Source organism: Flavobacterium nackdongense (assembly GCF_004355225.1).
In the GTDB taxonomy this organism is placed as follows: Bacteria; Bacteroidota; Bacteroidia; order Flavobacteriales; family Flavobacteriaceae; genus Flavobacterium; species Flavobacterium nackdongense.
Genome location: NZ_CP037933.1, coordinates 3631033 through 3688703, shown reverse-complemented (window position 1 = coordinate 3688703; position 57671 = coordinate 3631033). Strand labels below are relative to the sequence as shown.

51 protein-coding genes, 2 tRNA genes and 3 rRNA genes (2 of these 56 only partly in view) are annotated in these 57671 nt (G+C 36.8%); 37 read left to right on the top strand and 19 right to left on the bottom strand.

Going from position 1 to position 57671, the window contains the following annotated elements:
* Positions 1-870: the 3' portion of a glycosyltransferase family 9 protein gene (locus tag E1750_RS15900; protein ID WP_133277715.1), read on the top strand. 192 nt of this gene lie to the left of the window's left edge; 870 of the gene's 1062 nt are visible here — the last part of the coding sequence; its start codon lies off the left edge, out of view; the stop codon is at positions 868-870.
* 4 nt (positions 871-874) lie between these two features.
* On the opposite strand, the gene E1750_RS15895 is transcribed toward E1750_RS15900, so the two are convergent.
* Positions 875-1642, bottom strand: coding sequence for a lipopolysaccharide kinase InaA family protein (locus E1750_RS15895; RefSeq protein WP_133277714.1), 768 nt, complete (start codon positions 1640-1642; stop codon positions 875-877).
* A gap of 86 nt (positions 1643-1728) precedes the next feature.
* Here E1750_RS15895 and E1750_RS15890 point away from each other — a divergent pair, with 86 nt between their 5' ends.
* The 10 genes from E1750_RS15890 (at position 1729) to E1750_RS15845 (ending at position 11308) form a co-directional block, all read left to right on the top strand.
* Entirely contained in the window at positions 1729-2523 is a 795-nt protein-coding gene (locus E1750_RS15890; RefSeq protein WP_133277713.1) for a glycosyltransferase family 2 protein, read from the top strand.
* The gene (locus E1750_RS15885) at positions 2520-3443 is read left to right on the top strand and encodes a glycosyltransferase family 2 protein (protein WP_227873909.1); all 924 of its coding nucleotides are present in this window, start codon (positions 2520-2522) and stop codon (positions 3441-3443) included. Before E1750_RS15890 ends, E1750_RS15885 begins: the two co-directional genes overlap by 4 nt.
* A 2-nt stretch (positions 3444-3445) precedes the next feature.
* Positions 3446-4633: a glycosyltransferase gene (locus E1750_RS15880; protein WP_133277712.1), complete on the top strand. Its 1188-nt coding sequence runs from the start codon at positions 3446-3448 to the stop codon at positions 4631-4633.
* Positions 4634-4686: 53 nt separating this feature from the next.
* On the top strand, positions 4687-6738 hold the full coding sequence (locus E1750_RS15875; RefSeq protein ID WP_133277711.1) for a glycosyltransferase: 2052 nt from the start codon (positions 4687-4689) through the stop codon (positions 6736-6738).
* Between the two features lie 25 nt (positions 6739-6763).
* Entirely contained in the window at positions 6764-7330 is a 567-nt protein-coding gene (locus E1750_RS15870; RefSeq protein ID WP_133277710.1) for an L-threonylcarbamoyladenylate synthase, read from the top strand.
* A gap of 66 nt (positions 7331-7396) precedes the next feature.
* Positions 7397-8824 carry a CCA tRNA nucleotidyltransferase gene (locus E1750_RS15865; RefSeq protein WP_133277709.1) on the top strand — a complete coding sequence of 476 codons (1428 nt, stop codon included), beginning with the start codon at positions 7397-7399 and terminating at the stop codon, positions 8822-8824.
* A 56-nt stretch (positions 8825-8880) separates the two neighbouring features.
* Positions 8881-9147 (top strand): hypothetical protein, encoded by a 267-nt coding sequence (locus E1750_RS15860; RefSeq protein WP_133277708.1) that lies wholly within the window; start codon positions 8881-8883, stop codon positions 9145-9147.
* Positions 9132-9428, top strand: coding sequence for a type II toxin-antitoxin system RelE/ParE family toxin (locus tag E1750_RS15855; RefSeq protein WP_133277707.1), 297 nt, complete (start codon positions 9132-9134; stop codon positions 9426-9428). The genes E1750_RS15860 and E1750_RS15855 overlap by 16 nt, the downstream gene beginning before the upstream one ends.
* Position 9429: 1 nt before the next feature.
* Positions 9430-10452, top strand: a complete 1023-nt coding sequence (locus E1750_RS15850) for a COX15/CtaA family protein (RefSeq protein WP_133277706.1) — start codon at positions 9430-9432, stop codon at positions 10450-10452.
* Between the two features lie 82 nt (positions 10453-10534).
* On the top strand, positions 10535-11308 hold the full coding sequence (locus tag E1750_RS15845) for a CDP-alcohol phosphatidyltransferase family protein (RefSeq protein WP_133277705.1): 774 nt from the start codon (positions 10535-10537) through the stop codon (positions 11306-11308).
* A gap of 94 nt (positions 11309-11402) precedes the next feature.
* On the opposite strand, the gene E1750_RS15840 is transcribed toward E1750_RS15845, so the two are convergent.
* From E1750_RS15840 to E1750_RS15810, 7 genes are all read right to left on the bottom strand, one after another.
* Positions 11403-12161, bottom strand: a complete 759-nt coding sequence (locus E1750_RS15840) for a LytR/AlgR family response regulator transcription factor (protein WP_133277704.1) — start codon at positions 12159-12161, stop codon at positions 11403-11405.
* Positions 12162-12226: 65 nt separating this feature from the next.
* On the bottom strand, positions 12227-12577 hold the full coding sequence (locus E1750_RS15835; RefSeq protein WP_133277703.1) for a 2TM domain-containing protein: 351 nt from the start codon (positions 12575-12577) through the stop codon (positions 12227-12229).
* Between the two features lie 15 nt (positions 12578-12592).
* Positions 12593-12898: a 2TM domain-containing protein gene (locus E1750_RS15830; protein ID WP_133277702.1), complete on the bottom strand. Its 306-nt coding sequence runs from the start codon at positions 12896-12898 to the stop codon at positions 12593-12595.
* Between the two features lie 2 nt (positions 12899-12900).
* A complete protein-coding gene (locus E1750_RS15825) occupies positions 12901-14241 on the bottom strand; it encodes a histidine kinase (RefSeq protein WP_165698065.1) in 1341 nt (446 codons plus the stop codon).
* A gap of 31 nt (positions 14242-14272) precedes the next feature.
* A complete protein-coding gene (locus E1750_RS15820) occupies positions 14273-14893 on the bottom strand; it encodes a hypothetical protein (RefSeq protein WP_133277701.1) in 621 nt (206 codons plus the stop codon).
* A 23-nt stretch (positions 14894-14916) separates the two neighbouring features.
* A complete protein-coding gene (locus E1750_RS15815; protein ID WP_133277700.1) occupies positions 14917-15330 on the bottom strand; it encodes a DUF2141 domain-containing protein in 414 nt (137 codons plus the stop codon).
* 189 nt (positions 15331-15519) lie between these two features.
* Complete coding sequence (locus E1750_RS15810) at positions 15520-17658, bottom strand: TonB-dependent receptor (protein ID WP_133277699.1); 2139 nt, start codon at positions 17656-17658, stop codon at positions 15520-15522.
* A gap of 136 nt (positions 17659-17794) precedes the next feature.
* On the opposite strand from E1750_RS15810, the gene E1750_RS15805 reads away from it, so the two are divergent.
* From E1750_RS15805 to E1750_RS15795, 3 genes are all read left to right on the top strand, one after another.
* Entirely contained in the window at positions 17795-18352 is a 558-nt protein-coding gene (locus E1750_RS15805; protein WP_133277698.1) for a sugar O-acetyltransferase, read from the top strand.
* A gap of 106 nt (positions 18353-18458) precedes the next feature.
* Positions 18459-18998, top strand: coding sequence for an IS1096 element passenger TnpR family protein (locus E1750_RS15800; RefSeq protein WP_133277697.1), 540 nt, complete (start codon positions 18459-18461; stop codon positions 18996-18998).
* A 154-nt stretch (positions 18999-19152) separates the two neighbouring features.
* Entirely contained in the window at positions 19153-20211 is a 1059-nt protein-coding gene (locus E1750_RS15795; protein ID WP_133277696.1) for a nucleoid-associated protein, read from the top strand.
* 264 nt (positions 20212-20475) lie between these two features.
* Here E1750_RS15795 and yidC read toward each other — a convergent pair whose 3' ends face one another.
* The 5 genes from yidC to E1750_RS15770 all read right to left on the bottom strand — a co-directional run bounded on the left by yidC (position 20476) and on the right by E1750_RS15770 (position 29528).
* Positions 20476-22383: a membrane protein insertase YidC gene (yidC, locus tag E1750_RS15790; protein ID WP_133277695.1), complete on the bottom strand. Its 1908-nt coding sequence runs from the start codon at positions 22381-22383 to the stop codon at positions 20476-20478.
* A gap of 155 nt (positions 22384-22538) precedes the next feature.
* Positions 22539-24152: a CTP synthase gene (locus E1750_RS15785; RefSeq protein WP_133277694.1), complete on the bottom strand. Its 1614-nt coding sequence runs from the start codon at positions 24150-24152 to the stop codon at positions 22539-22541.
* Positions 24153-24495: 343 nt separating this feature from the next.
* Positions 24496-25059, bottom strand: a complete 564-nt coding sequence (locus tag E1750_RS15780) for an outer membrane beta-barrel protein (protein ID WP_133277693.1) — start codon at positions 25057-25059, stop codon at positions 24496-24498.
* Between the two features lie 445 nt (positions 25060-25504).
* Positions 25505-29041 (bottom strand): pyruvate:ferredoxin (flavodoxin) oxidoreductase, encoded by a 3537-nt coding sequence (gene nifJ, locus E1750_RS15775; protein ID WP_133277692.1) that lies wholly within the window; start codon positions 29039-29041, stop codon positions 25505-25507.
* Positions 29042-29177: 136 nt separating this feature from the next.
* Complete coding sequence (locus tag E1750_RS15770) at positions 29178-29528, bottom strand: 4Fe-4S dicluster domain-containing protein (RefSeq protein ID WP_133277691.1); 351 nt, start codon at positions 29526-29528, stop codon at positions 29178-29180.
* Between the two features lie 151 nt (positions 29529-29679).
* Between E1750_RS15770 and E1750_RS15765 the strand changes: the two genes are divergently transcribed.
* The 18 genes from E1750_RS15765 to E1750_RS15680 all read left to right on the top strand — a co-directional run bounded on the left by E1750_RS15765 (position 29680) and on the right by E1750_RS15680 (position 45256).
* On the top strand, positions 29680-31533 hold the full coding sequence (locus E1750_RS15765) for a 2-oxoacid:acceptor oxidoreductase subunit alpha (protein ID WP_133277690.1): 1854 nt from the start codon (positions 29680-29682) through the stop codon (positions 31531-31533).
* Positions 31534-31535: 2 nt separating this feature from the next.
* Positions 31536-32549, top strand: coding sequence for a 2-oxoacid:ferredoxin oxidoreductase subunit beta (locus tag E1750_RS15760; protein ID WP_133277689.1), 1014 nt, complete (start codon positions 31536-31538; stop codon positions 32547-32549).
* Positions 32550-32639: 90 nt separating this feature from the next.
* Positions 32640-32990 carry an NADH-quinone oxidoreductase subunit A gene (locus tag E1750_RS15755; RefSeq protein WP_103806120.1) on the top strand — a complete coding sequence of 117 codons (351 nt, stop codon included), beginning with the start codon at positions 32640-32642 and terminating at the stop codon, positions 32988-32990.
* Complete coding sequence (locus E1750_RS15750) at positions 32981-33541, top strand: NADH-quinone oxidoreductase subunit B (protein WP_133277688.1); 561 nt, start codon at positions 32981-32983, stop codon at positions 33539-33541. Before E1750_RS15755 ends, E1750_RS15750 begins: the two co-directional genes overlap by 10 nt.
* Positions 33542-33704: 163 nt before the next feature.
* Positions 33705-33866 (top strand): T9SS type A sorting domain-containing protein, encoded by a 162-nt coding sequence (locus tag E1750_RS18025; RefSeq protein WP_394346307.1) that lies wholly within the window; start codon positions 33705-33707, stop codon positions 33864-33866.
* Between the two features lie 94 nt (positions 33867-33960).
* A complete protein-coding gene (locus tag E1750_RS15740) occupies positions 33961-34365 on the top strand; it encodes a hypothetical protein (RefSeq protein WP_133277686.1) in 405 nt (134 codons plus the stop codon).
* Between the two features lie 202 nt (positions 34366-34567).
* Positions 34568-35029 (top strand): NADH-quinone oxidoreductase subunit C, encoded by a 462-nt coding sequence (locus tag E1750_RS15735; RefSeq protein WP_133277685.1) that lies wholly within the window; start codon positions 34568-34570, stop codon positions 35027-35029.
* Positions 35030-35163: 134 nt separating this feature from the next.
* Positions 35164-36282 carry an NADH-quinone oxidoreductase subunit D gene (locus tag E1750_RS15730; protein WP_133277684.1) on the top strand — a complete coding sequence of 373 codons (1119 nt, stop codon included), beginning with the start codon at positions 35164-35166 and terminating at the stop codon, positions 36280-36282.
* A 10-nt stretch (positions 36283-36292) separates the two neighbouring features.
* Positions 36293-36823, top strand: coding sequence for a hypothetical protein (locus tag E1750_RS15725; RefSeq protein WP_133277683.1), 531 nt, complete (start codon positions 36293-36295; stop codon positions 36821-36823).
* A 171-nt stretch (positions 36824-36994) separates the two neighbouring features.
* Positions 36995-37543: an REP-associated tyrosine transposase gene (locus tag E1750_RS15720; protein WP_133277682.1), complete on the top strand. Its 549-nt coding sequence runs from the start codon at positions 36995-36997 to the stop codon at positions 37541-37543.
* Between the two features lie 118 nt (positions 37544-37661).
* Positions 37662-38717, top strand: coding sequence for an NADH-quinone oxidoreductase subunit NuoH (nuoH, locus tag E1750_RS15715; protein WP_133277681.1), 1056 nt, complete (start codon positions 37662-37664; stop codon positions 38715-38717).
* Positions 38718-38722: 5 nt separating this feature from the next.
* Positions 38723-39199, top strand: a complete 477-nt coding sequence (locus tag E1750_RS15710; RefSeq protein ID WP_133278167.1) for a 4Fe-4S binding protein — start codon at positions 38723-38725, stop codon at positions 39197-39199.
* Positions 39200-39203: 4 nt separating this feature from the next.
* Positions 39204-39725, top strand: coding sequence for an NADH-quinone oxidoreductase subunit J family protein (locus E1750_RS15705; RefSeq protein ID WP_133277680.1), 522 nt, complete (start codon positions 39204-39206; stop codon positions 39723-39725).
* Entirely contained in the window at positions 39722-40039 is a 318-nt protein-coding gene (gene nuoK / locus E1750_RS15700) for an NADH-quinone oxidoreductase subunit NuoK (RefSeq protein WP_133277679.1), read from the top strand. Before E1750_RS15705 ends, nuoK begins: the two co-directional genes overlap by 4 nt.
* 11 nt (positions 40040-40050) lie before the next feature.
* The gene (nuoL, locus tag E1750_RS15695; protein WP_133277678.1) at positions 40051-41979 is read left to right on the top strand and encodes an NADH-quinone oxidoreductase subunit L; all 1929 of its coding nucleotides are present in this window, start codon (positions 40051-40053) and stop codon (positions 41977-41979) included.
* Between the two features lie 9 nt (positions 41980-41988).
* On the top strand, positions 41989-43485 hold the full coding sequence (locus E1750_RS15690; protein WP_133277677.1) for a complex I subunit 4 family protein: 1497 nt from the start codon (positions 41989-41991) through the stop codon (positions 43483-43485).
* 10 nt (positions 43486-43495) lie between these two features.
* Complete coding sequence (locus tag E1750_RS15685) at positions 43496-44926, top strand: NADH-quinone oxidoreductase subunit N (RefSeq protein WP_133277676.1); 1431 nt, start codon at positions 43496-43498, stop codon at positions 44924-44926.
* A gap of 3 nt (positions 44927-44929) precedes the next feature.
* Positions 44930-45256 carry a hypothetical protein gene (locus E1750_RS15680; protein ID WP_133277675.1) on the top strand — a complete coding sequence of 109 codons (327 nt, stop codon included), beginning with the start codon at positions 44930-44932 and terminating at the stop codon, positions 45254-45256.
* A gap of 392 nt (positions 45257-45648) precedes the next feature.
* Here the strand turns inward: E1750_RS15680 and rrf are convergent.
* From rrf to E1750_RS17795, 6 genes are all read right to left on the bottom strand, one after another.
* A 5S ribosomal RNA gene (gene rrf / locus E1750_RS15675) occupies positions 45649-45758 on the bottom strand.
* Positions 45759-45901: 143 nt separating this feature from the next.
* Positions 45902-48788, bottom strand: a 23S ribosomal RNA gene (locus E1750_RS15670).
* A gap of 281 nt (positions 48789-49069) precedes the next feature.
* Positions 49070-49146, bottom strand: a tRNA-Ala gene (locus tag E1750_RS15665).
* An 89-nt stretch (positions 49147-49235) separates the two neighbouring features.
* Positions 49236-49309, bottom strand: a tRNA-Ile gene (locus tag E1750_RS15660).
* A gap of 154 nt (positions 49310-49463) precedes the next feature.
* Positions 49464-50975 (bottom strand): 16S ribosomal RNA (locus E1750_RS15655).
* The 16S, 23S and 5S rRNA genes sit together here with 2 tRNA genes alongside, the layout of an rRNA operon.
* A 559-nt stretch (positions 50976-51534) precedes the next feature.
* Positions 51535-51675, bottom strand: coding sequence for a hypothetical protein (locus E1750_RS17795; protein ID WP_165698064.1), 141 nt, complete (start codon positions 51673-51675; stop codon positions 51535-51537).
* Between the two features lie 374 nt (positions 51676-52049).
* On the opposite strand from E1750_RS17795, the gene thrS reads away from it, so the two are divergent.
* The 5 genes from thrS to E1750_RS15630 all read left to right on the top strand — a co-directional run.
* Positions 52050-53996: a threonine--tRNA ligase gene (gene thrS, locus E1750_RS15650; protein WP_133277674.1), complete on the top strand. Its 1947-nt coding sequence runs from the start codon at positions 52050-52052 to the stop codon at positions 53994-53996.
* A 16-nt stretch (positions 53997-54012) separates the two neighbouring features.
* Positions 54013-54570: a translation initiation factor IF-3 gene (infC, locus tag E1750_RS15645; RefSeq protein WP_394346306.1), complete on the top strand. Its 558-nt coding sequence runs from the start codon at positions 54013-54015 to the stop codon at positions 54568-54570.
* 129 nt (positions 54571-54699) lie between these two features.
* On the top strand, positions 54700-54897 hold the full coding sequence (rpmI, locus tag E1750_RS15640) for a 50S ribosomal protein L35 (protein ID WP_133277672.1): 198 nt from the start codon (positions 54700-54702) through the stop codon (positions 54895-54897).
* Between the two features lie 180 nt (positions 54898-55077).
* Positions 55078-55422, top strand: coding sequence for a 50S ribosomal protein L20 (rplT, locus tag E1750_RS15635; RefSeq protein ID WP_133277671.1), 345 nt, complete (start codon positions 55078-55080; stop codon positions 55420-55422).
* Between the two features lie 179 nt (positions 55423-55601).
* Positions 55602-57671: the 5' portion of a S9 family peptidase gene (locus tag E1750_RS15630; RefSeq protein WP_133277670.1), read on the top strand. It continues 63 nt past the right edge of the window; the window shows 2070 of its 2133 coding nt (coding positions 1-2070); the start codon lies at positions 55602-55604; the stop codon falls past the right edge of the window.

Here is a 57671-nt window from a genome sequence, read left to right as displayed (position 1 = left end):
AAAAAAGAATTTATGAATTTGGCACTCGAAATTCGCGCTAATAAATACGATGTATTGATTGATGCTTATTCTAAATTAGAAAGTTGGCTCATTGTTTTATGGAGCGGAGCCAAAAGAAAAATCTCCTACAAAAAGCCGGGACGTACTTTTCTTTATACCGACAATGTTCCCTTTGCCGAATTCCCAAAAACCAATTTGGGATTGGCCATCGAAAGACGACTTTCGTTATTGGAACCATTTAATTTGAAAATTGAAGTGGATGCTTTTCCAAAATTATTTGTTACCGATAAAGAAGATCAAGAAGCTATTGCCCTTTTCGAATACCATCAACTTAAAAAAGATCGAAAAACAGTAATGATTAGCCTTTTGGGAAGCGAAAAACTAAAAACCTATCCATTGGAATATATGGCAAAAGTGGTCGATTGCATTGCCGATAATCAAGAAGTAAATATTCTTTTCAATTATTTCCCTAAGCAAATCAAGGAGGCCAAAATTGTTTTTGATGCTTGTAAACCTTCCACTCAAGAAAAAATATATTTCGATTTATTGGGCAATGATTTGCGTTCCTTTATCGCCATAATGAACCATTGCGATTTGATAATCGGCAACGATGGCGGCGCCATTAATATGGCAAAAGCGTTAAATAAACCTTCATTTATAATTTTTTCGCCTTGGATTGAAAAGAAAATTTGGGCGACTTTAGAAGACGGTGTGCATCATATTTCGGTGCATTTGAATGATTTCAAACCAGCATTATTAAGTGCTAAAACAGAAAAAGAACTCAAAAAAGAGGCGCTGACTTTGTATGAAGAATTCGAACCCGAATTGTTCAAGGATAAAATCGAATTGTTTTTGGAAGAGAATCTTTAGAAAATTAAGATTTCCAGAATTTTAATTTCTTTTTCAAACGTCTTTTTCTAGCGAATCGCTCTTGAAAATCGTTGGTGTAAAACCACATTTTTTCGAAAATTTCGGCTTCACTCTGAGTGGTATATAATTTGGAATATTCGTTGCTCATCACCGCAATCATCTCCTTTTTGGGAGTCAAATGACTAAGGTTTTTCATTCTGGAATCGAAATCCATACTATTGTGAAAATTCATTCGATTCAAATCGACCAAGAAGAAATCGTAGTTTCCTTCGGCGTTTTTTTTAATCAAAGTGTTTCCCGGCGAATGGTCTAAAAACTCGATTCCTTTTTCGTGTAAATCGAAAGAAAATTGGGTAAATTGTCTCAAAATAGTCTCGTGATCTGGAAAATCAGGAATTTCGACTAATTCCCTATATGTCAAATCGCACTGAAGATGTTCGCTCACATAATAGCTATCCTTGAGTCCGATGAAATCGTAATTTTCAAAATATGCTATGGGTTGTGGCGTTCCAATTCCTTTTTCCAACAAAGTGGTAGCATATTCAAAAGAGCGTCTTGCTTTGGATTTTCTGAAATATTTATAGGCAATTTTATTGATCAAATGCGGAATTTTGAAGGATTTAATGTTGATGGTTTTGCCTTTTAATTCAAATAATTTGATTTTATTTCGTTGGCCGTCGCCAAAAAGAATTCCATTTGCATTGAAATTGTTAATTATCTCAATTATTTCACGTTCGTGGTTGGTACAATTGGGATTAAATATATATTTCATTAAAAGTAGGGGTTAAAAAAACAAATATATGTATTGCATTTTAGACTTCAAATAATTAGTGTAATTTTACCAAAAATATATTTTTAATGACTAATCCTAGTTGTACATTAGTAACTCCTACCTATAATTGGCCCGAAGCGCTAGAACTATTATTATTAAGTCTTTTGAGACAAACTGTTATGCCTAACGAAGTAATCATTGCTGATGATGGTTCTAGAGAAGAAACAAAAAAATTAATTACCGATTTCCAAAAAAAATTCCCAATTCCTTTGATTCATATTTGGCACGAAGACCTAAAAAACAGGAAACCAACCATTATGAATAAAGCCATTGCGAAAGCAAAATATGACTATATTATTGAAATTGATGGTGACATCATAATGAACCCACATTTTGTTGAAGACCATCTCACTTTTGCCGAAAAAGGGCATTATTTGTATGGTTCACGAGTGAATATTAAAGAGAAAATACTACCAGAACTATTTTCAAAAAAAATCTTGGACTTCAATTTATTTTCCAAAGGAATCAAGAAAAGAGGGCGAACCATTCGATTTCCTTTTCTGATGAATTTTGTTAAAAGTGTAGACCAACGTTCTAGAAAACTAAGAGGCTGTAATATGTCCTTTTGGAAGGAGGATTTTATAAAAATCAACGGATTTAATGAAAATTTGGTGGGCTGGGGCATCGACGATTCCGAAATGATTCAACGGATGCACAACATGGGGATTAAAGGAAAAAGATTGAAATTTTCTGGAATTGCCTATCACATTTACCACAAGGAACAATCCAAAAGCCATCTCGAAATCAATAACGAAATTGAAAGACAAACTACCGAAAATAAACTGACTTTCATCGATAAAGGAATCAATCAATACCTATGATGTATGACATTGCAATACTATTAATCAATTACAATTCGAGCGAACATAGCATCAATTGTATTCGTTCTATTGTAGAGAAGACAGCTATTGAAATTCGCTATCAAATAATTATTACAGATAATTGTTCTGAAACTGAGGATTACTTGAAACTAAAAGCTTTTTGCGAAAGTCTTAATTCAGATACTATTGAACTGCACCGAAGTAAAATAAATACTGGATTTGGAGGTGGAAATATGTTTGGAGTTCAATTCTCAAATGCTAATTATTTGGCTTTTCTAAACAACGACACCTTACTCAAAAATGATTGTTTATCGATTCTCAAAAATGCTTTAGAGTCGAATTCAAATATAGGAATTGCTGGTGCTCAAGCTTATAAAGAAAATGGTGACTTTATGATATCATTAGATCATTTCGCTTCACCCACCAAAGAAATTTTGGGCAGAAATTTTTTAGAAATACTAAATTCTAAAAAATTTCCAAAAAGAAAAAAACACTATACAAATCCGATTCAAGTCAACTTTGTTCCGGGTAGTTTTATGTTTATTCGAGCTACCGATTTCTATGAAGTTGGTGGTTTTGACACTACTATTTTTCTATATTATGAAGAAACGGATTTATGCCTTCGATTGGCCCAAAAATCAAAATTTGCCTACCTCATTCCCGAAGCTGAATTTGTTCATTTTCACGGAGTGAGTACAGGTAAATCATTGGCTATCAAAAAAGAATTAAAAATTTCGTTACTTTATATCATGCGCAAGCACTACGGCTATTTTGGATATAAAGCAGTGCAACTTTTTTTAACTATAAAATATTTCTTTAGTAGCCTATTCAAACCTAAGAACTGGTCATTATTTTTACTGGTTTTGACAGGAGCCCCCTTGTCAAAATCATTAAAAAACAAACAAATTATTAAAATATAAAGATGGGATTAGTTCAGGATATCATTTTATATTTCAAAAAGAAATACTTGATTAAGAATCAGATAGACCAATCTATTCCTAACTTCAACTTATATAGCCCCTCGAAAAAGACTATAGTTTTTATCAGCAAAAACACCCCTACACCCGATAAAGATTCCGGTTCCAACCGACTCAAAGAAATAATAATTACCTATCAAGAATTAGGATTCAATTGCATCATTTGCTCGAAAAACGCCTATCGAACAGACGAATACATTCAATTTTTCACTAATTTAGGTATTATTATGTATGTAGAAAGCAATCAATTCGAAAATTATTTTGCTTTTTTAAAATCAATTCCAAAAGTGGATTATGTTTGGTTTAATGGCCCTAATGAATTAAGAAAAAATTTAAAAAAAATAAATTTTAATCTTCCATCATCTAAAACCATTTATGATATGGTCGATATTCATTTTTTGCGCTATCAAAGAGCCATTGAACTCGATCCAACCCGAATTTCACTCCGAAAAAAATACCTAAAATACCTTGAAATCGAAACAAAATTTTCAAAACAAGTAGATTATGTTATTGCCATTTCTGAAATCGAAAAAGAGATTATGTCGCAATATGTCAATTCAAATAAGATAATTACAATATCGAATATACATTATCCAAAAATTAAAAAAGAAGAATGTTTTACCTTCGAAAATAGGAAAGATTTACTTTTAATTGGTTCGACCCATGCCCCTAATATAGACTCGATCCATTACCTGTATAACGAAATTATGCCCCTGGTTTGGAAAAAATTACCCGATGTTAAAGTAATCATTATTGGGAACGTGATTGATAAAATTGGCGATATCCAAGATTCGAATTTTATTTTTAAAGGGTATGTTCCTGATATTGAACCTTTTTTTATCAGTTCCAAGATGATGATTGCTCCATTGCGCTTTGGTGCGGGAGTAAAAGGCAAAATTGGGCAAGCATTTGAATATCATTTACCCGTAATTACAAGTTCTATTGGCGCCGAAGCAATGAATTTGACCGATAGGAAAAATGTATTGATTGAAGATTCTAGTGAAGGGTTTGCTTCTGCCATTATAGAATTGTATACCAAAAAGGAATTATGGCAAAAACTACAAAATCAATCTGAAAAAAACTTGGAACCTTTTTCTATAGAGAGAGTAAAAAATGTGATTGGACAAATGTAATATATAAAGTATATTAGCAAATCACTAAAAAAACAAAAATCACAAACTGAATAATGCAATTATCACGAAAAATAAAATATTATTTTAGAAAACGTAGAAAAATTAATATTCTTGAAAAAACCTATTTAAATTCAAATATTAGGACGGTTTTTGATATCGAGAAAAACAAACTCGACTTTAATCCCTCTACAAATCCTAAAGTAACAATAATTATCCCATTTTACAATCAATTAGATTACACCTGGAATTGTCTAAACCATCTTCATACCCATTTAACAGACAAAATTAGTTATGAGATACTATTGATTGATGATAATAGTTCAGAAAATTGCGATCTTAGCGAAATAACTGGCATAAGAATAATAAAAAATACTGAAAACAAGGGATTCTTAAAGAACATAAATATTGGTATAAAATCATCATTAGGCGAATATATTTATATTTTAAATAATGATACTGAAGTTCAAAAAGGTTTTTTAGAAGAGCTTTTTTATGTTTTTGAAAGTTTTCCAAATGTTGGAGCAGTAGGATCAAAACTCATAAACGCAGATGGTTCGCTACAAGAAGCAGGATCAGTATTTATGAAAGATTGTACTATACATCAAATTGTAAGAAAAAAAGAAGTTTATTATCCGCAGGTCAACTATATCTATAAAGTAGATTATTGTTCTGGATGTAGTTTATTATTTAAAAAACAAAAAGATAACGGTGATTTAAATTTATTTGACGAATACTTTGCTCCTGCTTATTTCGAAGAAACAGATTTTTGCTTCCAAATAAAACATCTTCAAAATAAAGAAGTTTATTACACTCCTTTTTCCGTAGTATTACATTTTAACGGCGTGACTTATAATGCTCCTAAAAATATTGATACCGCTAAAATTAAACAAAAAGAAGAGCTATTTAAACTTAATCTAGAAAAATTTAAGAATAAATGGCAACCACAAATTAATGCCATTCAAGCAACCTCGGTTGAAACAAGAATTGAAGAAATTTACCATAACAAAGAAGTTGTTTTTTTCTGTAGTATAATTCCAGAACACGACCAAGATTCAGGTTCTAATAGATTCAAAGAAATAATTCAAGCATTTAGCAGAATAGGATATAGCGTATCATTAATAAAAAAGAAAACTTTTCTCAATGATAATAAATACATTGAATTTTTTCAAAGACTTGGAGTCAACGTCTACTATGAGCATCATAAATCCATTGATATTGAAAAATATCTAAAAAAGAATAATGCCAACGCAACAATTGCTTGGTTTTATAATCCAGATGTTTTTGTAGAATATTATAAAGTAGCTAAAAAATGCTTAAAAAAGGCAAAATTAGTGTATGATATGGTCGACATCCATCATCTGAGATATGAAAGAGCCCTCGAATTAGATCCCAAAAACATTTCATTCAAAAAAAAATATACCCAATACAAAAAATTAGAAACAATTTCGGCCAAAGAGGCTGATTTAGTAGTCACTATTTCAGACTTCGAAAAAAAGTATATGAATCAATTCTGTGATCAAAAAAAGATGATTACAATCTCTAACATTCACGACATAAAGATACAAAAAGAAAAAACTTTACCATTCGAAGAGAGAAAAGATATTCTCTTTATTGGTTCTAACCATACCCCTAACATTGATGCTTTATATTATTTATACAATGAAATAATGCCAATAGTATGGAAAGAAATACCAGATTTAATAGTAAATATTATTGGAAATGTAAACAAAGAAATAACTGATATTAACGATCCTAAATTTATTTTTAAAGGATATGTTCCCAATATTGAAGAATATTTCTTAGCAAATAAATTTATGATTGCACCTTTACGGTATGGCGCTGGAGTAAAAGGCAAAATTGGACAAGCCTTTGAATATCATCTTCCCTTAGTAACATCTCCAATAGGTTCAGAAGGAATGCATTTGGTGCACAAAAAAAATGCTCTAATTGCAAATTCAAATGAAGAATTTGCAGCAGCTATAATTGAATTATATACCAATAAACAACTATGGATTGAATTGCAAAACAATTCTGAACAAAGTTTAAAACCGTTCTCAAAAGAAGTGCTAGAGCAAACTCTTTCTCTTTTTAATAAAACTGAATAGTCACTTAAAAAAGTTATTAAAGACAATGGACATCAATCAAGAAATCCACAATGCGTACGAAGTGATAAAACAAGGAGGAATTATTCTTTATCCTACGGACACCGTTTGGGGAATTGGCTGCGATGCTACAAATGCTGAAGCGGTTGCCAAAATTTACAAACTCAAACAGCGAGCCGAAACCCAATCGATGATTTGCTTAATGAATGGCGAGAAAATGATGTACAACGTTTTCAAGGACATTCCAGAAGTCGCTTGGCAAATTATAGATTTATCAGAGAAGCCCACAACCCTAATTCTAGACAACCCTAGAAATGTAGCCGCCAATTTGATTGCTCCCGATAATACACTAGGCATCCGAATCGTCAAAGAGCCTTTCTGCTTCAAATTGATGGAACGAATGAAAAAACCTTTGGTTTCGACCTCGGCAAATATCTCGGGACAGCCCACTCCTATTGCTTTCAAAGACATTAGCCCAGAAATTATAAAAGGCGTCGATTATGTTGTAAATTTGCATCGCGAAAAAATTGCCGGAAAACCCTCTTCAATCATAAAATTGACAAGAGATTCGCAGGTAAAAGTGATACGAAAATAGTTTGCAGTATTCAGTTTTCAGTTTTCAGTTGAGCAACTTTAAACTTTAAACTTTAAACATTTTAAAATGAGCATTAAAACTTCCTATAAATCAGCCTTAAATAATAAAATATTCGAAGTTATTTCGCAAGCTTCTCAAGAACTCAATCTTGAAAGTTACGTGATTGGTGGCTTCGTGAGAGATTTACTCTTGGAAAGAGACTTCAAGAAAGACATCGATGTGGTTGCCGTTGGCAGTGGCATTGAATTGGCTTTAAAAGTTTCGGACTTATTGCCCAACAAACCCAAAGTTCAAGTTTTTAAAACTTATGGAACGGCGATGTTGCGCTTTGAAGATACCGAAATCGAATTTGTAGGCGCTCGAAAAGAATCGTATCATTTTGAAAGCCGAAATCCTGTTGTTGAAAATGGAACACTCGAAGACGACCAAAACCGACGTGACTTTACTATCAATGCCTTGGCTTTATCCTTAAACAAGGATAATTTCGGAGAACTGTCCGACCCCTTCAATGGATTAGACGATTTGAAAAACAAAATCATCAAAACGCCACTCGATCCCGACATTACTTTCTCAGACGATCCTTTGCGAATGCTCAGAGGAATTCGTTTTGCCACCCAATTGGGTTTTGAAATTGAAGAAGCATCTTTTCAATCTATAACCAAAAATGCAGAACGGATTAAAATCATATCAGGCGAACGCATAGTCGATGAATTGAATAAAATTCTTTCGACCGACAAGCCTTCTGTTGGCTTTTTATTGCTTTACAAAACAGGACTTTTAGATATTATTCTTCCTGAATTAACCGCTTTGAACCAAGTAGAGGAAATTGAAGGTCAAACCCATAAAAATAATTTTTACCACACTTTGGAAGTGGTTGATAATATTTGTCCTAATACAGACGATGTTTGGTTGCGTTGGGCAGCCCTGTTACACGATATTGGTAAAGCGCCAACCAAACGTTTCAACAAAAAACAAGGCTGGTCGTTTCACGGACACGAATTTTTGGGTGGAAAAATGGCTAAAAAAATTTTCGAAAGATTACGAATGCCGCTAAACCACAAAATGAAGTTTGTACAAAAAATGGTGATGATGAGCTCGCGACCTATTGTACTTTCGCAAGATTTGGTAACGGATTCTGCGGTGCGTCGATTGGTTTTTGATGCTGGCGAAGATGTAGAAAGCTTAATGACGTTGTGCGAGGCCGATATTACGACCAAAAACCCCAATAAATTCAAGAAATACCACCAAAATTTTGAGATTGTTCGCAAGAAAATTGTGGAAGTAGAAGAACGCGATCAGGTTCGCAATTTTCAACCGCCCATTTCAGGCGAGGAGATTATGGCGATTTTCAACTTGCAACCTTCCCGTGAAATTGGAGTTTTGAAAGAAGCCGTGAAAGAGGCTATTTTGGAAGGCGAAATTCCAAACGAATATCAAGCCGCTTATGATTTCGTTTTGAAGCGAGGAGCAAAATTAGGATTGACGAAAGTTTAAGTTTTGTTTACGCTTCGTTTATTCAAAAATTACTTAATTTTATAAAAATTTTGATTATGAATCTAGATGAATTAAAATTAGAGATAATTGCCAAAATCATTGCAACTGATGATGTTGTGCTTTTGAATAAAATTCAAGAAATCATAAATGATTATGAATCTAGTTCTTTAATTAATGAACCAACGACAACTTTTGAAAAAATCAGAGTTTTTTCGGCCGAAGAGAAACGAAAAATAAATTTAGCTATTCAACAATATGAAAATGGTGAATGCATTTCAGATGAGGAGGCTCAAAAAGAAATTCAAGAATGGTTAGAAGATTAATTTGGTCTGTTGAAGCAAGGAATTCAAGAAAAAGTATTTTTGATTACTGGAATAATCGAAATAAATCCAAGGCTTACAGCCGAAAACTTAATTTACTTTTTAATACCAATTTAAAAATTGTTCTACAACTTCCTGAATTTGGAAAACCTACTTTTAGAGAAGATTCAAAATTTATAATTGTAAGCCATTTTGAAATTATTTACAAAATAACTCCAAATGAAATTGTTGTCCTAGACATCTGGGATACTAGACAAAACCCCCAAGACTTTCCAATAAAATAAAATGAAAAATAAAAATAAATCCGTTATAATCTGGTTGCTTTCAGGTTGCTTATTATTGTTTGTAATGGTCGTAGTTGGTGGAATCACCCGATTGACCAATTCGGGATTATCAATGACCGACTGGCATTTGGTCACCGATACTTTTCCTCCGCTAACCGAAGAAAAATGGTCGCAAGCATTTGAAGAATACAAGAAATTCCCCGAATACCAAAAGATCAATATCCATAATGATTTCCAATTGGAAGATTACAAATTTATCTATTTCTGGGAATGGTTTCACCGATTTATTGGACGAATCATTGGATTGGTATTTATCGTTCCATTTGTCTATTTTCTAATCAAGAAACGACTTTCTAGCGAAACCCTAAAAAAATGTGTGGTGCTACTCGGAATGGGCGCTTTTCAAGGATTTTTGGGTTGGTTTATGGTTCGCAGCGGTTTGATTGACAATCCCGATGTAAGCCACTTTCGACTTTCTTTACATTTAACATTCGCTTTTATCACCTTTGCCTACACGCTTTGGGTAGCCTTAGATTTAATTTATCCCAATCGAAATGAAGCATTATTACCATTGCGGAAAATTGCCCGTTTGGCGATAGTATTTTTACTTTTACAGATTATTTATGGCGGTTTTGTTGCCGGTTTGAATGCTGGTCTAATTCACAATCATTGGCCATTGATGAGCGACGGACAGTTCTTGCACGAAAGTGTACTTTTAGAAAAAGATTCGTGGTTCCTTAGACTGACCGAAGGCAAAAGTGGCGTTCAGTTTGTACATAGAACTTTGGCTTATATTGTTGTTGGTTTTATATTGCTTTTGGCATACAAAAGTCATAAATTTGATTTAGGCAAACAGCAAAAAACAGGTATAAACGTCTTAGTAATTATGGTAATTTTACAATTTGGATTAGGAGTTTTCACCTTGCTATATAGCGTTCCACTTTGGTTAGGATTGACTCATCAGGTGATGGCTTTCTTTTTGTTGACCGCAATGATATTTACGTTGCATCGATTATCGAAATAAAAAAATAAAACACAGTTTAAACTGTGGGCACTAAAAATAATAACCGACTATATTGTCACATCCTTTTGTTTAACATCAATAAATGTCTAAACTTGCTCACGAAGATAAATTTTTAGATTTGTCTGATTACGGAAGACCCTTTGCAAAACTTTTTGCAAACAGATTAAAAAACACCAAAATTACACCCATTCATATCACTCTTCTTTTTGGTTTTACGGGTGTAATCGCTATCTATTGTATTTTAAAAAACCACTACATCTTAGCGGCTTTTTTCATCATTTTAAAATCAATAATTGATGCTGCGGACGGCGAACTTTCAAGAGTAAAAAACACACCTTCCTACACAGGAAGATACCTCGATAGCGTGTTTGATATTATCCTAAATTTTCTGTTCATAATGTCGATTTGTCACGCATCAAAAACTACTTTTTGGATGTCACTTTTGGCGTTTTTTTGTATCCAACTCCAAGGAACTTTATACAATTATTACTATGTGATTTTACGAAATAAATCGGTGGGAGGAGATACAACAAGTAAAATTTTTGAGAACAAATCACCTCGTGCCTTGCCCGGGGAAACCCAAAAATCGGTCGATATTTTATTTAAAATATACACACTCGTTTATGGTGTTTTCGACAAAATAATTTACGCCTTAGACAGCGACGCTTATAAAGCAAAAAGGTTTCCAAATTGGTTTATGACATCCGTTTCACTTTACGGATTAGGGTTTCAATTGTTGATTATAGCTGCGCTGCTCTCTTTAAATTTGATAGATTATATCGTCACTTTTTTTATTATTTACACTTTGATAATTTTTGTTTTGATTGGCATTCGAAAGACCATTTTCAAAGCGTAAAATGACGATAGATTAAATCTATATGCCAACTCTAAACTACTCAATACCAGTACTAATAAACTTCGTTATATTATTTTATAATTGAAATAAAAAATCAGCCAATCCACGACTTGAAATCGGAGACTTTTTCGCGACTTACAATCACCTCTTCTTCTTTGAATGTTGGCAAAATCACCTTTAAACGAGAATTGCTATACAACACAATTTCCTTAATTGACTTTAATGGAATAATAAATTTTCGGCTAATTCGATAAAATTGCTTAGCATCCAATTCTTGTTCTAAAACCTCCAAAGTGGATTCAATTAAATAATTTCTGTTGTCGAAAGTATGAATATAGGTTCCTTTGTTTTCGCTAAAAAAACATTCAATTTCATCCACAGAAATCACTTTTAGGTGTTGCCCAATTTTGACAGTAAACCGAGTTTTAAAATTCTTATCGAAAGGATTTGAAAGCATTTTTTTGATGGTTTCAAAATCTAAATTTATGGTTGAATTTTGAATTGGAAAACGCATTTTAAATTTAGAAATTGCAACCTCTAAATCATCTTCATCGATAGGTTTCAAAAGGTAATCAATGGAGTTTAATTTGAATGCTTTTAACGCATATTCATCGTAAGCTGTGGTGAAAATTACAGCACTTTTTATCTCCACTTTTTCGAAGATTTCAAACGACAAACCATCCGACAATTGAATGTCTAAAAAGATCAAATCGGGATGCTCATTTTTCGAAAACCATTGAAGAGATTCTTCAACAGAATGCAGCATCACACCGACCTCTATATTGAGTTTTTCAAGTTTACGTTGCAGCAATCTCGCGGCAGGCTTTTCGTCTTCGATTATTATTGTAGTCATATTTACGTGGGAGGTTAGAGGTTAGAAGTGGGAAGTATCGTTTAGCTGAACACTGAACACTTTCCTTACTCCCATTTTTCGTTTTTATCTTTTTCCATAAACTCTTTAATTTTTCTTTCTTCCCAATTTTGTCCAAAAAAGATATTTCTTCCAAAAACCGATAAACCGTGTGCCAATAAACCAATTCCCCAAAACAACGCGGTTGAAAAAGTTTGCCAGCTCCAAGAAATAGGATCTTGATTTGAATTTCCGTAGAAGTTACTAGAAATTATAATTGCATTTACAAAAATATAAACTATCAGATGAACATAAAAGCCTTTGATTCTTTTCACCTTTTTATAAGCCAATGCATAGCGATCATCTGGATTGAAATTTCCGGATTGGTATTCTTCAAACATTCTTCTTGACCTTCTCATTTTTAAAAATTTAAATTACTTCCAGGTGTTTTTGGATTGTTCCTCTTTATCCATAAATTCTTTTATTTTCTTCTCTTCCCAATCTTTATTGAAAAAAGGCATATAATTGAACACTTTCAATCCGTGAATAACAACCCCAATTCCCCACCACAACAACGGCCACAAAAACCATAAATATGCTGGCGAAGTAACTAGATTAATCACTAAAAGTCCAACATTAACAGTGACATAAGCTATTAAATTCCCATAAAAACCTTTGATTTCCTCTACTCTCTTGCGTGCATTGTAATAGCGCTCTTCTTCTAAATATTGATTTTCCATGATTATTTCCAAGTTTGTTTTTTTTCTTCTTTATTTAATATTTCTTGAATTTTACGTTCTTCCCAATTCGCACCATACCCAAAAGTTTGAAAAGCGTGCATGGTTAAACCGAACCCCCAACCTGCTGCCGAAAACCAAAACCAATGAAAGTGTGGTGAATAAGTCAGATTTATATATATCAAAATGGGAATGACACAACAATAGGAAATCAAGTTTCCGTAAAATCCTTTGAGTTGTTCTACTCGTTTTTTGGCTCTAAAATAAGCGGTGTTTTCGTTGTAACCTGTAGTTGTTTCCATAAAACTAATTTGCTTTGTTAAAATTGGTATTTTGACTGTAAAAGTTTGTTCGTTTTGTTCGATCAAAACCTTTCTATTGGTAATGATTCCGTAGCGATTGATTATATTTTGAAGCCCAACACCACGTCTATCTTGCAACACTTCTTTCTTTTGAAAATCATTTTGTATAACTAAATAATCCCTGTCGATAAAAATCCGAATATTTAAGGGTTTTTGTTCACTGACTACATTGTGTTTGACAGTATTTTCAAGTAATAGCTGCAACGAAAGCGGCACCACCTTGGCTTCTGGATTCGGAATTGTTTCGGGCAATTCATAAAACAGACTATTTTCGAAACGCATTTTCAATAAATTCATATAGGTTTTAGCGAAAGCCAATTCCTCTTCTACTGATACCAATTCCTTGTCTTTTTGTTCCAAAACGTAACGATATATTTTAGACAATGAAGTAGTAAATCGTTGTGCATTCTCAGGATTTTCTTCGATCAAGGAGCTCAAAACATTCAGGCTATTGAAAAGAAAATGCGGGTCTATTTGGTTTTTCAGGCTTTCAAACTTAGCATTTGCAGTACCAGCGATGATTTTTTGTTCTTTTACTTTATTTTCTTGGTAACTTCTATAGAGATATACAAAATGCGTAATCAACAATACTATAAAAGTAAAAATTGAAGCGACAAGGTAATCTGATGGAGTTTCATTAGCAATAAAAACGGCAAAAGATTGATTATTTATAACTGTGTTTATAAAAATTCTGAGTAAAAAAATGACAAACAATGATAAAAAAAACGAAGAGGTAAAACCAACAAGTATTCTTCTTATTGAAAATCGCTCATTGACAAAAATCTTATCTAATTGTATGAACAAAAAGGCATTAGCTATATGCAAGGAAACGCTGTACAGCATCGTATACATAAACATTAATCTGAGCCTATCATTAAAGGAAAAAGTTCCGCCATTGACCACCTCTATGAAATTGAGCAATCCAAAAATGACAATTCCAATTACAATTGCTCTAGGAAATTCTCTGAAATAAACATTTTTCATTGTTCGACTTATTTAATGCTCCGCAACTATTTTATTTACATTTTTTTTGAGCTTCTAAAGCTCTTTCCAATCCCCATTTAGGAGAAAAGGGCGTTTCTGGTTTAAAAGTAGCAAAAAGACCGATAGCTTTATCAATTTGCGCGCACATTGGCTTGGTATCGGTGCCCCAAAATTGTGCTGCACCAATTTCGAACTCTGCTTTTCCAAAAACTGCTCTTGGATTTTCAGGCGCAATCGCCTGAGCTTTACTATACAGTTCCGTTACGGTTCCTGACAACTTTGCTCCATTAGTCATCGGATCAAAAGCGATCCAAGCCGTATGAATCATCGCTTGCAATACTATAAGCTCAGCATTGTTTGGCGTTTTTATCAATTCAACATCCAAGGCATTTTGCGCTTTGGTCAATAATAAATCCATTTGCTCCTTATCTTTTGTTTGAAAAGCTGTCGTAGTATTGACCAAAGTCACATAATAATTAGGCAACCAAGATGTTGGCTCTGCTAAGGCAATTCTTTCGAACATCGCCGATGCTTCAGTGTTTTTTCCTTCGCCCCACAATTGAAATGCTTTTCCCATTCCTTGTTCAAATTTTCCTTGTGCTGTTACCATAATTACGGTAAAAAAAGCGACTGTTGAGATAATTTTATTCATTATATTAGTTTTTAGATTGTTAGTTAATCGTTGAATTTGACATCAATTTTCATATCTTTAGTAAGGTCGAACTTGGCATCTTCGTATTTTGGAGGTCCCATTTTTCCTTTAGCATTATTCGAACAAGCGAAATCTTCTTTAGGAATTCCAATAAAATTGGTGTCTAATTTTCCGTTTTTATTTGCATCGTGATAAGCCGAAATTGCATATTTCCCTTTTGGAATATTCGAAAAAGTAACTGTGGCACTGTTGGACTTAATTTCAGAAGAAATCCCTTTGTAAGCCGTCTTCAGAAAAGTACCTTCCGAGTTAAACAAACCAACTTGAACAAGTCCGGTATTGTTTTTCAATCCAGAGATTTTTACCGTTAGGCCTACGTTTTGAGCAGACGCTAAACTACTGATGAATAAAACGATTGCAATGATAATTTTTGTCATAATTCCTTATTTTTAAATTGATTACTAATTCTTGAACAAATATAAAACGGTTAAAATGGTTTTGAAATTTAAATCAACTGAATTGTTGATTTAGGGGGATGAATTGTATTAGCATAGAATTTGCATTGGTGCAGGCGTTGCAGCAGAGACGTTGCAGCAGAGACGTTGCAATGCAACGTCTCTACGTGATTACAAATTCTCCAACTGGTTTACTTTCTTATCCTTGCTGATCGTCCAAAAATAACCCACAAAGAAAAATCGATCCGCCGTAGGAACAACGGCCTGTCTTTCGAAAACCCCATCTGTATTCGGTTTATTGGCGTAATTATACCCAAAAACATTGTTGAAGCCAAATAGATTCGTTACCGAGAAAAATAATATCTTCTGAGGCGAAATTAAATAGGCCCAATTTACGCTAAAGTTGTTATAAGTTTTCGTTTTCCCATTCATAAAATCAATAGCATTTGGATCATTATAAGGTCGTCCGGAGGCAAAAGTATAGGTTGCACCTAGTTGTGAACGCCAATCCTGAATCCAATATTTGCTGACCAACGACAGTGTATGATCGGCCACAAAATTGGGAGTTACTTGTTTCGGAAAGTTTTGATAGTCTCTTTCTGAATCTATGTACGAATACGAAACCCAATACTCAAGGTTTTTGATGTTTTTGCTATCGCGCCAAAAAAGCTCCAAACCTTTAGCATAACCTGTTCCGCTATTACTATAATTGCTATTAAACATTGGCATATTTGAATCGTATTTCACTAAATTATCATACTTTTTATAATACACTTCCGCTCTGAAAATTTGTCTGTCCTTGTTGTATTCATAATTCAAAATATAATGTTGTGCCTTTTCTGATTCCAATTGACTTGTAAAAATCAAATACTCTTTTTTGGGTGTTTGCTCAAAATCACCGTAAGCAAATGAAAACTGTTTGTTTTTGGCTATTTTGTAGGCTAAAGCCAATCTTGGAGCAAGAGAAGTTTCGTTTAGTAAATAATTTTTCGAAAAGCGTAGTCCTACTTTTGCAATTAGACTTTTAGAAAATAAAATATCGGTCTCAGAATAGGCCGCAACGATTTCGGACTTGTATCCTGTGTCAAAATTAGAGACCTTTTGACTGAATTTTGTATAAAAATAATCGGCCCCAAAACTGGTTTTTATTCGGTTGGATATGGGTTTTGTGAAATTCAGTTTAGAATGTATCGCATTCTCGTCTGCGTCGTACTGGATAACATCAAAAGCACCATCGTTGTGGCTAAAGGCGTAACTTAGTCCTGCAAAAACCTTCCAATTATCGCCAAATCTGCCTTTGTAGGAAGTATTGGTGTACAAATTAGTATTCGTATTACTGTTTCGCAATTGATCTGGGAAATTGATATCTTCTTGTTCTACATCGAATTTTGCCGCGGTAAAAGAAGCATATACTTTGAATAATCCTCTTTCGAAATTATGTCTAAAAACCGTTTCACCACCAGCGGATTCAAAAGGTTTTATCCAATGAATATTATCCGGCATCAATGCTTGATAAGGTGCTAAATTGAGATAACTTGTATTTACACTCAACGAATTTTTCTCCCATTTTTGAGTAGTTCCCACACCTAAACCCACGCTCATTACACTAATATCTGTTTTCTCTAAATCCGGAACATCTATCGTATTCATCACTAAAATACTCGAAAGTGCTTCACCATATTCTGCCGAATATCCTCCTGTAGAAAATGTGGTTCCTTTGAATAACAATGGAGAAAAAGTACTTCTAGTCGGGACATTATTTGTGGTTTGAATATACGGTTGAGCTACCCGAATGCCATCAATAAACGTTTGCGTTTCACTAGCTTCTCCACCACGCACAAAAAGCCGCCCGCTTTCGCCCACTACCTGAGTTCCTGGCAAGGTTTGCAAAGCCGAAACAATATCTCCAGGATTTCCTGCGGTAGTTAATATATCTAATGGTTTCAATACCGAAACTCGGGATTTATCACCCGCTTCAACGGTTCCTGCGGTGATAATCACCTCGTTCAATTCGGTAGCACTTTGTTTTAAAACGATGGTCAAAACCTGATTCTGACTCATTGTAACAGCTGTTTTACTGTTTTCGAACGCCAATGCACTTACTATCAAAATTTGATTCCCCTCGGCTGTTGTAGTAAAACTGAATTCCCCTAGTGCATTTGAATTTGCACCATCATAGGAACCTTCCAAGAACACATTGGCATTTGCAATGGGATTATTTTTCGAATCAACAATTTTTCCAGATAAGGTTGTTTGTCCAAAAGAGCATACTGCCAAAATTAAAAAAGCACCGGTAATAAAAGTCTTCATTGTCCTAAATTTTATGAGGCAAATGTAGTACGACTTCCACGAAATAGAAATTTAAACTGACCGAATTGCAGAAATTGGCGGATGAGTTGTATTCTATTCCGATTTCAATTATATTTACGTAACCAATTGAACAAGTATGAAAACCGAAAAAGAGAAAATGATTGACGGTGAATTTTATCTCGCCGGAGATGCAGTTCTTGTTAAAGACAGACGCAAAGCAAAAAACCTACTGCATCGATTAAACGTAATCGAGTATAGAGTCACCAAAAAAGCGCGAGAAATAATTCAGGAATTGATTCCAAACGCCGGTGCGAATTTGTATATCGAACCACCATTTTTCTGTGATTATGGGTATAATATTTTTTGTGGCGACAATGTCTATTTCAATGTCAACTGCGTTGTGCTCGATGGGGCGAAGGTAACGATTGGTTCGAATGTGTTTTTTGCTCCCAATGTTCAAATATACACTGCCAATCATCCATTGGACGCCGAATTAAGAAAAACGCTCGAAAATGCATTCCCCATAACCATCGGCGACGATTGCTGGATTGGAGGAAATACAGTTATTTGCCCCGGAATCAGCATAGGAAAAGGGTGCGTGATTGGCGCTGGTTCTGTGGTTACCAAAGATATTCCCGATAATTCTTTGGCGGTGGGCAATCCGGCTAAAGTGATTCGGAAATTGAATCCGTAAGGTCCAGTGACATAATCTTATCAACAAATCCGAAATCTGTCCCGAAACTTCGGGATAAAATCTAAAATTAAATTTTACCTTTGAACTCTCAATAAAAACACACATTATGGTTTATAAATTTAGAGTGATTCTCGATACCGAAGAGGATATTTTTAGAGATATTGCAATACTTGCCGAAGATACTTTAGAGGATTTACACAATGCCATCTTCAATTCTTTTGGGTTTGACGGTATGGAAGTAGCTTCTTTTTATACTTGTGACGACACTTGGACCCAAGAAGATGAGATCCCAATGTTTGATACCGGTGACATTCCCGGAGAACAAAAAACGATGAGTGATTATCAGCTTTCGGATATTTTGGATCAAGAAAATACCAAAATTATTTACGTTTACGATTTCATCAATATGTGGACATTCCTTGTAGAACTTGCCGCTATCGAAGAGGTTGTTGCCGGAAATACCTATCCCGAAACACTTTTCTCAGTAGGTGAAATGCCCGCTGAAGCTATGGAAAAACACTTCATCGCAGAGGACGACGAGGACGAATACAATGAATTTGAAGATGATCTTGACGAAGAGGACCTTGATATGTTCGAAGGAGACGATAGTTTTGAAGACTACGGCTTTGAGGAGAATTGGAATTAAGCCTCACCCCAGCCCTCTCCAAAGGAGAGGGAGCCCAAACTAAATTAAAATAACTTTGAAATAGTACTTCTAATTTCAAAAAAAATCAAACTAACTAAAACACTGTCCAGAACCTAGCACCTACCCTTCGGGGAGGACGGGAGGGGCTCATCTTATGATTAATCTATTCAACACGCATATCGACACCTTATCCATTCATAGAGTGGGAAATAAAAGCCGCAACGAAGCTATTTTTTTATCTGAAGAACCATTTAGGCTGAATGATGAAATTGTACCTTTAATCAAGGAATATTTCTTCAAACCCTTTCGAGAAAAAGAAGAAAACTATTTTCAGTTTGCGCACGAAGTCGATTTGGAATACAACGATATGTTCAAATTTGCCACCCAAATATTCGAGAATCCAAGCAGTTTGCACGAAGTTTCTAAGCAAATAACCACTCATTTATTCGAGCAATCGAACCACCCACACATCAAAAATGGGGAAGTTTATATAACACATTTGACCAATATCAACATCGACAATAATGTGGTCGATGCTATTGGCATTTTTAAAAGTGAATTGCAATCGGATTTCCTTCAATTTGAAGAAAAAGAATCCAACCTAGAAATGATTTTGCAACACGGTATCAACCTCAGCAAACTCGACAAAGGATGTCTTATTTTCAATTATAAAAAAGAAGAAGGCTACAAAATCTTAACTGTTGACAACAACCGTTATGATGCGCGGTATTGGTTGGAACATTTCCTTTCGGTAGATGCATTTGAAGACGAGAATTTTATCACCAAAAAATACTTGAAATTCTGTCAAGGATTTGCGAAAGACGTTGTTTTTCCTGCCGAAGACAAAAAAGAAGAAGTGATGTTTATGAACCGTTCTGTGAATTATTTTGCCAAAAACGATCAATTTGAAGAAAGCAATTTCTTGAATGAAGTGCTAGACAATCCCGATTTGATTCCAGAATTCAAAAACTATAAAGTGGACAAAGGCGAAAAATACAGCATTGAAGATGTCACCACTTTTCCCATTGCCAATGCAGCAGTTTCAGATGCTCGTAAGTCGATAAAAAACGTGATCAACTTAGATACACAAATTCAAATCAAAATGGATTTCATCAATCCAGAAAGTGCCGAGAAATTTGTAGAAAAAGGTTGGGACGAAGAAAAACAAATGTATTACTACTTGGTTTATTTCAACAAAGAAGTTAAGAGTTAGTGTTCAATTTAAAGCGTTCAGTTTAAATTCTAAATAACTATTATATAAACATTTACCCAACCTAACTACTCCGTTTGTTATGCTGCAAAGCGTCCCTACTCTCGTGCGTTGAGACTCCTACGGAGCAATAAATAGTCTTTTAGTATTGTAAATATTTTATCTGAGTTTTAGGAACAAAGTAACATTTTACTATTTTACTCATAAAAAATGCCCCGAGTAGTTAAAAACTTCTTGGGGCATTCTATTTTCGGGATTTTTTTATGACTATTTCTTAGCCTTTCTTGCTTTTTCAGCTTCGGCTTGTTCCATCACTTCTTGCAATTTGCGTTGGAACTTGCCTTGTTTTTTAGGTTCTTTCAATTTATTTTCTTGAATTTGCGCGTGAATTTTATCGCTATCGATGAAATAACGTTTGATAACAATCATAATTCCAATGGTAATCAAATTCGAAATAAAGTTATACAAACTCAATCCTGCTCCATAACTATTGAAGAATATCAACATCATAACGGGCGAAATATAAATCATATACTTCATCATTTTGGCCATATCAGGCATACCCTCTTGTTGTGGCGCCGCCATTTGCTGATCACCCGAAGTCATTTTCATATAAAAGAAAATAGCAATAGATGCTAATATCGGAAACAAGCTTATATGATTTCCGTATAATGGAATATGGAACGGAAGTTGCACCACTGCATCGAATGAGGACAAATCGTCGGCCCAAAGGAAACTTTTTTGTCTCAATTCATATGCCGAAGGGAAAAACTGAAACGACGCATACATAAAGGGAAGTTGAATCAATGCCGGAATACAACCCGCCATCGGATTTACTCCAGCCTTGTTGTACAATTTCATTGTTTCCTGTTGCTTCTTCATTGGATCTTTCTTGAATTTTTCTCCCAATTCGGTAATTTCAGGACGCAATACCTTCATTTTTGCTTGCGATAAGAACGATTTAAAGGTAATGGGAGACATTGCCACTTTAATCAAAATGGTAAATATGATAATTGCAATTCCCAACGAAAGTCCTAAAGTTGTACTTAAAAATCCAAACAATGGTATGAAAATAAACATATTAATCCAACCAAAAATTCCCCAGCCGAGCGGAATAATTTTTTCTAGATTTTTGTCATACCCCTTTAAAGTCTTATAATCGGATGGACCAATGTACCAATTCATTTTATAGTTTAATTCGCCATTGCTGAACGCCAAAGGAACATTTGCTTTCAATTGTTTTGTAAATACAGTATCGATCGTTTCGTCTACAACTAGTTTAGTTGAATGCAGTTTTGATGTTTCGAAAGGTTTGTCGGTCAATAAAATGGTAGAGAAAAAGTGCTGTTTGAAGGCAATATAAGACACTTTAATTGGGTTATCTTCGGTATCTTTACCGAGTCCAGTACTGTTGTTTTTCCCCTCTTCATACTCATAACGGATGTCAGTATATCGATCCTCGTACGAAATACTTTTCTCATTACGATAGGTTTTCATACTCCATTCTAAATCCAATGGTTTGGCAGTATTCAACACTTTATTCAGTCCTTGAGAACGCAAATCAAAACCAATCATATAATCGTTTGGTTTCAATATGTATTTGTATTCTAGAAATTCATTGGCACCCGCCTTCAATTTCATCGAAAGAATTTGGTCAGCTCCAATTTTAGTCAAACTTGGCTCGAAATAAAGGTCTTTGGTGTTTAAAGTACGATTATCTGTCGTTTGCAATTGAATGTTCAAATTGGCGTTATTGTTCTTAATCAATTCTACCAATTTCCCTGAACCTTTTTGGAATTTCTCTAAATTTTTCAAAGTAGCCTCAACGATAAAACCACCTTTATTGGCGATTTTCAGAATAACTTTTTCGTTTTCGATAGTGGTGAAACCCTCTTTCGCTGACGCAAGGGTTGCAGAATAAGCAAAACCTCCCAAAGTTTTTTGAGCTAGAGCCAATTGGGCTGAATCACCCACTATTGCGGCTATGGGTGCTGCATTAGGGCTAAGCGCTGCTGCTTTGGTTTGAGCATCTTTTTGGGCAACTAACTCTTTTTTAGCTTTTTCAGCTGCGATTTGAGCTTCCGAAGGCTTGTTTTGATACATTATCCAAATCAAGATTCCAAATATCAATATAAATCCAATGATTGAATTGAGGTCTAATTTTTTTTCTTCCATTTTAATTTTTATTCCTCACCCCAATCCTCACCAAAGGAGAGGGAGCGGCGTCTGGAATGTGTTTATTTATTATTAAATTCTAGTATTTGTACAATCTTAATTCAAATTGTTACATTTATATTCCAACCTTAATTCCCCCTTTGGGGCTAGGGGGCTTATTTTTTCTTTGCTTTCACTACTGCTGCCACAAAATTCACGAAAAGAGGATGTGGGTTTTCGACCGTACTTTTGTATTCAGGATGGTATTGCACACCAATGAAAAAAGGATGGTTTTCTAATTCTACAATTTCGACCAAACCGGTTTCCGGATTAACTCCCGAAGCTTTTAACCCCGCTTTTTCTAAAATTTCAACATAATTATTATTGTATTCATAACGATGACGATGGCGTTCAGAAATTGTTGCCGAACCGTATATTTTAGATGCCAAAGTATCTGGTTTCAAATCACATTTCCAAGCGCCAAGACGCATTGTCCCTCCTTTATCGGTAATGTTTTTTTGTTCTTCCATTAAATCGACAACCGGATGTGATGTTTCTGGATTCATCTCTGTAGAATTGGCATCGGCATATCCTAAAATTGTTCTGGCGTATTCAATAATCGCCATCTGCATTCCCAAACAGATTCCTAAAAACGGAATTTTATTTTCACGTGCATAACGAACAGCTTCTATTTTCCCTTCGATTCCACGACCTCCAAAACCTGGTGATACAAGAATACCATCTAAACCAGCTAATTTCTCTGCTACGTCCGAGGCATCCAAAAATTCAGAGTGAATCGACACCACGTTTACTTTAGTTTCATTAGAAGCTCCAGCGTGAATAAAAGCTTCTAAAATAGATTTATAAGAATCTTGCAATTCTACATATTTTCCAATTAATCCGATATTAACGGTATGTTTTGGGTTTTTTAATCTTTTCAAAAAGGTGTTCCAATGTTTCAAATCGGGAGCCGCTTTTTTAGGTAAATCCAATTTTTTCAAGGCTACCACATCAAGACCTTCTTCGAGCATCAAATTTGGCACTTCATATATTGTAGAAGCATCGATCGATTGGATTACGGCTTCTCTTTTTACATTGCAAAACAGCGCCAATTTAGTTCGAATATCATCCGATATTTCGTGTTCCGTTCTACACACTAAAATATCGGCTTTGATGCCGCTTTCCATCAATGTTTTAACAGAGTGTTGCGTAGGTTTTGTTTTTAATTCTCCGGCTGCTGCCAAAAAAGGAACCAAAGTCAAATGAATGACGATAGCGTTGTTTTCGCCCAAATCCCAAACCAATTGACGAACCGACTCGATATAAGGCAAAGATTCGATATCCCCAACCGTTCCACCAATTTCCGTAATTACTATATCAAAATCACCTGTTTTACCAAGCAATTGCATTCTGTCTTTGATTTCGTTGGTAATATGAGGAACCACTTGAACCGTTTTCCCCAAAAACTCACCTCTTCGTTCTTTTTCGATAACCGATAGGTAAATTCTTCCTGTGGTCACGTTATTTGCTTGAGATGTGGGCACATTCAAAAAGCGCTCGTAATGTCCTAAATCTAAATCGGTTTCAGCACCATCATCGGTTACATAACATTCTCCGTGCTCATAAGGGTTCAAAGTTCCCGGATCGACATTGATGTAAGGGTCAAATTTTTGGATTGTCGTTCGATAGCCTCTTCCCTGTAATAGTTTTGCCAATGAAGCCGCAATTATCCCCTTCCCTAAAGAAGACGTAACTCCGCCTGTAACAAAAATATATTTCGTTTGATTCATTTTATTGGTGTTGTAGTTGTTGTTGTTCGGTAAAAATGCAAGCGAATAGTTTGCAAAAACGCTGCAAAAATACAATTATAAATTGAGAAAAAACTAATTTGAAATTGAGATAATTTTGATTTTATTGACAAGGATGCCTTGGTTATCGATTTTTAGTTAAAAATCATAATTAAAAAAACCTACCCAAGATTTTACATCTCGAGTAGGCTTTTTTAATTTAATAATCCAGTTTTTATTCAACAGCTATTCGATGGCTTTCTAATAGGTTGTTTATATGATTTTTTTTGGGGAATGCAGTCAAAAAGAGTTAGTAATTTTTCATTTTTAGAGTTTTTTTTTAATTTTATCCTTTTTCTAAATGTATTTGTAATCCGACTCCAGTTGTGAAGTTATCATATTGAAAATTATTATAATTGTTTATCGCCGAATTATATTCAATTGAAATTTCAAGCGCAACACTACTGTTTAAAAAAAAGGCCGTACCTCCTTTGAGTCTATAGTCAGACGATTTTCTATTACCTTCTTGTATTTGATTCCTACTTATATTAAAACTGTAACTTGCTTGAAAAAAAGGGTTAATAATTTTATCAGACTTTCTAAAATAGTACCTAACAAAAGGTGCTAATCCGAAACTCAAACTATTATTCTCAGAACCTGAGGGGTTATTGAAAGAAAAACCGACAATACTTCCTATTGAAAAATTATCCACCACAAAATAACCTACATTTGGTGCTAAATCTAGGGCATAACCAGCTTGAGTTGATTTAGCGTTATTGTCTGGATATGTGCTTTTGTAGTTTGTGAAGCTACCACTTCCTCCGACCATCCAATTCCCTTTTGTAATTTGAGAATGAGCCGAAAGAGTAACTAAAATTGTTATAATAAAAAATATTTTATGTATTTTCATAATTGTTTATTAGGTTAAAAATTGTAAAATTATAATTATTCTGTTCTCTTTTTGGCGGGCTATGGTCTTGCAACAACATCCTTTTTTGCAGTTTCATAAATTGAAAATTTATTGTTTTTTTAGTACTTTGCAGATCAAATAAATACAAAAAATTTATTATATATTTACTTATAAAATTATTACCAAATATAAGTTTTTTCCTTTTTTTACACAAATATAAAATAGTGTTTTTTTGTACGTTTTTAATTATAATTTCAAAATTACAAAGTCCACAACATTCTATTTTACGGTTTTCCGTAATTGGCATAACTTTTTTTTATTTTTTCTAGAATTTGTAGTCGAAAGTCATAAAAAAACCTACCCAAGATTTTACATCCCGAGTAGGTTTTTCACATTCACTATTTATACTGTTTTTTTTGGGCAGTTTTAAATTAGATAGAAGCTATTACAAATCTCTATACAATTCCAATCTTTCCCATTTAGTATCTACTTCTTCTTGAGCTTGAGTCAATAATTCAGCTGCTAAAGTAGCATTCTCTTTTACCACTCTAGTAAAACGTGCTTCGTTGTACATAAAGTCGCTCAAAGGGATGGATGGCGCTTTAGAATCTAATTTGAATTTCTTGCCTTTTGCTTCCATAGGATTGAATCTAAACAATGGCCAATACCCTGAATCAACCGCTTTTTCTTGTTGGTCAATAGCGTGTTTCAATTCGTACCCGTGTTCACCACAGTGAGAATAAGCAATAATCAATGATGGTCCAGGATAAGCAGCCGCTTCTTCAATCGCTCTAAGTGATTGTAAATCTTTGGCTCCCATTGCAATTTGAGCTACATACACATTTCCATAAGAAATAGCTTGAAGTGCTAGGGATTTTTTACCTGTTTTTTTACCACCAATAGTAAACTTAGCACTCGCTCCAAGAGGAGTCGATTTAGAGGCTTGTCCACCAGTGTTCGAATACACCTCAGTGTCCATTACTAAAATATTAATGTCTTCTCCTGTAGATAAAACGTGATCCACTCCACCGTATCCGATGTCATAAGCCCAACCGTCTCCACCAAAGATCCAAACTGCTTTTTTACGAAGATACTCCGTCAATTGGCTTAATTTTTTGGCATCTGCGTTATCAATTACTTTGGCCAATATTTTATTAAGTGCATCAATTTGAGCAAATTTTTCGTTTTTCAAGGCTTCGGTATCTTCAGGATTGTCTAGAATGGCGTTTACCAATTCACTACCCACAACTGATTCCAATGATTTTAATAAATCAACCGCAATTTCTTGTTTTTTGGATAATCCTAATTTTAAACCTAATCCAAACTCGGCATTGTCTTCGAAAAGTGAGTTTGCCCAAGCTGGACCTCTTCCAAATTCATTGGTTTTATAAGGTGTAGTTGGTAAGTTTCCACCGTAAATAGAAGAACAACCTGTTGCATTGGCAATCATAATACTATCGCCGTACAATTGTGTAATCATCTTAATATAAGGCGTTTCACCACAACCGGAACAAGCACCTGAGAATTCGAATAATGGTTCCAAAAATTGAGAGCCTTTTACATTCGTAATTTGCAACGAAGTTCGGTCGTAGTATGGTAAACTTACAAAATGATCCCAATTTACATTTTCAACAACATCGTGTTCAATTTTTTTCCTCATATTGATCGACTTGAAGTTTTCTTTCTCTTTGCTTACAGCAGGACAAACCACTACGCAAAGATCACAACCTGTACAATCTTCTGGAGAAACTTGCAAAATATAAGACTCATTTTCTTTGGCAAAGGGTCTTCCTATCGCAGGAACGCTTTTTAGTGTGCCCGGGAATTTTGCCAATTCATCATTAGTAACTACTTTAGAACGAATGGCAGCGTGAGGGCAAATAGCCACACATTTATTACATTGTGTACATAAGTTTTCGTCGTCCCAAACTGGAATAAAGTCAGCAATACCGCTTTTTTCGAATTGCGAAGTTCCTGTCGGGAAAGTTCCGTCTATCGAGAAAGCACTCACTGGTAAATCGTCTCCGAAACCGGCTAATATTTTTTCTAATACTTCAGTAACAAATCCATCCGGAGCGTTTTTCATTGCCGATGCCAAATGTCTTTCGCTGGTAGCTACTTTTGGATAATCCACTTGGTGCAGATTTTCTAAAGCTTTATCCACGGCGTTGAAGTTCATATTCACCACTTTCTCTCCTTTATGAGAGTAGGATTTAACGATGGCATCTTTAATTTTTTTAATCGCCTCTTCTTTAGGCAAAATACCAGAAATGGCGAAGAAACAAGTTTGCAAAATCGTATTCGCTCTTTTTCCAAGGCTGGCTTCAAATGCTACTTTGGTGGCGTCAATCACATAAAATTTAGCTTCTTTATCAATGATTCCTTGTTGAATTTGGATGGGTAATCTTCCCCAAATTTCTTCTTTAGAATAAGGAGAATTCAATAAGAACGTTCCACCGTGTTTCAGGTCGGCAATCATATTGAATTTTTCAATAAAGTTAAATTTATGACTGGCAATAAAATCGGCCTTGTCTACTAAATAGTTAGAATTGATTGGATCTGGACCAAAACGCAAGTGAGAAATAGTTTGAGCTCCGGCTTTTTTAGAGTCATAAACGAAATAGCCTTGGACGTAATTATCGGTAGTTTCTCCAATGATTTTGATGGAATTTTTGTTGGCTCCAACAGTTCCATCAGAACCTAAACCATAGAACATACAGCTAATTGATTTTCCTTTGTAATCAAAATTGGTATCATAATACAAACTGTGGAAAGTCACGTCATCATTGATACCGATGGTAAAGTGATTTTTAGGTTTTTTATTTAATAATTCATCATAAATTCCTTTGACCATCGCAGGAGTAAATTCTTTGGATGACAATCCGTAACGACCTCCAACCACGATAGGCATTTCTCTTCCGCTTTCAACAAGTGCAGTCACAATGTCTAAATAAAGTGGATCTCCAATGCTTCCTGGTTCTTTGGTTCTGTCCATAACAGCAATTTTCTGAACTGTTTTGGGTAAAGCATCAACAAAGGCATCGATGGCGAACGGTCTAAATAAGCGAACAAAAATTACCCCTACTTTTTCACCTTCCTCAAGCATCATTTCAAGAGCTTCTTTTACAGGACCTTCGGCAGAACCCATAATGATAATTACTCTCTCGGCTTCAGGATGCCCCATATAGTCGAATAAATTGTATTTACGTCCCGTATGCTCGTAGAATTCGTTCATTACTTCTTGAACAGCAGCCGGAACAGCATCAAAGAATCCGTTTGCAGCTTCTCTGGCTTGGAAGAATACATCGGGATTTTGAGTTGTACCTCTTAAAACTGGACGATCAGGGTCTAAGGATCGTTGTCTGTGTGCCATAACTTTATCTTCTGGCATCATCGCTTTGATGATTTCGTCTGGAATGCTGTCAATTTTTGAAATTTCGTGCGAGGTTCTAAAACCATCAAAAATATTCATAAATGGCACTCTGGTTTTCAATGTTGCCACTTGAGAAATCAGGGCAAAATCGTGTGCTTCTTGCACTGAACCACCAAATAACATCGAAAATCCTGTTTGTCTGCAAGCCATCACGTCAGAGTGATCTCCGAAGATAGACAGTGCGTGAGTAGCCACTGTTCTGGCGGCAACGTGAATTACGCAAGGCAATAATTCACCAGCAATTTTATACATATTAGGTATCATCAACAACAACCCTTGCGAGGCCGTAAACGTTGTAGTTAGCGCACCCGCCTGTAAAGAGCCGTGAACAGTTCCTGCAGCACCTGCTTCGCTTTGCATTTCTACAATTCGAGGAATATTGTTCCAAATATTTTTTTTACCCTTTGAACTGTAAAGCTCGGCGTGTTCACCCATTGGAGAGGATGGCGTAATTGGGTAAATCGCACAGACCTCGTTCGTTTTGTGAGCAATAAGTGCTACTGCCTCATTCCCGTCACAAATTACTTTTTTAAATGTTTTATTGTTCATTTTTTACAATGTTTTTAAACCATCTTGAATTTGTGACTTAGTATTCAATCGACAAATTACTTGACGGAATTTAATTTTAAGAGCAAAAAAAAGCTAAAGTGCCGATTAGCAGTTTAGCTTTTTTTATCTCAATGATTTACTCATTATGCAACCAAGATTTTTTACCTAATAATTGATCTTCTGTTTCTACGTGATTTTCATCAAGTATACAACAGTCAACAGGGCAAACTGAAGCACATTGTGGCTCGTCGTGAAAACCTTTACACTCTGTACATTTGTCTGCTACAATGTAGAAAAACTCGTCAGAAATTGGATCGTGCTCTTCATTGGCATCAATTTCTACTCCAATAAGATTTTTTACCATCCCTTTCAAAGCAGATCCTTCTGCATAAGACCATTTGGTATCCGGTTCATAAATTGCGTTGTTTGGACATTCTGAAATACAGGCATCGCAGTTGATACATTCGTCCGTAATAATTATTGCCATAACATATATATTTTTTAATTCCCTGTAAAATTAAATGTCTTTTTATTACTTTTATATGATAATCGTCATATTTTAATTGGAAAAGTGAAATTAAATTTGGCTCATCATTTATTAAAAATAATTATTAATTAATGAAAAAAAACTAACAATTATGGTTGGAACAAAAACAAAACCACAAGCTGAAAAACTAGAAGCTGTCGTTATTCGTTTTGTAGGAGATTCTGGTGATGGAATGCAGTTGACCGGAACACAATTTTCTGACACTTCAGCAATGTTTGGAAATGACATTGCCACTTTCCCTAATTATCCAGCAGAAATTAGAGCGCCTCAAGGGAGTTTGTACGGAGTTTCTGGATTTCAAGTACACATAGGCAGTGTCGAAGTTAGTACGCCTGGTGATAGCGTCGATTTGCTAGTAGCGATGAATCCTGCTGCCCTGAAAACGAATCTGTACGCGCTGAAACCCGGCCACGCAGTAATCGTCGATACCGATGCTTTCAACAAAAAGAATTTAGAAAAAGCGGAATACACCTCCAATCCATTAGAAGACGGAAGCCTTGATAATTATAAAGTGATCGAAGTCGATATGACTTCATTAACCAAAGAAGCTCTGAAAGATGTCGCTGGTTTGGATACGAAATCGATTACGAGAAGTAAAAATATGTTTTCTCTGGGAATGATCTATTGGATGTACAACCGCTCTACCGAACATACCATCGAATTTTTTAATGATAAATTCAAATCCAAACCACATTTAATTGAAGCCAATACTAAGGTTTTAATGGCGGGCTATTATTTTGCCGAAACCTTAGAACTTATTCCGAATTCCTATACCATTTCTCCGGCCAAAATGCCTGCGGGAACCTATAGAATTATTATGGGGAACACGGCAACGGCTTGGGGATTTTTGGCAGCAGCCGAAAAATCAGGCTTGGAATTATTCTTGGGATCTTATCCAATAACACCTGCCACCGATATTTTACACGAATTAGCCAAGCACAAACATTTTGGAGTGAAAGCATTTCAGGCTGAGGACGAAATTGCGGGAATTACGTCGGCAATTGGCGCCGCATTTGCAGGTGATTTGGCCATCACAACTACTTCGGGACCTGGATTGGCATTAAAAGGAGAAGCGATTGGCTTGGCGATTATGACGGAATTACCTTTAGTGATCGTCGATGTCCAACGAGGTGGCCCTTCGACCGGTTTGCCTACCAAAACCGAACAATCGGATTTATTGCAAGCAATTTATGGTCGAAATGGCGAAAGTCCTGTTATTGTAATAGCAGCAAGCACTCCGGCCAATTGTTTTAACTTCGCTTATGAGGCCTCGCGATTGGCATTAGAACATATGACACCTGTTATTTTGTTGACTGACGGATATATTGCGAACGGAGCGGCTCCTTGGAAAATCAAAACCGTAGCTGAAATGCCCGAAATCAAAAACAATAAAATTTCAGCAGTCAAAGAAAACTGGCATCCTTACGATAGAGACGAGAAAACATTGGCGCGCAATTGGGCAATTCCAGGAACTCCAGGATTAGAACACCGAATCGGAGGTTTAGAAAAAGATGCCGTTACCGGAAATATCTCTTATGAACCAAAGAATCACGAGAAAATGACTCAAATTAGAGCCGAAAAAATCGAAAGAGTACAATTCAATATTCCAGACTTAGAAACTGAATTTGCTGCAGAAGGTGATCTATTGGTCATTGGTTGGGGCGGAACGTATGGTTCTTTGCATTCGGCGGTGAAACAAATGAATGAACTAGGCCATAAAAACATTGGTTATGCTCATTTCAACTACATTAATCCAATGCCAAAAAATACCGCCGACATTCTGTCCAAATTCAAAAAAATTCTTGTTTGTGAGTTGAATAGTGGCCAATTTGCTAGCATTCTAAAAATTAAACACAGTACATTTGACTTTTTACAATTCAATAGAGTACAAGGATTACCTTTTGCCAATGATGACTTAATTCACGAATTTAAATCACTTGTATAAATATGGAAACGACTATAGAAAAAAAATATACCGCCAAAGATTTTACCAGTGACCAAGAAGTAAGATGGTGCCCCGGTTGCGATGATTATGTTATTTTACGTACGATGCAAAAAATACTTCCAGAAATGGGAGTGGCTAGAGAAGATGTCGTTTTCGTTTCGGGTATTGGTTGTTCCTCCCGTTTTCCTTATTATTTAGACACCTACGGAATTCATAGTATTCACGGTAGAGCACCCGGAATTGCCTCTGGAATAAAACTAGGCAATCCTAATTTAAGCGTTTGGATAGCAACTGGTGATGGCGATGCAATGGCTATTGGAGGAAATCACTTTATCCACGTTTTACGTAGAAATATCGATTTGAATATCATCCTTTTCAACAATGAAATTTATGGTTTAACCAAAGGGCAGTTCTCTCCTACTTCCTTAATTGGTCAAAAAACAAAATCTTCCCCCTACGGAAATACGCAACCTCCTTTTTCTCCGGGAGAATTGGCTCTTGGCGCTCAAGCGCGGTTTTTTGCAAGAGTCGGTGGCGGAAGCCCCAAAGAAATGGGACAAATTTTTATCGAAGCACAACAATTCAAAGGAACATCCTTAATCGAAATATTACAAAATTGTGTGATTTTTAATGACGGTTGCTTCAATCATCTTACCGATAAAGACGTAAAAGAAGACAAACAAATCTATTTGGAACACGGAAAACCAATGATTTTTGGTAAAAATCGTGACAAAGGTTTAGTTTTAAAAGGACTAAAATTAGAAGTAGTAACTATTGGCGAGGACGGAATCACTCAGGAAGATCTTTTGGTACACAATGCCAAAGAACAGGACCCAACTTTGCATTATATGTTGGTTCGAATGCAATATCCATTGGCAGTAGGAGTGATCAGAAGTTTTGATGATGTCACTTTAGAGGAAAGAGAAGATGCCTTGACAGCGCAAGTAAAAGCCAATTCTAGTTTTACAAAAACCGATGATTTGTTCTTCTCGGGAGAGACGTATGAAGTGAAATAAAAAAATAACATTAAAATCTATTACCCTATAGGAATAGTAGATTGTATAATGTAAATTTGCGAAGTATTACAATAAATAAAATTTAAATATATGGGTTCAGAAGCAATTATAGTTTTCTTACTAGCCGGAATAGTTCTGGTCGCCGGTGCCAACTTCCTCTCTAATTTAATTTCGCCAAAGTCAGACAATACACAAAAACGAGAACCGTATGAAAGCGGAATGACCACCATTGGCCCCACTTGGGTTCAGTTTAAAGTGGGCTACTATTTGTACGCTATTTTATTCTTGGTTTTTGATGTCGAGGTAGCCTTTTTAATTCCTTGGGCAGTCGTTTTTAAAGAAATTGGAATGGTCGCTTTTGTCGAAATCATCATCTTTTTAGTAATATTAGGTTTAGGTTTAGCCTACGCTTGGAAAAAAGGAGCATTAAAATGGGAGTAAATAATACATCTGAAATACCAGCAGATTTCCCAGGAAAAGTAATTCCTGGAGGTAACGGGGCCAATATTTTGGTCACTTCATTAGATGATATCATCAATTGGGGACGGGCGAACTCGCTTTGGTCCCTTTATTTTGGAACCAGCTGTTGCGCTATCGAAATGATGCAAACTGGAGCTGCTCGTCACGATTATTCTAGATTTGGATTCGAGGTTGCGAGGCCTTCGCCAAGACAAGCCGATTTAATCATCATTGCAGGAACCATTGTCAACAAAATGGCACCAGTTTTACGCCGTTTGTATGATCAAATGGCAGAACCAAAATACGTCATTGCAATGGGTGCCTGCGCCATTTCTGGTGGACCATTTTTTTACAATTCCTATTCTGTTGTAAAAGGAGCCGATCACGTTATCCCTGTAGATGTTTATGTTCCAGGCTGTCCGCCTCGTCCAGAAGCTTTGCTAGAAGGAATGTTGATGCTTCAGGCAAAAATCAAAACAGAAAGCATGAAAAATAAAGTTTTCCCTGTAGATGGGTTTGACGAAGGACTGTGAGAGGTTGGAAGTTATGCGACAGATTTCGCAACATTGGAATGAGTATGAAACAGATATTTAGTAAGCTGAAAGAACTATTTAAGACCAATTAAACTGAATTTTTAAAAGATAACAGACTAAAAAAATGATAAATTATTAACATTTTAAAAAATAAAAAGCGAAAATATCAGGAGAACTTTTTGATTTAATGGAGCAATCAAAATCAAAAGTAAAAATTATAGACAATAAAGCTACTTTATCAGTTGGTGGACTAAGTAAAGGGATTTATGTCTTGAAGATTTTCATTAATGACCAAACTGAAAGTCATCAAATAATAGTAGAATAAAGATATTTATAAAGTAGTTTTTGACTTCGCTAAAAACTACTTTTTTTCAACACTCAAAACAAAAATAAAAAATCAAAAATAAAATCTTAAAATTATGAAAACAATATTTTATTTAGCAATCCTATATTTTTCAGCATTAAGTTGCTCAAAAAGTGAGGGCGACAATTCAACAAAACCAAGTGTAGTTGGAAAGTGGAAACAGATAGAGTTATATAATAGCGATGGTGGAAGTAGTCCAAGTTGGCACACAATAACTAATGGTTACACAATTGAACTCTTAAGTAACGGAACTTTTAATTCAACAAAACACAGCGAATGTACAACTGGGAGTTATACTATTTCATCTACCAATGAAATTTCGATGACATATAATTGTTCGGGTTTTACAAACAACTTTATTGAGAAAATTGAAACAATCACAAATACACAATTAATATTAAAACCAATTTATATCAATTGTGACGAAGGCTGTAGTGTTAAATTTGCGAAGTTAAATTAATCCGTCGCATTTCGACCGTTTTGAGCTAGTCTCTAATTTAGTGGAATTACCGTTTCGCATTACATTTTAGTTCAGCCAAAAAATATGCGGTTACGAATTACACAACATCACAAAGAAGCGAGACAATAGAAGTTAAAGTGGTTTAAGATTTCAAACCTCAAATCTCTAACCTCGTATATAATTGTTTAATACACTAATAGTTATGATTAACGAAGCCTTACAAAATTTAATAATCAGTTGGATTCCCGAATTGGAATTCACTGCAGAGAAATCCCAGTTTTTAAATATCACTGTTCCGCCCGAACAACTTCACGCACTAATGACGCAATTAAAAAGCAATCCCGAAACGAATTTCGATTATTTGTTTTGCTTAACTGGTATGGATTGGGGTGCGGCATTAGGTGTTGTTTATCATCTGGAATCCACTACTCACAGACATCAATTGGTAGTAAAAGTAAAAACCGAAGATCGGGAAAACCCGATACTAGATACCGTTTGCGACATTTGGCGTACTGCCGAATTCCACGAAAGAGAAGTTTTTGACTTCTTCGGAATACAATTCACCAATCATCCAAATCTAAAAAGACTCTTCCTGACCGAAGAATGGGATGGATTTCCGTTGAGAAAAGATTATGTAGATGAAATTAATATGGTTATCAAATAACAAAGTTATTTTTCTTTTGAACCATTAAGAAAATTAAGGTTCATTAAGATTAAGCCTTAATTTTTCTAAATGATTCTTAATGGTTTAAAAAACGAAAAATTAAGTCCGCAAACCGGACATACAAATACATAAAAATGGATACAACTATAACCAACAATTTTAAATCCGAAGAATATCAAATAAATATGGGGCCGCAACACCCTGCCACGCACGGCGTTTTGCGACTTTTATTGACCATTGACGGTGAAATAATCAAAAGAGTAGAACCCGATTTAGGTTATATCCACCGTTCTATCGAAAAAATGTGCGAGCGCGATAGTTACCAACAAATCGTGCATTTGACCGACCGAATGGATTATCTTTCTTCGCATATCAACAACGAAGCCGTTTGCCTTACCGTAGAAAATGCGCTTCAATTGGAAATTCCAGAACGTGTAAAAGTCATTCGAACCATCATTGCCGAATTGACCCGAATCGCATCTCACACATTGTGGTGGGGCGTTATGGGAATGGACGTTGGCGCTTTAACAACTTACTTTTACGGTTTTAGAGATCGAGAAATGATTAACGATATTTTCGAGGAAACTTGTGGCGCTCGTTTGACGATGAACTATAACATTCCCGGAGGTTTAATGTTCGACATTCACCCAAATTTTGTGAAAAGAACAAAAGAGTTTATCGCTCATTTCAAAACCAAACTTCCAGAATACGATTTGCTTTTGAGTAACAATATCATCTTCCGAAAAAGGATGGAAGGCATTGGTATTTTAACCAAAGAAGATGCAATTTCTTTTGGAGCTTCTGGCCCTGTGGGTCGTGCCTCTGGCTATTCTTGCGATGTGAGAAAGCACCATTCATACAGTGCTTACGACAAAGTAAAGTTCAACGAAGTATTGAAAACCGAAGGCGATACTTATGCCCGTTACCAAGTGAGAGTTTTAGAAATGTGGGAATCCTTGTCGATAATCGAACAATTAATTGACAATATTCCTGAAGGTGATTTTTTTGCTAAAACCAATACCGTAATCAAATTGCCAGAAGGCGAATATTACCAAAAAGTAGAAACTGCAAGAGGAGAATTAGGGGTTTACATCGTTAGTACTGGAACAAAAAATCCGTACCGAATGAAATTCCGTTCGCCAGGATTTTCTAATTTATCTTTATTAAATCATATTGCTGTAGGTGGGAAAATTGGAGATTTAGTGGCAACTATGGCAACATTAGACCTTGTAATCCCTGATATCGACCGATAAAATTATTTTTATGAAAAATCTAATATTTATGTTTGCAGCAATACTTACATTAAGTTGTTGCTCAAAAGATGACGACAAACCTAAAACTGAATTAGACAAACTTCCACCTGCAACACAAGGTGGAGAAAACAAAATAGGCTGTTTATTAGATGGAAAAGCGTTCATTCCCAATAAGGAACTAAATTCAACTAATTGTTATTACCAATTTTTTAATGGTGGATATTATTTTCATATTTCCTTTAGCAAAAGAGATATTAATAATCATCAAATTGGATTAGCACTAAATACAAATAGTTTATCTATTAATGAGGGGCAAACATTGAGTTTAAAAGATAATGTTCTTGGGAACGCTACAGGTTACTATTACTATCGTTTTAATTCAACATTTACAGACCAAGTAAATATTGGAGAGCTAAAGATAACTAATCTAGATACTCAAAATCATATTGTATCAGGAACTTTTTGGTATAATATATTAGATTATGAAGGGAATCTTCACAAAATAACAGATGGAAGATTTGATTTTCAATATACTAATTAATTCAAAAATAAAATGAAAAAAATAACTTTACTTATATTGATAATTTTCTCCGTACCGAACTACGGGCAAACATATTATACAGAAACAATTGCTGGATTAAGGCAATACCCCCGCTAGCGCGAGCTTCTAGCTCGTGCCAACAAACAAATGTAAAATTAATTTAGTTTTTCGATGAGTAGAAAATATAAATTTCACGAAAAGGATGGAGCCTATTTTATAAGTTTTGCTACTGTTTATTGGATAGATGTTTTTACTAGAGATGATTATTTTGGTTGTATGATTGAGTCGTTAGATTATTGTAGAAAAAATAAAGGGATGGAAATTTATGGTTATTGCATTATGCCGAGTCATATCCATTTAATTTTTAGATCATCATTAGGTGATCCATCAGGTTTAATAAGAGATTTAAAAGGATTTACGTCAAGAAAAATTTTAAAAGTAATTGAAGAAAATCCTCAAGAAAGCAGAAAAGAATGGTTGCTGTGGATGTTTGAAAGAGCTGGAAAGAAAAACAGTAATGTGAAATTTAGACAATTTTGGCAACAAAACAATAACCCAATTGAAATTTGGTCATTGAAAGTTTTTGAGCAAAAATTAGATTACATTCATAACAATCCTGTTGAAGCAGGTTTTGTGACCGACCCAATAGATTGGAAATATAGTAGTGCAAGAAATTATGGGAACAACGACAGTACAATTTTAGAAATAGATTTAAATTAATTTTGTTGCGGGTACGAGCGTGACGCTCGCACTAGCGAAAGCGATAACCATAAATAGTAATTATAATTAAAGTAAAATATCAAAATGAAAAAACATCCTAAATATACTTATTAACCTTATGAACATTACAAAAAATATTCACGAATGGCTTTTTAGCCTGATGCCAGAAACTACTGCAAGCATTGTAGAAATGCTATTGATAGCTGTAGTTTACCTCGGTATTTTTGCAGTTGCCGGTTTGTACTTGGTTTTACTCGAAAGAAGAGTAGCCGCTTGGTTTCAATTGCGTTTGGGTCCAAACAGAGTAGGATACCAAGGTTTATTACAAACTATGGCCGATGCCCTGAAATTAGTTTCCAAAGAGTTAACAGGAACAATCAAAGCAGACAAGTTTTTATACAATTTAGCTCCCTATTTTGTTATCGTAACCGCCTTGATGGCGATGTCGCTTTTCCCTTTTACTAAGGAATTTCAAGCCTTTGACATCAATATTGGTATTTTCTTTTTAATAGCCATTTCCTCCATTGGAGTTATCGGAATTTTATTAGCAGGTTGGAGTAGTAACAACAAATTTGCCTTAATTGGTGCGATGCGAAGCGGTGTTCAAACCATTAGCTACGAACTGTCCGTTGGATTATCGCTTTTGACAATGGTTTTAATGACGGGTTCTTTGCAACTATCCCAAATTGTCGAAGTTCAAGAAAAAGGAGGTTGGCTAATTGTTCAAGGACACATTCCTGCCATCATCGCTTTTTGCATCTATATGATTGCCGGAACCGCCGAAACCAATAGAGCTCCTTTCGATTTGGTAGAAGCCGAATCTGAATTGGGTGCTGGTTTCCACACCGAATACTCGGGAATGAAGTTCGCCTACTTCTTCTTGGCAGAATTTATCAATATGTTTATCATCGCCTCCATCGCTACAACAGTATTCTTCGGAGCGTATTTATCTCCTTTTGGAATAACCGAAAATATTCCTTTGCTTGGTGTATTTTGGTTCTTAATAAAAACATTAGCAATAATCTTTTTAATGATGTGGTTCCGATGGACATTCCCAAGACTAAGAATTGACCAATTGCTGGTATTGGAATGGAAATATTTGCTTCCGCTAAACTTAATGAACTTGATTATAATGGCGTTGATGGTATTGCTTGGATTAACAATTCAATTTTAGAAATTATGAGTTATTTTTCAGATATATATAATGGTGTAAAAACACTTCTCACAGGAATGAGTGTCACCGGAAAGTATTTTTTACATTCCAGAAAAGGGGCTATAACCCAACAATATCCTGACAACAGAGCTACATTACAAATGTTCGAACGTTTTCGTGGTGAGGTAGTGATGCCGCACGACGAAAAAAACGAACACCGTTGTACCGGTTGCCAAAAATGTGAATTGGCTTGCCCGAACGGAAGTATCGAAATTATTTGGGACAGACAAATTGACCCAGAAACCGGCAAAAAGAAAAAAATGATAGACAAACACATTTATCATTTAGGAATGTGCACGATGTGTAGTTTATGCATCGAAGCCTGTCCTACCGATGCTATCAAATGGGCGCAGAATTTTGAAAATTCCGTTTACGATAGAACGTACCTCACTAGAGTTTTAAACAAACCAGGATCAAAAGTGGTTCCTGGACTAGAAGATTAATCTTATGGAAAAAGTTATATTTTACATTTTAGCCTTGATAATGATTGTATCAGCCATTGCTTCTGTAAGCAGTCGCAAAATGCTTCGATCAGTGATTTACTTATTGTTTGTTCTCATCGGGGTAGCGGGAATTTACTTCTTAATTGATTACAATTTCTTAGCCGCCGTTCAATTGACGGTTTATGCAGGAGGGATTATCGTCTTGGTTATTTTCTCGGTTTTATTGGTACATCATATCGAAATGCAATTGGAAATGGCCAAATTATCCAAAAAAATCCTTACTGGCCTAGCTTGTCTGATTGGACTTGGTGTTTTCTTATTCACCATTTATACTAATGATTTCACAGTGATAGAAAATTCGAAAACCACCACTGTTGAAGATATCGGTCGTGGACTTTTGAGCTACGACGCAGGCGGATTTATTTTACCTTTTGAAGTAATCAGTATTCTGTTGTTGGCCGCTATGATTGGAGCCATCATTATTGGAAAAGGAGACAAACTAACTAAAAACGACGACACATTATGATAGCCGGAATTAGCATCTACGAAATTTTTACCCTCACCTCTATTCTATTTTTTATAGGTATTTATGGGTTTATTACCCGAAAAAACTTGATCTCGGTTTTAATATCGCTCGAGTTGATTTTAAATGCTTCGGCGATAAATTTTGTTGTCATCAACAAATATTTATATCCCGATGTATTGCAGGGCGTTTTCTTTTCGATTTTTATTATTGCTGTGGCTGCCGCCGAAACTGCGTTGGCTGTTGCAATAATCATTAATCTTTACAGACAAATCAGTTCTGTTGAAGTGAAGGACACTGAAATTATGAAGTATTAATATTCTAAATTATGGACATCTCTTATATAGTATTTATTCCGTTAATTCCACTAGCTGTTTTCTTGCTTTTGGGAATTGGGTACCAGAAAATCAAACCAGCGGTTTCTGGATACATTGGAGTTGCTGGATTAGCCACATCTGCAGCACTTTCTTATTTTGCTGCTTACCAGTACTTCTTCGTAAGCGGAAAAGTCGATGGCGTGTACCAAACCCTTGTAGAAAAAACCGTTTGGATGAACTTCACAGATACTTTACACATCGATATGGGAATTTTGATAGATCCAATATCCATAATGATGCTCGTTGTAGTAACTACCATTTCCTTAATGGTGCACATTTACAGTAGAGGGTATATGCACGGCGATAACGGATATACTAAATTCTTCGCTTTTTTATCGCTGTTTACATTTTCGATGCTAGGATTAGTTTTAGCTACCAACCTTTTCCAAATCTACATTTTCTGGGAATTGGTGGGTGTTTCATCCTATTTATTAATTGGCTATTATTATACCAAAACTTCAGCAGTTGCGGCTGCCAAAAAAGCGTTCATTGTTACCCGATTTGCCGATTTTGGCTTCTTGATTGGAATTATGATAGTTGGTCATTATGCTGGATCTTTCGATTTTCAAACCTTGAATGCTGTAAATCCTGAAGGCGAAGGATTGCTAATGCAATGGGGAGCTTCTTCCTTTATGGGATTATCGGTAATAACTTGGGGATTGCTTCTAATATTTATGGGTGGAGCCGGAAAATCGGCAATGTTTCCATTACACATTTGGTTACCCGATGCGATGGAAGGGCCAACACCGGTTTCAGCTTTAATTCACGCAGCAACAATGGTTGTTGCAGGAGTTTATTTGGTGGCTCGATTATTCCCGATGTATTATTTTGTCGAAGGTGGATATGTATTGAATATAGTAGCTTATGTGGGCGGTTTCTCTTCTTTGTTTGCAGCAGTAATTGCACTGACCCAGACCGATATTAAACGAGTTTTGGCTTTTTCGACGATGTCACAAATTGGTTATATGATGCTAGCTTTAGGCGTTTCGAGTTACAAAGGTCACGAAGGAGTTGGTTATATGGCGTCTATGTTCCATTTGTTTACTCACGCGATGTTCAAAGCCTTATTATTCTTGGGTGCTGGTTCTGTAATTCACGCGGTTCACAGCAATTATCTCAAAGATATGGGCGGATTGCGCAAGTATATGCCGATTACGAATATTACGTTCTTGATTGCGGCATTGGCGATTGCCGGAGTGCCACCATTTGCGGGATTTTGGAGTAAAGACGAAATCTTAGTCGCTGCTTTCGAAAAAAATCAATTACTATATTTTGTTGGACTTTTTGTAGCAGGATTGACAGCCTTTTATATGTTCCGATTGTATTTTGGAATATTCTGGGGCAAAGAAACCAAATACCATCACGCTCCGCACGAATCGCCAATGTCAATGGCTTTTCCTTTATTGTTCTTGGCTTTAATGAGTATCGTAGCCGGATTTATACCTTTCAGCGAATTTGTAACTGCCGACAAAATGGGTTTTGAAGCGCATTTGAATGTACCACTAGCAGCGGTTGCTGTTGGAACCGGATTAGTCGGTATTATTTTGGCTTGGATTTTCTACAAAAAAGAAAATGATTTGGCTGACAAATTTTCCAATGCTTTTGGTATGTTCTACAAATGGACTTATCACAAATTCTATTTCGATGAAATCTATATGTTTATTACCAAAAAAATTATCTTCAATTTAGTTTCCACTCCTATTGCCAAATTCGACAAGAAATATGTGGACGGAACTATGGAAGGCATTGGAAACAAAACGGTTATCATTTCCGAAAAAATAAAAGGATTACAATCTGGAAGATTACAAGATTACGCTATGTTTTTTGTTTCTGGCGTTGTGATTATAGCCTTGGTTTTTATTTATTTATGGACAAACTAATCAATTAATATGGATATTTTATCACTTTTTGTAATTGTACCTGTACTCACAGTTATGGCTTTGGTTTTCGCCAAAGGTTTAAAACAAGCTCGAATTATTTCAATGATTGGAAGTTTCGTCCAACTCGGAATGGCTATCAATTTGCTTTTCGTTTATTTAAAAGAAAGAGCTGGCGATAAGAGCGTAATGCTTTTCACTCAGGATTATGTTTGGTTCAAAAATTTCAATGTGCATTATGCCATCGGAGTGGATGGCGTATCGGTAGCTTTATTGTTATTGACCGCACTTGTGGTTTTAGCAGGTGTTTTCATCTCTTGGAAAACCGATGATTTACCCAAAGAATTTTTCATTTCGCTTTTAGTTTTGGCCACTGGAGTATACGGATTCTTCATTTCGCTCGATTTGTTTACGATGTTTGTGTTCTACGAAATAGCTGTAATCCCGATGTATTTGCTGATTGGAATTTGGGGCTCAGGGCCAAAAGAGTATTCGGCAATGAAGTTGACTTTAATGTTGATGGGAGCTTCTGCCGTTTTATTAGTTGGCGTGTTGGGAATTTATTTCAATTCCAATGCTGATGGAGGAGCGCTAACCTTTAATATTTTGGAAATTGCCAAAGTAAACATTCCATTTGAAGCACAGAAATTATTTTTCCCTTTGACTTTTGTTGGTTTTGCGGTTCTAGGCGCTTTATTTCCTTTTCATACTTGGTCACCAGATGGTCACGCTTCGGCGCCAACAGCAGTTTCGATGCTTCACGCGGGAGTTTTAATGAAATTAGGAGGTTATGGTGTATTCAGAATTGCGATGTTTTTATTGCCTTTGGGCGCGATTGAATGGTCTTGGTTCTTCATCATATTATCCGCTATTGGAGTCATTTACGGAGCCTTTGGAGCATTAAAACAAACCGATTTAAAATACATCAATGCCTATTCCTCAGTGAGTCACCTTGGAATGGTGTTATTCGCTTTATTGATGCTGAACAAAACCGCTTGGAACGGAGCTATTCTACAATCTTTATCTCACGGATTTATGACTGCCTTATTCTTCGCCTTAATCGGGATGATTTACGGAAGAACACACACAAGGGACATCACGAAATTAGGAGGATTATTGAAAGTGATGCCATTTATTTCTGTGATTTATGTTATTGCAGGTTTGGCATCCTTGGGTTTGCCTGGATTTAGTGGTTTCATTGCTGAAATGAACATCTTCGTTGGTGCTTTCCAACACGAAGAAATGTTCTACAGAGTAGCCACCGTAATTTCGGTATCGGCCATTGTGGTTACAGCAGTGTACATCTTACGTGTACTAGGTATAATGCTAATGGGAGAGGTAAAAAACGAAGAGTTTTTAGATTTACCTAAGGCAACTTGGTTCGAAATAACAGGTATTTTGCTATTATTAATTCCAATGTTAGGTATGGGTGTTGCTCCACTTTGGTTGAGCGATATGACAATGGAAAGCCTTCAACCATTTATTCAAGGAGTATTAAATCATTTATAAAATAACTAAAATGAATTTGAACAGTTTTATCGCAATGCGACAAGAAATTTTCCTCTTAACAATTCTATTATTGTTGATTGTAGGCGAAATTTTCGTAAATAAAGACAAAAAGGGGCGTCTTGTGCCTTTCGCACTTAATATATTTATAATCCACACAATTCTTGGATTTTTTCCTATTGAAGAAACTAGTTTATTTGGCGGAATGTTTCGCACCAATACACTAATTCATTTCTTCAAAAACACACTAAATGTGGGTGTATTTATAGTCCTACTTCAATCGGCCGATTGGATTAAAGAAAAAATGGTACCGCTAAATAAAGAAACCGAATTCTTTATGTTGTTGTTTTCTTCCCTTCTCGGAATGTATTTTATGATTTCGGCGGGTGATTTTCTAATGTTTTACATCGGGTTAGAATTATCGACATTGCCTGTGGCAGCTTTGGTAGCTTGGGAAACATCCAAAAGAATTTCAAGTGAAGCGGGAGTTAAGTTTATCCTTTCAGCAGGATTAGCCTCGGGAGCATCTTTATTTGGTATCTCACTTTTGTATGCAGCTACGGGTTCCATTTATTTTGAAGCGATTTCAGCAGTTTTAACTTCAAGTAACTTAACGTTATTAGGTTTCATTCTGTTTTTTGCAGGATTGGCATTCAAAATATCTTTGGTTCCGTTCCATTTCTGGACCGCCGATGTGTATGAAGGAGCGCCAATTGGAGTTGCGTCCTATTTATCGGTAATTTCAAAAGGAGCCGCAGCCTTTATCTTGATGATTTTATTGTTTACCGTTCTAAAACCCTTGATGCACGTTTGGGAAAACATCGTTTATGTTATTGCCCTTGCCACTATGTTTATCGGTAACTTATTCGCTTTACGCCAACAAAATATGAAGCGCTTCTTAGCTTTTTCATCGATTGCGCAAGCCGGTTTTATCCTTTTGGGTTTAATAACTGGCACCCAATTAGGAACTGCTACCGTTGTGTATTTTGTGTTAGTATATGTGTTCTCGAATCTGGCTGCTTTTGGTGTGGTACAAGCCATTGCATTGCAAACCGGAAAAGAAAACAGAGACGATTATAACGGTCTATACCGAACCAATCCTAATCTAAGTTTGGTAATGATGTTAGCCTTGTTCTCCCTAGCTGGAATTCCACCGGTGGCAGGTTTTTTTGGAAAATTCTTCCTATTCGCCGCAGCGGCAAGCAAAGGATATTACTTTTTGGTTTTCTTGGCAGTAGTCAACGTAACGATCTCTCTTTACTATTATTTATTGGTAGTAAGAGCGATGTTCATCAGAAGAAGCGAGACTCCAATTCAATATTTCAAAAGTAAGATTTATATGCGTCTAGGACTAATTGCTACCGTTTTAGGTATTCTTGTTCTAGGATTATACAGCCCATTATACGATTACATTTTTGAATTAAGCACCCTTTTTAATAAATAAGTTATGGCATCATTAGACGGAAAACATTCATTTGGAAGCATCGGCGAAACAAGAGTCACTTTTGTCGAAAAAGGCGTTGACGAAGCCCGCAGAGATTTCTTGACACAACTATTGGAGCACAATGGCTTTGAAGTTATTATTGACGAAGAAAAGAAAAAAACAGAAGAAGATCCACAATTATACACAGTCGCAGTAACCGATATGGTTTTCAATCCCACCATTTGGATTTTCGAACGAAAAATGAAGACTTTAGATGGGCACAAAGTAACCCCAGACTATTGGTTTCAAAGAACCACAGATACCAATCCAATGTATTGGAAGAATTCATAAAAGCAACACTAACCAACCAAAACCCGAAAAGGCCAATCTAGCAATAGATTGGTTTTTTTATGGCGTGCCACCACTTCCGCAAGCTCCAGCGCTGTCGGGCTGTACGCTGTATCTTTGTTTTCTTAAAGAAAGAAAACAAAGGATGCCGCTTCCATCCCTCACGCTACTCATAAACTACTTCCAATCTTCTTGCTCGTAGTAAAAAAAAGCATTTACAGCACAATTCACAGTGGTAAAAAATATAGAATTCTTCCTTTTTAGTCTAGCCACTATTTACGCTTAATTTTTAAAGCTCCACAGGTTTTGGATTTGATGCAAAAAGTGGCTTAAATATTCCCCAAAACCTTTATAAAACAAAAAAACCCCGTTCGTTAGAACAGGGTTTTTCAAAAGAAAGGCGACGACATACTCTCCCACATAACTGCAGTACCATCTGCGCAGGCGGGCTTAACTACTCTGTTCGGGATGGGAAGAGGTGAGCCCCGCCGCAATAACCACCTTAAGGTCGTTTTGCAATGGGTAATTAGCTTTTGCTAATCAACATTACACAATATCTTAACATACTGAGATAAAGAATATAAAAAGTATTAGAAAGTTTCCCCAGCCCCTTTGTTCCCCCTTTGGGGGTTAGGGGGCTGGAAAGGTGTACATAAGCTTACGGGTTATTAGTACTACTCGACTATGACATTACTGCCTTTACATCTATAGCCTATCAACGTGGTCATCTCCCACGACCCTTAAAAGAAATCTCATCTTGTGGTGGGTTTCGCGCTTATATGCTTTCAGCGCTTATCCCTTCCCAACGTAGCTACTCTGCGATGCTCCTGGCGGAACAACAGATACACCAGCGGTTAGTCCAATTCGGTCCTCTCGTACTAGAATCAGATCCACTCAAATTTCTTGCGCCCACAGTAGATAGAGACCGAACTGTCTCACGACGTTCTGAACCCAGCTCGCGTGCCACTTTAATGGGCGAACAGCCCAACCCTTGGGACCTTCTCCAGCCCCAGGATGTGACGAGCCGACATCGAGGTGCCAAACCCCCCCGTCGATATGAGCTCTTGGGGGAGATCAGCCTGTTATCCCCGGCGTACCTTTTATCCTTTGAGCGATGGCCCTTCCATGCGGAACCACCGGATCACTATGCTCTACTTTCGTACCTGATCGACCTGTATGTCTCTCAGTCAAGCTCCCTTATGCCATTGCACTCTACGCACGGTTACCAAGCGTACTGAGGGAACCTTTAGAAGCCTCCGTTACTCTTTTGGAGGCGACCACCCCAGTCAAACTACCCACCAAGCAATGTCCCCCACGTTTGTGGGGTTAGGCCTCAGATAAACAAAGGGTTGTATTTCAACAATGACTCCACAACGCCTAGCGACGCCACTTCACAGTCTCCAACCTATCCTACACATCATTTATCCAAGGTCAATACTAAGCTATAGTAAAGGTGCACAGGGTCTTTTCGTCCCACTGCGGGTAAACGGCATCTTCACCGTTACTACAATTTCACCGAGCTCATGGCTGAGACAGTGTCCAGATCGTTACACCATTCGTGCAGGTCGGAACTTACCCGACAAGGAATTTCGCTACCTTAGGACCGTTATAGTTACGGCCGCCGTTTACTGGGGCTTCAATTCAATGCTTCTCCGAAGATAACATCTCCTCTTAACCTTCCAGCACCGGGCAGGTGTCAGGCCCTATACTTCATCTTACGATTTTGCAGAGCCCTGTGTTTTTGATAAACAGTCGCCTGGACCTCTTCACTGCGGCCAGCATTGCTGCTGGCGACCCTTCTCCCGAAGTTACGGGTCTATTTTGCCTAATTCCTTAGCCATGAATCTCTCGAGCACCTTAGGATTCTCTCCTCGACTACCTGTGTCGGTTTGCGGTACGGGTACTATTAACCTGAAGTTTAGAGGTTTTTCTTGGAAGCCCTTAGGTACACTATCTCTTTGTCCGAAGACGCCGAGTACTATCAGCCTTTGCCAAAATCTGCGGATTTGCCTACAAATTCTATAGCTACAGCCTTCAACGAACTATTCCGTCAGTTCGCGGTACTTTCATCACTCCGTCACCCCATCACAGTTAACAGTAGTACGGGAATATTAACCCGTTGTCCATCGACTGTCCCTTTCGGGTTCGCCTTAGGTCCCGACTAACCCACAGCTGATTAGCATAGCTGTGGAAACCTTAGTCTTTCGGTGTGCGGGTTTCTCGCCCGCATTATCGTTACTTATGCCTACATTTTCTTTTCTAACCAGTCCAGCATGCTTTACAACACACCTTCTACCCTGTTAGAATGCTCCCCTACCACTTTGCAACTTAATGCAAAATCCATAGCTTCGGTAATATGTTTATGCCCGATTATTATCCATGCTCGTCCGCTCGACTAGTGAGCTGTTACGCACTCTTTAAATGAATGGCTGCTTCCAAGCCAACATCCTAGCTGTCTGGGCAGACAAACCTCGTTCTTTCAACTTAACATATATTTGGGGACCTTAGCTGATGGTCTGGGTTCTTTCCCTCTCGGACTTGGACCTTAGCACCCAAGCCCTCACTGCTGGTAAACATTATATAGCATTCGGAGTTTGTCAGGAATTGGTAGGCGGTGAAGCCCCCGCATCCAATCAGTAGCTCTACCTCTATATAACTTTATGACCAACGCTGCACCTAAATGCATTTCGGGGAGTACGAGCTATTTCCGAGTTTGATTGGCCTTTCACCCCTACCCACAGGTCATCCGAAGTCTTTTCAACGACAACCGGTTCGGTCCTCCACTGTGTGTTACCACAGCTTCAACCTGCCCATGGGTAGATCACACGGTTTCGCGTCTAACACTACTGACTAAAGCGCCCTATTCAGACTCGCTTTCGCTACGGATCCGTGGCTTAACCACTTATCCTTGCCAGCAACGTTAACTCGTAGGCTCATTATGCAAAAGGCACGCCGTCACCCCACGAAAGGGCTCCGACCGCTTGTAAGCGTATGGTTTCAGGATCTATTTCACTCCGTTATTCACGGTTCTTTTCACCTTTCCCTCACGGTACTGGTTCACTATCGGTCTCTCAGGAGTATTTAGCCTTAGCGGATGGTCCCGCCAAATTCAGACAGGGTTTCACGTGCCCCGCCCTACTCAGGATACCACTATCCTTTACACTTATTACTTATACGAGGCTATCACTCTCTATGGCTCTACTTTCCAGTAGATTCTAATTCTTTGTGCAAGAAATGTCGTGGTCCTACAACCCCAACATTGCCGTAACAACATTGGTTTGGGCTAATCCGCGTTCGCTCGCCACTACTTACGGAATCACTTTTGTTTTCTTCTCCTCCGCCTACTTAGATGTTTCAGTTCAGCGGGTTCGCCCACCTATCGGTGTACTATGTCTTCAACATAGTGGGTTGCCCCATTCAGGTATTTACGGATCATATCGTGTGTGCCAATCCCCGTAACTTTTCGCAGCTTATCACGCCTTTCTTCGCCTCTGAGAGCCTAGGCATCCCCCATACGCCCTTATTTTGCTTATTGTACCAATCATTCATTTAAGAATGACCGTTTTGTTTATTCTGTTTGAGCCGTTGCATTGCAACGTCTCTACAAAATGCTTTCTACTTTTTAAATATTTTTATCTCAATATGTCAATGAACTTTAAGCCCCCTCCAGCTCCCCCGAAGGGGGAGAGCCGATTGCTCTTTGTTCCTCCCCTTTGGGGAGGTTAGGAGGGGCTTTTGTGGAGAATAACGGAGTCGAACCGTTGACCTTCCCGATGAAAATCGGGACGCTCCAGCACCATCCTGCTGAATCTTCTTTGGTGGAGAATAACGGAGTCGAACCGTTGACCTCCTGCGTGCAAGGCAGGCGCTCTAGCCAGCTGAGCTAATCCCCCATTTTTTTAAATTCCAAATTTTTAAATTCCAAATTCCAAAAAAATAAGGATTTCAACCTCTAGAATTTCCTCTTTTTAAGTGAAAATAGTAGTCCCGGGCAGACTCGAACTGCCGACCCCTACATTATCAGTGTAGTACTCTAACCAGCTGAGCTACGAGACTCTGTTTTACTTAAATTGCAAAGCCGTTGCAGCGCAACGTCTCTACCTGTATTATTTGAACTAACAGCGAGAGTAATGGAATCTTTCGATTCTTTCCATTTAAATTTTTCGTCTTCTTTCCTTAGCGTGTATTACTACTAACACTAAGGCTCTAGAAAGGAGGTGTTCCAGCCGCACCTTCCGGTACGGCTACCTTGTTACGACTTAGCCCTAGTTACCAGTTTTACCCTAGGCAGCTCCTTGCGGTCACCGACTTCAGGCACCCCCAGCTTCCATGGCTTGACGGGCGGTGTGTACAAGGCCCGGGAACGTATTCACCGGATCATGGCTGATATCCGATTACTAGCGATTCCAGCTTCACGGAGTCGAGTTGCAGACTCCGATCCGAACTGTGACCGGTTTTATAGATTCGCTCCTACTCACGTAGTGGCTGCTCTCTGTACCGGCCATTGTAGCACGTGTGTAGCCCAAGGCGTAAGGGCCGTGATGATTTGACGTCATCCCCACCTTCCTCTCAGTTTGCACTGGCAGTCTCGTTAGAGTTCCCGACTTCACTCGCTGGCAACTAACAACAGGGGTTGCGCTCGTTATAGGACTTAACCTGACACCTCACGGCACGAGCTGACGACAACCATGCAGCACCTTGTAAATTGTCTTGCGAAAGTTCTGTTTCCAAAACGGTCAATCTACATTTAAGCCTTGGTAAGGTTCCTCGCGTATCATCGAATTAAACCACATGCTCCACCGCTTGTGCGGGCCCCCGTCAATTCCTTTGAGTTTCATTCTTGCGAACGTACTCCCCAGGTGGGATACTTATCACTTTCGCTTAGCCACTGAAGTTGCCCCCAACAGCTAGTATCCATCGTTTACGGCGTGGACTACCAGGGTATCTAATCCTGTTCGCTACCCACGCTTTCGTCCATCAGCGTCAATCCATTAGTAGTAACCTGCCTTCGCAATTGGTATTCCATGTAATCTCTAAGCATTTCACCGCTACACTACATATTCTAGTTACTTCCTAATAATTCAAGTCCTACAGTATCAATGGCCGTTTCCCCGTTGAGCGGGGAGATTTCACCACTGACTTATAAGACCGCCTACGGACCCTTTAAACCCAATGATTCCGGATAACGCTTGGATCCTCCGTATTACCGCGGCTGCTGGCACGGAGTTAGCCGATCCTTATTCTCACAGTACCGTCAAGACATTACACGTAATGTTGTTTCTTCCTGTGCAAAAGCAGTTTACAATCCATAGGACCGTCATCCTGCACGCGGCATGGCTGGATCAGGCTTGCGCCCATTGTCCAATATTCCTCACTGCTGCCTCCCGTAGGAGTCTGGTCCGTGTCTCAGTACCAGTGTGGGGGATCTCCCTCTCAGGACCCCTACCCATCGTAGCCTTGGTATGCCGTTACCATACCAACTAGCTAATGGGACGCATGCTCATCTTTTGCCGTTGTGACTTTAATGTGAAAATGATGCCATTCTCACATACTATGAGGTATTAATCCAAATTTCTCTGGGCTATCCCTCTGCAAAAGGTAGATTGCATACGCGTTACGCACCCGTGCGCCGGTCTCTAGTATTGCTACTATACCCCTCGACTTGCATGTGTTAAGCCTGCCGCTAGCGTTCATCCTGAGCCAGGATCAAACTCTTCATCGTATATTGTTTAGTCTTGCGACTTACTTATTATTCGACTCAAATTCTAGTGGTCATCTCTGTATAGACGCGATAAATCATCGTCTCTACGATTCTCTTACTCTCTTTATTCTTGTTTTAATTCATTCGAGTCGTTGCTGTGCAACGTCTCTACAAACCAAAACGGCTGTCAATTCAATATGTCTAAGAACTTTCGTTTTTTATTACTATCGCCATTCTTTCGTTTAGCGGGTGCAAAAGTACAACTTCTTTTTATTCTGGCAAGCTTTTTGAAAAGTTTTTTTGAAAAATATTTTTTCCTTTTCTTCTCATTTCTCTTATCAGCCTTTCAATTAACGTTGCGCTTTTAGCGGGGTGCAAAGGTAACTTCTGTTTTCGAATCTCACAAACTTTTCTGAATCTTTTTTGAAAATAATTTTTCAACTTTAATTCGTTTCGTTTGTCAGGTTTTCTATGAACGTCTGCTTGAATGCGGCTGCAAAAGTAGTACGTTTTTTGAGTTATACAAGGCCTTTTGCAATCTTTTTTGAAAGTATTTTTTAAATCATTGGTTTTTGGGTATTTACAAACCGTCTTTTTTGAAGTTTTCTGATTTTGAACCTATGTCTTTTGAGAATTCTATCGGTTTTGAACCGTCTTGAGGATTCGTCGTATTGCCTTGCCCGTAAAAAAGACGCCAATTTTCTGGGACTCCCTTGAACAAATTAAGTATGAAAACTAATTTATATCTCGAAATAGCCTAAAAAAAACCCTCTCCCCGACCCTCTGCCAAGGAGAGGGAGACGAAAAACGAAGGTAGTTACCAGTTAGCTTGATGATTTATTGGGAAGATCGTTGCGGATTATTAACAAGAACTATTTACTCTTCTATTTGGGTGAAACGTCTTTATAGACATTATTGCACTAGCCCTGATGGAAACGGCATCCTTTGTGGCCGGGGTTCGGCCGCAAAGATATAGTGTACAGCAGGAAATAGCTCCTAGAAAAAATCAGTCCTATATATAATGTACAAACTTGTATTTATATATTGTGTGTGTTTTTGTAATGCGCTATATTTGCATTCTCAAAATTAAAAACAATGATTAAGATTAGTTTGCCCGACGGGTCGGTTAAAGAGTTTGCAGCTGGGGTTACACCTATGGATGTTGCAATTAGCATTAGTGAAGGATTTGCCAGAAATGTGATTTCGGCTTCTTTTGATGGTACAATTGTAGAAACCACAACTCCATTGACGACGGATGGCAGTCTTATATTATATACTTGGAATGACGAAGGTGGAAAAAAAGCTTTTTGGCATTCGACTTCACACGTGATGGCCCAGGTTCTTGAGGAAATGTATCCGGGAATAAAATTAACCCTTGGGCCAGCTATAGCCAATGGGTTTTACTATGATGTAGATTTTGAAGACCAAAAAATCACGGAGGCTGATTTTAAAAAAATTGAGAATCGCATTTTAGAAATTTCGAGAGAGAAACACGAATTTAAATTGCGTCCCGTTTCTAAGGCTGAAGCTTTGGAAGTTTATAAAAACAATGTTTATAAAACGGAATTGATTTCGAATCTAGAAGATGGCACGATTACTTTTTGTGACCATTCTACTTTCACTGATTTGTGTCGAGGGGGTCATATTCCGAATACCGGAATCATCAAAGCTGTGAAAATTATGAGTATTGCCGGTGCTTACTGGCGTGGTGATGAGAAAAACAAGCAGCTTACTCGTGTTTATGGAGTTTCATTTCCAAAACAGAAAGACCTGACAGAACACCTAGAATTATTGGAAGAAGCTAAACGCAGAGACCACAGAAAACTAGGAAAAGAACTGGAATTGTTTGCTTTCTCGGCAAAAGTAGGACAAGGCTTGCCATTATGGCTGCCTAAAGGCGCTGCATTGCGTGATAGATTAGAGCAATTTTTGAAAAAAGCACAGAAAAAAGCTGGCTATGAGCAAGTAGTTACTCCTCACATTGGACAAAAAGAACTATACGTTACTTCAGGACATTATGCTAAATATGGTGCAGATAGTTTCCAGCCAATAAATACTCCAGCCGAAGGCGAAGAATTTTTGTTGAAACCGATGAACTGTCCTCATCACTGTGAAATTTTCAATACAAGACCTTGGTCATACAAAGATTTACCAAAACGTTATGCTGAGTTTGGAACGGTTTATCGTTACGAACAAAGTGGCGAATTGCATGGCTTGACCCGCGTACGTGGGTTTACTCAGGATGATGCACATATATTTTGTACTCCAGATCAATTGGATCAAGAGTTCAAAAACGTAATTGATTTGGTATTGTATGTTTTTGGCTCGTTAGGTTTTGAAAACTTTACAGCACAGATTTCGTTGCGTGACCAAGACAACAGAGACAAGTATATAGGTAGCGATGAGAATTGGGAAAAAGCCGAAAACGCGATTATCAATGCTGCAGCTGATAAAGGACTAAAAACCGTTGTCGCTTATGGCGAAGCGGCTTTCTATGGTCCAAAGTTGGATTTTATGGTGAAAGATGCCCTTGGAAGGCAATGGCAATTGGGAACTATTCAAGTGGATTACAACTTGCCTGAGCGTTTCGAATTGACTTACAAAGGATCGGATGATCAATTGCATACACCGGTAATGATTCACAGAGCTCCTTTTGGATCTATGGAACGATTTATTGCTATTTTAATAGAACACACAGCAGGAAAATTCCCACTATGGTTGATGCCAGAACAAGCTATTATCTTGTGTTTGAGTGAGAAATATGAAAATTATGCGAAAAAAGTTTTAAATCTGCTAGAAAATCACGAAATTCGCGCCCTAATTGACAACAGAAACGAGTCGATCGGTCGAAAAATCAGGGATGCGGAGCTTCAGAAAACTCCGTTTATGCTGATTGTAGGTGAGGAAGAAGAAAAAAATGTCACTATATCCGTACGCCGTCAAGGGCAAGAAGGAAATGGCAATATGAGCGTCACAATTGAGGAATTTGCTGCAATTGTAAACGAAGAAATAGGCAAAACATTAAAAACATTTATAGTTTAACTTAAATTTTAAAGTCATAGCAATAAGAAGCAATAGAGGTTACCAACCTCGAGTAGAAAAAAAAGATGCCCATAGGATAAACAACTTTATCCGTGGTGTGCAAGAAGTAAGGCTTGTAGGTGAAAATATCGAGCCAGGAGTTTTTAAACTTTCAGAAGCGTTGCGATTAGCAGACGAATTCGAATTGGACTTGGTTGAAATTTCGCCCAATGCAGAGCCGCCTGTTTGCAAGATAATGGACTACAAAAAGTTCGTTTACATGCAAAAGAAACGTGAAAAAGAGCTTAAAGCCAAATCTACTCAAATTGTAGTGAAAGAAATTCGTTTTGGACCACAAACGGATGAACACGATTATGAGTTTAAAAGAAAGAATGCTGAAAAATTCTTGAAAGAAGGGTCTAAATTGAAAGCATTCGTTTTCTTTAAAGGTCGTTCCATCATATATAAAGATCAAGGTCAAATCTTATTATTGAGATTAGCTACGGATCTTGAAGAATTTGGAAAAGTAGAAGCAATGCCTGTTCTCGAAGGAAAGAGAATGATTATGTTTATTGCTCCGAAGAAGAAAAAATAAGCCCCCTAACCCCCGAAGGGGGAATTCTGGGATAAATAATATATGTTGCTCAACTCCCTCCCTTATGGGGAGGGCTGGGGAGGGGCTAAAGACAAGTAAGTAAGAATAAATTAAAAACACTAGGAAAAAATGCCTAAAATGAAAACAAAATCTAGCGCCAAAAAACGTTTCAAAGTTACTGGCTCTGGTAAGATTAAGAGAAAACATGCTTTCAAGAGTCACATCTTGACTAAAAAGTCTAAAAAACGTAAATTAGCTTTGACACATTCAGCGCTAGTGCACAAAACAGATGAGAAAAGCATCAAACAACAATTAAGAATCGTATAATAATTGTATAATGTAAATTGTATAATGTAAAAATGTCTGAGACAATATACAGTATACTACAATACAATATACCATTTTAAAAAATTCTTTAGGTTAAAAAAATTAAAAATAACCTTGGAGTATGGCCTTAAGTTCCCTTGATTCAATTCGGGACGCCTGCTACAAAAAAACAGAAAAATTATGCCAAGAAGTGTAAATTCAGTTGCTAAGAGAGCAAGAAGAAAAAAAATAATGAAGCAAGCCAAAGGATTCTTTGGTCGTCGTAAAAACGTTTGGACAGTTGCGAAAAATGCGGTTGAGAAAGCAATGTGCTATGCTTACCGTGATAGAAAAGCGAACAAAAGAAATTTCCGTGCTTTGTGGATTCAACGTATCAACGCTGGAGCTAGATTAGAAGGAATGTCTTATTCGCAATTCATCGGAAAATGCAAAGCTAATAACATCGAATTGAACCGTAAAGTTCTTGCCGATTTAGCGATGAATCATCCAACAGCTTTCAAAGCTATACTTAATAAAGTAAAATAAACGTTTTATCAACTCAATTTAAGATTACTTACTTATAGAGAAATCCCAATCGAAAGGTTGGGATTTTTTTGTTTTTTAAGAAAATGCAATAAACCTCAGCCCACACAGTTTACAGCCAAACTAAGGACTTATTTTATATTGAATTTTATACATTTGTCTAATAACAAAATCATTCTTTTATGAAAAAAATTTCAATTGTATTCTTAACTTGTTTTATTGCTATTTCCGCCTTTGGACAAACCAAAAAACTGACACTGCAGCAAAGTGTTTTAGAACAAAACCGACAGTTTAGAGCCGATAAATTAGTAGGATTTCAGTGGATTCCAAACACCACTAGTTACTCCTACTATTCGGATAATTTGACCAAAATAGTTGCTGTATCTGCAATAGATTCTAAAACTACTGAAGTCCTAACCTTGGCAGATCTCAATTCCGCTTTAGGTACCAATTTGAAAAACTTTTTTGGTGTTCAATGGATCGATTCTAATGCGCTTCTTGTCACCGAAAACGGAAAATATTATACCTATTCGACCTCTTCAAAAAAAGGAACGCTGATGCAAGAAACTAAAGCGGATTGCAAAAACCCAACTTTTGATAAAAAAAGACGCAATCTGGCTTTTACCGAAAATAACAATCTCTATTACTACAATGCCAATAAAGAACTTATCCAAGTTACTAATGAAACCAATGAAGCCATTGTTTCAGGTCAGTTTTTTGCGAGAAGCGAATTTGGAATTAGTAACGGGATTTTTTGGTCTCCAAAATCTAACTTTTTAGCCTTTTACCAAAAAGACCAAACCGAAGTTGCCGATTATCCAATACTTGACATCAATGAAACACCAGGTAAATTAGTGAATATAAAATACCCAATGATCGGTCAAAAAAGTGAAAAACCAAGAGTAGGAATTTATAATTTGGCTACAAAGAAAACAGTTTTCATTTCGCCAAAAGGCAATCCAGATGATTATTTGACCAACATTTCTTGGACACCCGATGAAAAATTTGTCTTGATTGCAGAACTTAATCGCTCGCAAAACGATATGTCTTTGAATGTTTATGATGCCCAAACCGGTAATTTCGTCAGAACCATTCTCAATGAGAAAAATGATAAATGGGTAGAACCCGAACATCCAGCCTTTTTCCCTAGCGAGGTATCCACCAATTTTGTTTGGATTAGCGAAAAAGAGGGCTTCAATAATTTGTATTATTATTCTATCGAAGGGAAATTAATCAAACAATTGACTCAAAATAAATTTCCAGTTCGAGAAATTATTGGGAGCAATTCAGCTGGAAGTGAAATTTATTTTAAATCCACAGGCGAAAATCCAACTAATATGTTGGCATACAAAGTAGATTTAAAAGGCAATCAAACATTAATTACCAAAGACCAAGGCATTCATACTTGTATACCAAATTTTGAAGGGAGTTATTTTTTCGATGAATATTCCAATCATGCAACACCTTCCAAATCGTTATTGTACACCAAAAATCTAAAAGCCACTACCCTTTTGGAAAGTAAAAACAAATTTACCGATTACCAAATGGGAACTTCCGAAGTTAAAACCATTAAATCAGCCGATGGAACCACCGATTTATATACACGATTAATCAAACCTAGTACCTTTGATCCAACCAAGAAATACCCCGTTTTGGTGTATGTTTATGGAGGACCACATGCTCAATTGATCACCAATTCGTATTTAGACGGTGCCAATCTTTGGATGTATTGGATGGCAGAACAAGGTTATTTAATATTCACGGTAGACAATCGCGGCTCTGATAATCGTGGTTTTGCGTTCGAAAGTGCGATTCACGGAAAATTAGGCGTGAACGAAATCGAGGACCAAATGAAAGGTATCGACTATTTAAAATCCTTGCCTTATGTCGATGCCAATCGCTTAGCCATTCACGGTTGGAGTTTTGGTGGATTTATGACCACTTCCATAATGCTCAGAAAACCCGATGTTTTCAAAGTGGGAGTTGCCGGAGGACCCGTTACCGACTGGAAATACTATGAAGTGATGTATGGCGAACGCTATATGGACACACCTACCGAAAACCAAAAAGGTTTTGATGAAGCAAACACTTTGAATTATGTAAAAAATCTAAAAGGAAAATTGCTCTTAATTCACGGCACAAGTGACGATACGGTAGTGATGCAACACAATTTTGCTTTAATCAAAAAATTCATCGAAGCCGAAAAACAGGTAGATTTTTTCCCTTACCCCATGCACGAACACAATGTAATG

Excerpts from the sequence above, each read along its gene's own strand:
- E1750_RS15850 (WP_133277706.1), top strand. The coding sequence starts at position 9,430 with ATGAAAAATAAAAATAAATCCGTTATAATCTGGTTGCTTTCAGGTTGC.
- E1750_RS15825 (WP_165698065.1), bottom strand. The coding sequence starts at position 14,241 with ATGAAAAATGTTTATTTCAGAGAATTTCCTAGAGCAATTGTAATTGGA.
- E1750_RS15755 (WP_103806120.1), top strand. The coding sequence starts at position 32,640 with ATGGGTTCAGAAGCAATTATAGTTTTCTTACTAGCCGGAATAGTTCTG.
- E1750_RS15820 (WP_133277701.1), bottom strand. The coding sequence starts at position 14,893 with ATGAATAAAATTATCTCAACAGTCGCTTTTTTTACCGTAATTATGGTA.
- rpmI (WP_133277672.1), top strand. The coding sequence starts at position 54,700 with ATGCCTAAAATGAAAACAAAATCTAGCGCCAAAAAACGTTTCAAAGTT.
- E1750_RS15730 (WP_133277684.1), top strand. The coding sequence starts at position 35,164 with ATGGATACAACTATAACCAACAATTTTAAATCCGAAGAATATCAAATA.
- E1750_RS15795 (WP_133277696.1), top strand. The coding sequence starts at position 19,153 with ATGATTAATCTATTCAACACGCATATCGACACCTTATCCATTCATAGA.
- E1750_RS15710 (WP_133278167.1), top strand. The coding sequence starts at position 38,723 with ATGAGTTATTTTTCAGATATATATAATGGTGTAAAAACACTTCTCACA.
- E1750_RS15885 (WP_227873909.1), top strand. The coding sequence starts at position 2,520 with ATGATGTATGACATTGCAATACTATTAATCAATTACAATTCGAGCGAA.
- E1750_RS15705 (WP_133277680.1), top strand. The coding sequence starts at position 39,204 with ATGGAAAAAGTTATATTTTACATTTTAGCCTTGATAATGATTGTATCA.
- E1750_RS15865 (WP_133277709.1), top strand. The coding sequence starts at position 7,397 with ATGAGCATTAAAACTTCCTATAAATCAGCCTTAAATAATAAAATATTC.
- E1750_RS15875 (WP_133277711.1), top strand. The coding sequence starts at position 4,687 with ATGCAATTATCACGAAAAATAAAATATTATTTTAGAAAACGTAGAAAA.
- thrS (WP_133277674.1), top strand. The coding sequence starts at position 52,050 with ATGATTAAGATTAGTTTGCCCGACGGGTCGGTTAAAGAGTTTGCAGCT.
- nuoH (WP_133277681.1), top strand. The coding sequence starts at position 37,662 with ATGAACATTACAAAAAATATTCACGAATGGCTTTTTAGCCTGATGCCA.
- E1750_RS15800 (WP_133277697.1), top strand. The coding sequence starts at position 18,459 with ATGGTTTATAAATTTAGAGTGATTCTCGATACCGAAGAGGATATTTTT.
- E1750_RS15760 (WP_133277689.1), top strand. The coding sequence starts at position 31,536 with ATGGAAACGACTATAGAAAAAAAATATACCGCCAAAGATTTTACCAGT.
- E1750_RS15840 (WP_133277704.1), bottom strand. The coding sequence starts at position 12,161 with ATGACTACAATAATAATCGAAGACGAAAAGCCTGCCGCGAGATTGCTG.
- E1750_RS15720 (WP_133277682.1), top strand. The coding sequence starts at position 36,995 with ATGAGTAGAAAATATAAATTTCACGAAAAGGATGGAGCCTATTTTATA.
- E1750_RS15725 (WP_133277683.1), top strand. The coding sequence starts at position 36,293 with ATGAAAAATCTAATATTTATGTTTGCAGCAATACTTACATTAAGTTGT.
- E1750_RS15805 (WP_133277698.1), top strand. The coding sequence starts at position 17,795 with ATGAAAACCGAAAAAGAGAAAATGATTGACGGTGAATTTTATCTCGCC.
- E1750_RS15780 (WP_133277693.1), bottom strand. The coding sequence starts at position 25,059 with ATGAAAATACATAAAATATTTTTTATTATAACAATTTTAGTTACTCTT.
- E1750_RS15880 (WP_133277712.1), top strand. The coding sequence starts at position 3,446 with ATGGGATTAGTTCAGGATATCATTTTATATTTCAAAAAGAAATACTTG.
- E1750_RS15750 (WP_133277688.1), top strand. The coding sequence starts at position 32,981 with ATGGGAGTAAATAATACATCTGAAATACCAGCAGATTTCCCAGGAAAA.
- E1750_RS15770 (WP_133277691.1), bottom strand. The coding sequence starts at position 29,528 with ATGGCAATAATTATTACGGACGAATGTATCAACTGCGATGCCTGTATT.
- E1750_RS15815 (WP_133277700.1), bottom strand. The coding sequence starts at position 15,330 with ATGACAAAAATTATCATTGCAATCGTTTTATTCATCAGTAGTTTAGCG.
- E1750_RS15735 (WP_133277685.1), top strand. The coding sequence starts at position 34,568 with ATGATTAACGAAGCCTTACAAAATTTAATAATCAGTTGGATTCCCGAA.
- E1750_RS15845 (WP_133277705.1), top strand. The coding sequence starts at position 10,535 with ATGTCTAAACTTGCTCACGAAGATAAATTTTTAGATTTGTCTGATTAC.
- E1750_RS15680 (WP_133277675.1), top strand. The coding sequence starts at position 44,930 with ATGGCATCATTAGACGGAAAACATTCATTTGGAAGCATCGGCGAAACA.
- E1750_RS15890 (WP_133277713.1), top strand. The coding sequence starts at position 1,729 with ATGACTAATCCTAGTTGTACATTAGTAACTCCTACCTATAATTGGCCC.
- yidC (WP_133277695.1), bottom strand. The coding sequence starts at position 22,383 with ATGGAAGAAAAAAAATTAGACCTCAATTCAATCATTGGATTTATATTG.
- E1750_RS15765 (WP_133277690.1), top strand. The coding sequence starts at position 29,680 with ATGGTTGGAACAAAAACAAAACCACAAGCTGAAAAACTAGAAGCTGTC.
- E1750_RS15690 (WP_133277677.1), top strand. The coding sequence starts at position 41,989 with ATGGATATTTTATCACTTTTTGTAATTGTACCTGTACTCACAGTTATG.
- E1750_RS15895 (WP_133277714.1), bottom strand. The coding sequence starts at position 1,642 with ATGAAATATATATTTAATCCCAATTGTACCAACCACGAACGTGAAATA.
- nuoK (WP_133277679.1), top strand. The coding sequence starts at position 39,722 with ATGATAGCCGGAATTAGCATCTACGAAATTTTTACCCTCACCTCTATT.
- E1750_RS15830 (WP_133277702.1), bottom strand. The coding sequence starts at position 12,898 with ATGGAAAATCAATATTTAGAAGAAGAGCGCTATTACAATGCACGCAAG.
- E1750_RS15855 (WP_133277707.1), top strand. The coding sequence starts at position 9,132 with ATGGTTAGAAGATTAATTTGGTCTGTTGAAGCAAGGAATTCAAGAAAA.
- E1750_RS15870 (WP_133277710.1), top strand. The coding sequence starts at position 6,764 with ATGGACATCAATCAAGAAATCCACAATGCGTACGAAGTGATAAAACAA.
- E1750_RS15785 (WP_133277694.1), bottom strand. The coding sequence starts at position 24,152 with ATGAATCAAACGAAATATATTTTTGTTACAGGCGGAGTTACGTCTTCT.
- rplT (WP_133277671.1), top strand. The coding sequence starts at position 55,078 with ATGCCAAGAAGTGTAAATTCAGTTGCTAAGAGAGCAAGAAGAAAAAAA.
- nuoL (WP_133277678.1), top strand. The coding sequence starts at position 40,051 with ATGGACATCTCTTATATAGTATTTATTCCGTTAATTCCACTAGCTGTT.
- E1750_RS15810 (WP_133277699.1), bottom strand. The coding sequence starts at position 17,658 with ATGAAGACTTTTATTACCGGTGCTTTTTTAATTTTGGCAGTATGCTCT.
- E1750_RS15860 (WP_133277708.1), top strand. The coding sequence starts at position 8,881 with ATGAATCTAGATGAATTAAAATTAGAGATAATTGCCAAAATCATTGCA.
- nifJ (WP_133277692.1), bottom strand. The coding sequence starts at position 29,041 with ATGAACAATAAAACATTTAAAAAAGTAATTTGTGACGGGAATGAGGCA.
- E1750_RS15740 (WP_133277686.1), top strand. The coding sequence starts at position 33,961 with ATGAAAACAATATTTTATTTAGCAATCCTATATTTTTCAGCATTAAGT.
- E1750_RS15685 (WP_133277676.1), top strand. The coding sequence starts at position 43,496 with ATGAATTTGAACAGTTTTATCGCAATGCGACAAGAAATTTTCCTCTTA.
- E1750_RS15835 (WP_133277703.1), bottom strand. The coding sequence starts at position 12,577 with ATGAGAAGGTCAAGAAGAATGTTTGAAGAATACCAATCCGGAAATTTC.